The 57,671-nt window shown below is 37.1% G+C and carries 35 protein-coding genes and 5 pseudogenes (2 of these 40 only partly in view); 12 read left to right on the plus strand and 28 right to left on the minus strand.

Going from position 1 to position 57,671, the window contains the following annotated elements; all coding sequences use genetic code 11:
• From rplB to LEP1GSC049_RS219805, 8 genes and pseudogenes are all read right to left on the minus strand, one after another.
• Positions 1-682: the 5' portion of a 50S ribosomal protein L2 gene (gene rplB / locus LEP1GSC049_RS219840; protein WP_004751144.1), read on the minus strand. The gene continues 158 nt to the left of window position 1, outside the view; the window shows 682 of its 840 coding nt (coding positions 1-682); the start codon lies at positions 680-682; its stop codon lies off the left edge, out of view.
• Between the two features lie 3 nt (positions 683-685).
• Positions 686-1,000 (minus strand): 50S ribosomal protein L23, encoded by a 315-nt coding sequence (locus LEP1GSC049_RS219835; protein ID WP_016560615.1) that lies wholly within the window; start codon positions 998-1,000, stop codon positions 686-688.
• Complete coding sequence (rplD, locus tag LEP1GSC049_RS219830; RefSeq protein ID WP_016560614.1) at positions 997-1,632, minus strand: 50S ribosomal protein L4; 636 nt, start codon at positions 1,630-1,632, stop codon at positions 997-999. Before rplD ends, LEP1GSC049_RS219835 begins: the two co-directional genes overlap by 4 nt.
• A gap of 17 nt (positions 1,633-1,649) precedes the next feature.
• Entirely contained in the window at positions 1,650-2,270 is a 621-nt protein-coding gene (gene rplC / locus LEP1GSC049_RS219825) for a 50S ribosomal protein L3 (RefSeq protein ID WP_004750938.1), read from the minus strand.
• An 11-nt stretch (positions 2,271-2,281) separates the two neighbouring features.
• Complete coding sequence (gene rpsJ / locus LEP1GSC049_RS219820) at positions 2,282-2,590, minus strand: 30S ribosomal protein S10 (RefSeq protein WP_000918607.1); 309 nt, start codon at positions 2,588-2,590, stop codon at positions 2,282-2,284.
• Positions 2,591-2,603: 13 nt separating this feature from the next.
• Complete coding sequence (gene tuf / locus LEP1GSC049_RS219815) at positions 2,604-3,809, minus strand: elongation factor Tu (RefSeq protein ID WP_004751140.1); 1,206 nt, start codon at positions 3,807-3,809, stop codon at positions 2,604-2,606.
• Between the two features lie 50 nt (positions 3,810-3,859).
• Positions 3,860-5,725: an elongation factor G-like protein gene (locus LEP1GSC049_RS219810; RefSeq protein ID WP_004750917.1), complete on the minus strand. Its 1,866-nt coding sequence runs from the start codon at positions 5,723-5,725 to the stop codon at positions 3,860-3,862.
• A gap of 792 nt (positions 5,726-6,517) precedes the next feature.
• Positions 6,518-7,111: pseudogene (locus LEP1GSC049_RS219805) on the minus strand (hypothetical protein); the annotation flags it as partial.
• Between the two features lie 51 nt (positions 7,112-7,162).
• On the opposite strand from LEP1GSC049_RS219805, the gene LEP1GSC049_RS2000000227355 reads away from it, so the two are divergent.
• Positions 7,163-7,959 (plus strand): IS5 family transposase gene (locus tag LEP1GSC049_RS2000000227355; protein ID WP_162833666.1). Its coding sequence is split into 2 segments (ribosomal slippage): positions 7,163-7,508 and positions 7,508-7,959, totalling 798 coding nucleotides; the frame shifts between segments, so codons are not numbered across the junction.
• Here LEP1GSC049_RS2000000227355 and LEP1GSC049_RS219795 read toward each other — a convergent pair.
• The 3 genes and pseudogenes from LEP1GSC049_RS219795 to lp30 form a co-directional block, all read right to left on the minus strand.
• Positions 7,935-8,615 (minus strand): annotated as a pseudogene (locus LEP1GSC049_RS219795) (hypothetical protein); the annotation flags it as partial. The gene LEP1GSC049_RS2000000227355 and the pseudogene LEP1GSC049_RS219795 sit on opposite strands and share 25 nt — an antisense overlap.
• 4 nt (positions 8,616-8,619) lie before the next feature.
• Complete coding sequence (locus LEP1GSC049_RS219790; RefSeq protein WP_004751148.1) at positions 8,620-9,171, minus strand: thioredoxin family protein; 552 nt, start codon at positions 9,169-9,171, stop codon at positions 8,620-8,622.
• A 1,011-nt stretch (positions 9,172-10,182) separates the two neighbouring features.
• A complete protein-coding gene (gene lp30, locus LEP1GSC049_RS219785) occupies positions 10,183-11,028 on the minus strand; it encodes a plasminogen-binding receptor Lp30 (RefSeq protein WP_004768504.1) in 846 nt (281 codons plus the stop codon).
• A 41-nt stretch (positions 11,029-11,069) separates the two neighbouring features.
• Here lp30 and LEP1GSC049_RS219780 point away from each other — a divergent pair, with 41 nt between their 5' ends.
• Positions 11,070-11,762, plus strand: coding sequence for a hypothetical protein (locus LEP1GSC049_RS219780; protein WP_004750965.1), 693 nt, complete (start codon positions 11,070-11,072; stop codon positions 11,760-11,762).
• Positions 11,763-11,937: 175 nt separating this feature from the next.
• On the opposite strand, the gene LEP1GSC049_RS219775 is transcribed toward LEP1GSC049_RS219780, so the two are convergent.
• Complete coding sequence (locus tag LEP1GSC049_RS219775) at positions 11,938-12,474, minus strand: DUF1564 domain-containing protein (protein WP_004768527.1); 537 nt, start codon at positions 12,472-12,474, stop codon at positions 11,938-11,940.
• Between the two features lie 451 nt (positions 12,475-12,925).
• Here LEP1GSC049_RS219775 and LEP1GSC049_RS219770 point away from each other — a divergent pair, with 451 nt between their 5' ends.
• Together LEP1GSC049_RS219770 and LEP1GSC049_RS219765 are read left to right on the plus strand one after the other, a co-directional pair.
• Entirely contained in the window at positions 12,926-13,189 is a 264-nt protein-coding gene (locus LEP1GSC049_RS219770) for an Imm7 family immunity protein (RefSeq protein ID WP_004751129.1), read from the plus strand.
• Positions 13,190-13,369: 180 nt separating this feature from the next.
• A complete protein-coding gene (locus tag LEP1GSC049_RS219765; protein WP_004751072.1) occupies positions 13,370-13,555 on the plus strand; it encodes an Imm7 family immunity protein in 186 nt (61 codons plus the stop codon).
• Positions 13,556-13,692: 137 nt separating this feature from the next.
• Here the strand turns inward: LEP1GSC049_RS219765 and carB are convergent, their stop codons facing one another.
• The 5 genes from carB to LEP1GSC049_RS219745 all read right to left on the minus strand — a co-directional run bounded on the left by carB (position 13,693) and on the right by LEP1GSC049_RS219745 (position 23,956).
• Positions 13,693-17,013 carry a carbamoyl-phosphate synthase large subunit gene (gene carB / locus LEP1GSC049_RS219760; RefSeq protein ID WP_016748015.1) on the minus strand — a complete coding sequence of 1,107 codons (3,321 nt, stop codon included), beginning with the start codon at positions 17,011-17,013 and terminating at the stop codon, positions 13,693-13,695.
• 110 nt (positions 17,014-17,123) lie between these two features.
• Entirely contained in the window at positions 17,124-19,709 is a 2,586-nt protein-coding gene (locus LEP1GSC049_RS219755; RefSeq protein WP_004750985.1) for a sulfatase-like hydrolase/transferase, read from the minus strand.
• Positions 19,710-21,470: 1,761 nt separating this feature from the next.
• Entirely contained in the window at positions 21,471-21,986 is a 516-nt protein-coding gene (locus tag LEP1GSC049_RS219750) for a crossover junction endodeoxyribonuclease RuvC (protein ID WP_004751055.1), read from the minus strand.
• The gene (locus LEP1GSC049_RS2000000228195) at positions 21,973-22,116 is read right to left on the minus strand and encodes a hypothetical protein (RefSeq protein ID WP_004750928.1); all 144 of its coding nucleotides are present in this window, start codon (positions 22,114-22,116) and stop codon (positions 21,973-21,975) included. The genes LEP1GSC049_RS219750 and LEP1GSC049_RS2000000228195 overlap by 14 nt, the downstream gene beginning before the upstream one ends.
• Positions 22,117-23,206: 1,090 nt before the next feature.
• Positions 23,207-23,956 carry a YebC/PmpR family DNA-binding transcriptional regulator gene (locus LEP1GSC049_RS219745; RefSeq protein ID WP_004751131.1) on the minus strand — a complete coding sequence of 250 codons (750 nt, stop codon included), beginning with the start codon at positions 23,954-23,956 and terminating at the stop codon, positions 23,207-23,209.
• A 192-nt stretch (positions 23,957-24,148) separates the two neighbouring features.
• On the opposite strand from LEP1GSC049_RS219745, the pseudogene LEP1GSC049_RS2000000229235 reads away from it, so the two are divergent.
• Positions 24,149-24,229, plus strand: a pseudogene (locus LEP1GSC049_RS2000000229235) (Tll0287-like domain-containing protein); the annotation flags it as partial.
• Positions 24,230-24,326: 97 nt separating this feature from the next.
• On the opposite strand, the gene LEP1GSC049_RS219740 reads toward LEP1GSC049_RS2000000229235, so the two are convergent.
• The 9 genes and pseudogenes from LEP1GSC049_RS219740 to LEP1GSC049_RS219710 form a co-directional block, all read right to left on the minus strand.
• The gene (locus LEP1GSC049_RS219740) at positions 24,327-25,313 is read right to left on the minus strand and encodes a DUF1016 N-terminal domain-containing protein (RefSeq protein WP_004758527.1); all 987 of its coding nucleotides are present in this window, start codon (positions 25,311-25,313) and stop codon (positions 24,327-24,329) included.
• Positions 25,314-25,611: 298 nt separating this feature from the next.
• Positions 25,612-25,854 (minus strand): hypothetical protein, encoded by a 243-nt coding sequence (locus LEP1GSC049_RS219735; RefSeq protein ID WP_016560632.1) that lies wholly within the window; start codon positions 25,852-25,854, stop codon positions 25,612-25,614.
• 147 nt (positions 25,855-26,001) lie between these two features.
• A pseudogene (locus LEP1GSC049_RS02000000224520) lies at positions 26,002-26,195 on the minus strand (hypothetical protein).
• Between the two features lie 254 nt (positions 26,196-26,449).
• The gene (locus LEP1GSC049_RS219730; protein WP_016560579.1) at positions 26,450-27,289 is read right to left on the minus strand and encodes a hypothetical protein; all 840 of its coding nucleotides are present in this window, start codon (positions 27,287-27,289) and stop codon (positions 26,450-26,452) included.
• A gap of 31 nt (positions 27,290-27,320) precedes the next feature.
• Entirely contained in the window at positions 27,321-28,169 is an 849-nt protein-coding gene (locus LEP1GSC049_RS219725) for an NADase-type glycan-binding domain-containing protein (RefSeq protein ID WP_004768533.1), read from the minus strand.
• Between the two features lie 6 nt (positions 28,170-28,175).
• Positions 28,176-34,394: a TIGR04388 family protein gene (locus tag LEP1GSC049_RS219720; protein ID WP_016560663.1), complete on the minus strand. Its 6,219-nt coding sequence runs from the start codon at positions 34,392-34,394 to the stop codon at positions 28,176-28,178.
• A gap of 102 nt (positions 34,395-34,496) precedes the next feature.
• Positions 34,497-34,829, minus strand: a complete 333-nt coding sequence (locus tag LEP1GSC049_RS2000000228660; protein ID WP_025186028.1) for a TIGR04388 family protein — start codon at positions 34,827-34,829, stop codon at positions 34,497-34,499.
• A gap of 408 nt (positions 34,830-35,237) precedes the next feature.
• Positions 35,238-38,141: a TonB-dependent receptor plug domain-containing protein gene (locus LEP1GSC049_RS219715; RefSeq protein WP_016560592.1), complete on the minus strand. Its 2,904-nt coding sequence runs from the start codon at positions 38,139-38,141 to the stop codon at positions 35,238-35,240.
• Between the two features lie 313 nt (positions 38,142-38,454).
• Complete coding sequence (locus LEP1GSC049_RS219710; protein ID WP_004773165.1) at positions 38,455-39,333, minus strand: leucine-rich repeat domain-containing protein; 879 nt, start codon at positions 39,331-39,333, stop codon at positions 38,455-38,457.
• A 653-nt stretch (positions 39,334-39,986) separates the two neighbouring features.
• Between LEP1GSC049_RS219710 and LEP1GSC049_RS219700 the strand changes: the two genes are divergently transcribed.
• The 5 genes from LEP1GSC049_RS219700 (at position 39,987) to LEP1GSC049_RS219680 (ending at position 52,101) form a co-directional block, all read left to right on the plus strand.
• Positions 39,987-44,837 carry a DUF4132 domain-containing protein gene (locus LEP1GSC049_RS219700; RefSeq protein ID WP_016560619.1) on the plus strand — a complete coding sequence of 1,617 codons (4,851 nt, stop codon included), beginning with the start codon at positions 39,987-39,989 and terminating at the stop codon, positions 44,835-44,837.
• Between the two features lie 403 nt (positions 44,838-45,240).
• Positions 45,241-46,353 (plus strand): AAA family ATPase, encoded by a 1,113-nt coding sequence (locus LEP1GSC049_RS219695; RefSeq protein ID WP_004762439.1) that lies wholly within the window; start codon positions 45,241-45,243, stop codon positions 46,351-46,353.
• Between the two features lie 236 nt (positions 46,354-46,589).
• Positions 46,590-48,878: a DUF5682 family protein gene (locus LEP1GSC049_RS219690; RefSeq protein ID WP_004762448.1), complete on the plus strand. Its 2,289-nt coding sequence runs from the start codon at positions 46,590-46,592 to the stop codon at positions 48,876-48,878.
• Between the two features lie 156 nt (positions 48,879-49,034).
• Positions 49,035-50,159: a vWA domain-containing protein gene (locus tag LEP1GSC049_RS219685; protein WP_004762436.1), complete on the plus strand. Its 1,125-nt coding sequence runs from the start codon at positions 49,035-49,037 to the stop codon at positions 50,157-50,159.
• Positions 50,160-50,166: 7 nt separating this feature from the next.
• A complete protein-coding gene (locus tag LEP1GSC049_RS219680) occupies positions 50,167-52,101 on the plus strand; it encodes a hypothetical protein (RefSeq protein WP_016560620.1) in 1,935 nt (644 codons plus the stop codon).
• 67 nt (positions 52,102-52,168) lie between these two features.
• Here the strand turns inward: LEP1GSC049_RS219680 and lenA are convergent, their stop codons facing one another.
• Positions 52,169-52,864, minus strand: a complete 696-nt coding sequence (gene lenA, locus LEP1GSC049_RS219675) for an endostatin-like outer membrane protein LenA (protein ID WP_004751076.1) — start codon at positions 52,862-52,864, stop codon at positions 52,169-52,171.
• A gap of 157 nt (positions 52,865-53,021) precedes the next feature.
• On the opposite strand from lenA, the pseudogene LEP1GSC049_RS2000000229025 reads away from it, so the two are divergent.
• Positions 53,022-53,370, plus strand: a pseudogene (locus LEP1GSC049_RS2000000229025) (hypothetical protein).
• A gap of 1,303 nt (positions 53,371-54,673) precedes the next feature.
• Here LEP1GSC049_RS2000000229025 and LEP1GSC049_RS219670 read toward each other — a convergent pair.
• On the minus strand, positions 54,674-56,479 hold the full coding sequence (locus LEP1GSC049_RS219670) for a sodium:solute symporter family protein (RefSeq protein ID WP_016560645.1): 1,806 nt from the start codon (positions 56,477-56,479) through the stop codon (positions 54,674-54,676).
• 165 nt (positions 56,480-56,644) lie between these two features.
• Between LEP1GSC049_RS219670 and LEP1GSC049_RS219665 the strand changes: the two genes are divergently transcribed.
• Positions 56,645-57,671: the 5' portion of an aspartate kinase gene (locus LEP1GSC049_RS219665; RefSeq protein ID WP_004751000.1), read on the plus strand. It continues 191 nt past the right edge of the window; 1,027 of the gene's 1,218 nt are visible here — the first part of the coding sequence; its start codon is at positions 56,645-56,647; its stop codon lies off the right edge, out of view.

Genomic DNA, 57,671 nt, shown 5'->3' on the forward strand with positions numbered 1-57,671 from the left:
CAGGGTTCATTACGACCCCGCGAACACTAGGGCGTTTTCCAAGCCAACGAGATCTTCCCGCTTTTCCGATGGAAACCAGATTATGATCTTTATTACTACAAATTCCAATTGTCGCATAACAATTCTCGTGAACTTTACGTACTTCGGAAGAAGGAAGTTTTAAAAGAATGTATTCTCCGTCGCGACCTGCGATCGTTCCGAAAGAACCAGCAGTTCTTGCGATTTGTCCACCTTTTCCAATTTGTAATTCTACGTTATGCACGTTTGTACCTGGTGGAATTTTTCCGATCGGCATTGCGTTTCCGATTTTAATTTCGGAACCTACTCCGGACTGAACCGTATCACCCACTTTGATTCCGTCTGGAGCGAGAATATAAGAATACTCTCCGTCCTTGTAACAGATCAAAGAGATGAATGCGGAACGGTTCGGATCATATTCTAAACTTTTTACGACCGCTGGGATGTTTTCTTTTCTACGTTTAAAATCGATGATACGGTATTTTCTTTTTACACGACCACCTTTGTGACGAACGGAAATTTTTCCACCGTCCCCTCTTCCCGCTTTATAGTTGAGGGTGAGAGTTAAAGGTTTGTACGGTTGTGTTTCCGTAATCTCTTTGAAATCCAGAACGGATTTATAGCGGCTTGCGGAAGTTACGGGTTTAAATTTTTTGATTCCCATTTTTTATGCTTCCTTTGCGAAATCAATGCTCGCGCCGTCACGAAAAGTCACTACCGCTTTTTTCCAATGCGGGCGAGGAGCGGGTATGTTTCTGAAACGTTTAATTTTTCCTCTATAAACTTGAACGTTTACAGAAGAAGGAGTTACTTTGAAAATCTTTTTGAACGCTTCTTTAATCAGAGTTTTGTTTGCATCGATATGAACCTTTACTGTGTATTTCACCATTCTGGTTCCTTTTTTGCTATTGGCTCCGATCGTTTCTAGATCTTGAGACTTTTCAGTAACTATGGGTGTAAGAATTACGTCTTGGAGATTCATTTCTTTGCTCCATACTGAGTAAGCATCTCATTCAAAGCGGCTTCGGTGATCACCAAATTGCGGTTATATAGAATGTCTCTACAGGAGATTCTTTTGGAATTAATATATTTCACGGTAGGAATATTTCGAACGGATTTTTTAAGAAAATCATTCTCACCTTGAACTAAAAGTCCAATTACTCCGGTATTTTTTAAATTCATATTTTTGAATATAGAATCAAATGCCTTCGTATTATATTCTTTTGGATCCAGATCCTCGAGCACTTTCACGGCAGAAGCTTGTGCCTTTTTTCCTAAAATAGAAAGTACAGCTCTGTGTTTGAGTTTAGAAGAAACCTTGTAAGAATAGTCTCTTTTTTGAGGACCGTGAACCGTTCCCCCACCAACCCAATGAGGAGCGCGAGTGGAACCTTGTCTAGCACGTCCGGTCCCTTTTTGAGACCAAGGCTTTTTACCACCACCGCGAACTTCCGATCTGGTTTTCGTTGCGTGGTTACCTGAACGCAGATTCGCATTCTCAGATTTAATCGCTTCGTAAATGGAAGCTACGCTGAGTTTGCTTTCAAAAAGTGCGGAAGGAAGTTCGATTTCAGAAATGAGTTGTCCTTCTTTAGAATACTTCTGTGCTTTCATGTCTATCCCGGATAATTTTAGATCTTTTCGATCGTGATGACCGTATTTGCCGTACCGGGCACCGCCCCGCTTACAAACAATAAATTCTTTTCTTCGTTAATCCGGACTACTTTCAAATTCCGGACTGTAGTTTTTTGGGAGCCGGTTCTTCCGGGAAGCTTAACGCCTTTAAAAACCCGAGAAGGTGTAGAGTTTGCTCCCATGGAACCTGGATGTCTGTGGAAACGAGAACCGTGAGCACCCGGCCCGCCAGCGTGTCCGTGGCGTTTTACAACCCCTTGGTATCCTCTTCCTTTGCTAATTCCGGTAACTTTTACTACATCAGAAACAGCAAAAACATCCTGAATTTTCAGAACGCCACCTGCTACAGGGGTATCTCCGAAATCTCGAAATTCTCTCAAAACCTTCTTTGGACCTAGACTCGCTTTTGCGAGATGGGTTTTTTCAGCCTTTGAGATCTGAAATTCTTTTATATCTTGGAATGCTAATTGAATTGCTTCGTATCCGTCGTTTTCAACAGATTTGACTTGAGAAACGGCACAGGGACCGACTTCCAACACGGTTACAGGAATGATGTTTCCCTGTTCGTCAAAGATCTGAGACATTCCAACTTTTTTACCGATTAATCCCTTTGCCATTTTCCTTACCTTCAGGATTTGATATCTACGGATACCCCTGCAGGAAGCTGAAGTTTCATAAGAGCTTCTACAGTGTCTTCGTTTGTATCCAGAATATCGATGAGCCGTTTGTGTGTTTTTAATTCAAACTGCTCTCTAGATTTTTTGTTCACGTGCGGAGAACGCAGAACCGTATAAATCTCTTTCTTAGTAGGAAGAGGGATCGGGCCGGAAACAGTAGCTCCGGTCCGTTTTGCAGTTGCTACGATCTCATAAGTCGATTGATCAATCAACCTATGGTCGAACGCTTTCAGTTTTACTCTAATTTTTTGTCCGGCCATTTTCAGAGAGCTCTTACTCGGTGATTTCCGCGACAACGCCGGATCCGATGGTTCTTCCGCCTTCGCGAATTGCGAACTTGAGACCTTTGTCCATTGCGATCGGGCTAATCAATTCAACCGTCAGAGAAACGTTATCACCAGGCATAACCATTTCAACACCGTTAGGAAGGTTACAAACTCCGGTAACGTCAGTTGTTCTGAAATAGAACTGAGGACGGTAGTTATTGATGAATGGAGTATGACGTCCACCTTCATCCTTAGTTAATACGTAAACCTCAGCGGCAAACTTTTTGTGAGGAGTAATAGAGCCCGGCTTTGCGAGAACTTGTCCTCTTTCGATATCTTCTTTTTTAGTTCCACGAAGAAGAGCACCTATGTTGTCACCAGCTTCCGCTTGATCGAGAAGTTTTCTGAACATTTCAATACCGGTAACGACCGTTTTAGTAGTCGGACGAATTCCGATGATTTCCACTTCATCGTTTACTTTCAGAACACCTTGTTCCACTCTTCCTGTTGCAACGGTTCCACGACCTGTGATCGAGAAAACGTCTTCTACTGGCATAAGGAAAGGTTTATCGGTTACACGTTTTGGATTTGGAACGAAAGTATCCAGAGCTTCCATCAATTTGAGAATCGCAGGCATCCCGATTTCAGATTCATCGCCTTCAAGTGCTTTTACTGCAGAACCATGAACGATAGGAGTTGTATCTCCTGGGAAGTTATACTTGTTGAGAAGCTCACGAACGTCCATCTCAACCATTTCGATCATTTCAGCTCTTTCATCAGCAGCAAGCGCATCTGCTTTATTGATGAATACGATCACATAAGGAACACCTACCTGACGAGCAAGAAGGATATGTTCTTTTGTCTGTGGCATTGGTCCGTCAGTCGCGGATACTACGAGAATCGCCGCGTCCATCTGAGCCGCACCAGTGATCATGTTTTTTACATAGTCTGCGTGACCAGGACAGTCTACGTGTGCGTAGTGACGATTTGCAGTTTCATATTCTTGGTGAGAAGTAGCAATGGTGATTCCACGAGCTTTTTCTTCCGGAGCGTTATCAATTTGGTCATAAGCAACGGCCTTGTTTTTACCACCAATCGCTTTTGCAAGTGTAGTAGTAATTGCTGCCGTCAGGGTTGTTTTACCGTGATCTACGTGACCAATTGTTCCAACGTTTAAGTGAGGTTTAGACCTATCAAACTTTTCTTTAGCCATAGTGACTTTTTAATCTCCTTACTTTTGAACGAACCCTAACGGGAATCGACTTATGTAATTACGTAATAGTGTTCAGGGTCAAAGAGGGAGTCTAAAGACAGAACACCCCTTCCCTGTGTCATATTTCTAAGAACGCCTGCAAAGCCAAGCAAGTTTTCCGTAGAAGCACTTGCACGCACAAGCGACTTGCCATCACCGATTGGATTTACTTCCTGAATCTTTGCACTTCTCTTAGAAAGAGAACCAAGCACATCGCCTAACGACGAATCTGGTATCAAGATCTCCAAATGCGAAATGGGACCAACTAATTCCGTGTTTCCCGAAATTATGTCCTTTAAACCCTTGATGACGGCTACTTTTACAAGGGAAGAAACATCTATAGATTTATCCGGAGGATCGTAACGATGAACGATCAAATCCAAGCCGAGAATTTCTTCTCCCTTGGTTCCCTTTACCACTACTTCATAAAATGCTGATGTAATGGCTTCTTTTAGAGTTTCAGTAATCTTAGTTTCAAACCGCACTTCTCTGGAAAAGCTGTTAGAGCTGACCAAAGAGGCGTGCACCAGTCCGCTTGAGATTTTTTGATCAAACGCGGTATGCTGAAATTCACCCTGTCGGGCCATTTTTTTCCAGAGCTCAAACCTTGCAACTTTAATACTACTTACGTTGAATGTATTGGGAAAGAATTCTTTGAGTCGTGATAGAGAAACTTCCAAATGCAATTCCCCCAATCCGGAAAGTTGAATCTGCCCCGTTTCAGAAAGTATTTTGGTTTCCAATCCTTCATCCAACCAAACGAGAGTTTGAAGCGAATCCCAAAGGGAATCTCTATGTTCTGCAGTTTCCGACTCAAGTATTATCTGAAATTGTTTTCGAACGGGGGGAAGTTCCGACTTATAACTATTTTGTGGAGTTGAATAGAGTATTTCTCCCGGTTTAAGAAATTCTAGTCCGGTCGTAACAACGATCTCTTTGGGTCGGGCTTGGGAAGTTTCTTCAAATTCTCGCGCGGAAAGTAGATAAAAAGTTTCCAATTGTGCCTTGCCAGCCGCGGAATAAAAATGAGAATTTTGTGGGAACTCCCGCATTGGTTGAATATAAACGATTTTACCTAGATCGGGATGTAATTCCCGCTTGAATACAATTCCTAATTCCTCTTTAGGTCGTAACTCCGGCCGAAACGTTTTAGACAGAAGTTCTAAAACAGCAAGAAGTTCACGCACCCCATCTCCTCGTAAGGCGGCTCCGCCAAAAACAGGAAAAAATTCCTCCTTCCAAAATCCTTCTGCAAATCCTTCCCGAGCCAGTTCCGACAAAGAATCTGGATGTTTTAAATATCGTTCGGAAAGTTTTTCGTCCCATTCTAAAAGTGGTAAAAGTTCTTGGTCGAGACCATCCTCTTTTAAAAGAGAACAAACTTCTCCTTCTTTCCAGAGTAGAATCGGTTCTTTTCCTAAGACCGCTTCTAAATCTACAAGTGAATCCGTAATATCGACTCCGATTCGATCGAGTTTATTTAGGAAAAATAAAATTGGAATCTTTCTTTTTCGAAGCCATTCCACATTTTGTAACGTTTGAGACTTGAGGCCTTCAAACGCATCTATAAGAACGATTCCTAGATCTGCTACGATTAAAGAAGCGTTAGTTTGACTTTGAAAATCAAGATGCCCAGGATTATCCAAAAATTGAAACAGTACCCTCGAATCTTTTTCATTCGGCCAAAAGACTCGAGCCAGTGTGGATTGAATCGATATTCCTCGTTCAATTTCCTCTTGTAAATAATCGGATTCGGTTGTTCCTTCTTCAATTGTTCCTGGTCTCCGGATCTTTCCGGTTTCGTAAAGAATTCTTTCTAAAAGTGTCGTTTTTCCTGCATCTATGTGGGCAAAGATTCCTACGTTTAAGATCTGCATATTTTTTGCCCTAAAGAAGTTCCTACTTTTTTTTCTAAGAATCCATTTTCAAACAAAATCGATTCTCAACGTTTAAAGTTTTCAGAAAAGTTTTTGCCCTTTGTTCTTTATTTGCCCTAAGTTCTGAAAAAAATTAACAAACATTATAGACTTTTTTAACGTGAATTCAACGTAAGAGATTCGTTTTATAAAAACCTAATTTTCCATAAAAAATAATATGAGGAACTCCCCAACTCGAGTCACAAAAAATGAATGTTTAAAGATCTGTAATGCGACTTAATCTACCACAAATTTATATTTTAACGTGAGTTCGTAAAGAAATCCATGATTCATTTTTCTGAAAAAAAATTGAAATCTGAAACTGCAGATTTTTTTCTAAAACGTGGGAACTACTACTTTTAGAAAATTCTTTCTTATTTTCTTACGCCCTGCTCACATTTTTTAAGATTTTAGGTAGGTTTTAGGACAACTCTGATTGGAATCTTACAAATCCTAGATCGTTTAGATTAGAAGTAGGAACTACTATAACTCTGAATCTAGAAAAACTTTCAGAAGACTAGATTGGATCGAAATGGGACGTAATCTTGTGGGAACTATTACAAATCGTGGATTTACCAGTTAAACTTTAAAAATTGTGGGAACTACTATAAAATACAAAAAGAATCATCGTCCATCTGATTTTTACACAAAACCGCTGTTTTGCGGTCATCATCAAATTTAAAGTTCGTTTTATAGAAGTTTACACTGATGTAATACCGATTATGATTTTAAATCGATTTGACTCTAGACTTTTTACTTACAGGCATTTTGTTTACGAATCATCTCGTTCAAGTTCTCTTCTTCTTCCTGAGTGACATTGTGTCTTTTCAAAACAGACTCAGCTAACATCACCGCAGAAACATCTTTGTTGGTACAATGACTGAAAAACTCAATCGCTTCGGCCCTTGTATTTTGATTTTCTTTTCCTAAACGAATTCGATGCAGCTCGAGACGTTTTTCTTTTGTGGAAAGATCCACAATCAAATAATCCGCATAACATTCTTTGATTAGATGATCGGGAAGATCCGTAATTGGGCATTCTTTTTTGATAGGATTCGGTTTTTCATTTTTCAATTCCGGTTCGGCTACAACCCGGCTTAGAGAGGCTTGAATTTCAGAATTTGTTTGAATAGTATTATTTTCTTTTTCTTTATTTTGGAAAATTTCCGGTTCTTTAGGAAGTGGAAGTTTATTTTCTACGATCGATTCTTTTTCAAGAAGCCGATCCAAAAAATAATCTATCATAAAAATTGAATATTTTTGAATCTTATCCTCTTCATAGAAACCTAAAATCGCCTTTTTAGCCGCTTTTTTATTATTTAGAATTTCCGCCTTACTAGCCTTAGAGCCGGTCTCAAAACTGGTTGTACTTTTGAATCGTAATTATTTACTTGTGAAATGGACAAATATTATTCAGAGATACCGGATGGACTTTGGAAACAAATAGCCCCATTGATCCCGAAAGAAAAGGTAAATCCGAAAGGAGGTCGCAATCGAGTACCAACACGATTAGTAATGGCCGGTATCATCTATCGAATGAAAACAGGCTGTCAGTGGCGTGCCATTCCGAATGAGTTTGGATCTGGCCAAACTTGTCACAGAAGATTTCAAGAATGGGAACGAGCAGGAGTATTCAAAAAGATTTATAAATCTATTTTAAAATATTATGATGTAAAGAATCAGATAGCATGGGACTGGGCTTCGATGGATTCGGCAATGGTTAAAGCTCCCAAAGGGGGAGCTTAACTGGGAAAAACCCTACAGACCGTGCCAAATTGGGGGTTAAACGGCATATTCTTACAGATGGAAATGGAATTCCTTTGGCCATAACATTGAGTGGAGCCAATGTTCATGATAAACACGCTGTAAAAGATACGTTGAATTCAATCCTGATTTTTTCCGGTAGAAGAAAAAAGAAACCAAAACATCTTTGTTTAGATAAAGGATATGATTTCAAAGATATAGAAGTTTTAATCAAAAGAAGAAACATTCAATCTCATATTCGGAAAAAAGGTGAGAAGCCTCTCATTGGTAAATATAAAGGAAAACCTAGACGATGGGTCGTTGAAAGAACTAACAGTTGGCACAATCGATTCAGGGCTATCCTAATTCGTTGGGAAAGAAAATCTGAAAATTATCTTGCATCTCTTTATCTCGCAAGCTCTATCATTGCTTTTAACTTTTTTGATAGGTAGTTTTGAGACCGGCTCTTAGACGATTCTAATTTTTTTATGGTCACGGCTAAACTCTGATGAAATTTTTTTCGATAAGATTGATTCCAATTGAACGCTGATTCTTTCAACAAATCTTGAAATAGAGTAAAACTTCGATCCCTTTCTTTCAGTTTTTTTTGTATCATATCCCGATAGAGTTTTTTGAGATTTTCATCCCTGTCTTTCGAAGATTGATCTCTAATACTTTCAATAAGTTTAGATTGCCCCTTTTTTTCCGAATCGGTCCAAGTATATAAAACATTTAAAACATCTTCCACCACGGACTGAAATATATCCCCGATCAAGGTGGTCGGTTTTATTTTGTTACTTTTATTTGTGACTAGTTTATTATAAATGAATTCGTATTCCGAATTCCGACTTTTCTGTAATTCTGCGTATTTATCCGTAAGATTCTTTTTTAATATTCTCCAATCCTGATATACATTCCCACTTTTTTTCAAAAAAGCAATCAAAGCGACGGTTGAAACCTTATCCAAGGAATTTTCGTTTTTTCTAAATTCATCCTTAAAATGATCCAATGACTTCGTTTCAATTTCTCTATAGTGGCTACTGATAATTTCCACTTCTTGAAAAGATTCTGCGTCGATAGGAGTGTGATCGGGTGTTATCGCTGGCAAGTGGCTACTCCTTCCATTTTACGGAACATCCCATCGAGGGCATCTGATTGATAGGAGCAGGATTTCCTTTTACGAGTTGATGAACCGCGTATTCTAATTCTTTTCTAGAAACCTGTTTTTCATTCTTCCAGTTGTCATCCATCCTTCCATGATAATACAACCTCTGTTCTCCATCATATAGATAAATATCCGGAGTACACATCGCTTTTAGCTTTTTTGCAACTTCTTGAGTTTCATCTACTAAATAAGGAAAGGAAATCTCCCATTCCTTAATTTTTATAAGCATCATCTCGGGTGAATCGTCTGGATAATCTGGATGTATATTTGGATTGATTGCAACAGTTCGAACTCCGAGAGAAAGTATTTCTCCCGCAAAACGAATCAACCTCGGCCAAATTGCTTGTGCATAAGGACAATGATTACAAGTAACTATCAATAACAACCCGGTAGAACCAGACATTTGATCGGAAGAATATGTTTTTCCGTTTGGATCAGCCAACCGGAAAACTGGAAGCAAACTTCCCAATGGTATTTTTTCAGATTCAAGAAGTGACATGATTTTCGCCTTAAAATGAAATCAAGTTTATTTCATAAAATTTTTTTTTACAGTAAATAATCCGTTTTTTTATGGAAAACTATTAAATACTTTCGAATATTTTTATTTTCCAATCGTAATCCGAATCATTTCTTTTTTCAAAAAATCTTTCTAATAGACCGTTCCTTTATGATTTAATGTAAAAAAATTTTATGATTGCTCTTGGAAAGTTGTTTTGAAGGTGCCAATAATTGTTACTCTCTTACTTATAAATTAGTTAATAAATTTTTTACTTTTAATAACCGTTGAAGTAATTTTTATTTGATTTAATTTTTTCAAATTCTAATTTTCTAAATCTTCTTTTTTCTTATGAATCCAGATAATTAGTTTTTTAGAATCGGACGATAAATCATTGAACCTCATATTCAAACTATACGATAGAATGTCATAAATTCCGTCTCTAAACGCAGATTTGTCTCAGAATTTGCGATCCTTATTGTATAGGGATTCATAATCGTTTTGATTCTTTATCAAAAATTGATTGAAACGATTTTTTTTAACGTAAATGAACGCGAAAGGGATCGATGCGAGGTTAATAAATTGAAGCTTAAGATAAAATATTGTATTACGTTTCTTGTATACAATTTATTAACCAGAGCTAAAGAGCCCGGTCCGGCTGCCTGTGGCAGCCGGATTCGCCCCAATTTTCTTAAGTTGAACTCACGTTTTTTTAAGGAAACTTATAAAATTCGAAATGATCAATCTTACTCAAAAATTATATAAAAAGTTTATCTTTATTACTAAAATAGAATCTTAAAATTAAAAATCGATTCTAATTTTATAGGATTCAATTTCTATATGAAACTCCATTTTAAGATGCACACTATAGAGTTGTTGAAAAATGAATCCTCCATCCGTTTCCGTTACATTGAAATAAATGATTGAAGCATTGTTACAAATTTATACTTTCAACAACTCTAATATAGAAACGGATACAAAAACTCCAATAACAAAAAATATCTGTTTATCGATTTATTGTTCCCCCAGTTCGGCCCTTTTTTTCTCAGCGAGTGTTTTCCAATATCCTTCAGGATAGACTTTGATTAGATTTTCATAAAATAGCTTTTCCGCGTTCTTAATATTTACTTCTCCGCCATAGTATAATTTTCTTAAATAATTCGAATCCATTCCTTTGATATATTCTTCTCCAGGCTCTAGATTCATAGATACTTTATTTCCAGAAAAAATTTCACTTAACTCAGGCGTATCGTCTATAATTCCATACGGATCTTCTTTAGTGGTTTTAGTCACCTTTCCTATTAAGATTCCTCCAAACGTTATTTCTCCCGCTTTTGTTTTGATCGGAAACGCCTTAAAAGATTTAACCGGATCTATCGAAAAATTTCGTATCACAGTTCTTCGGCATCTCTGTCCACAACTGATTTGATAGGTATAATTCACTCCTGTAATCGCGTATTCTTTTGTCGGATCCAGTGAGAGTAACAGATAAAACGGCGATACATATCCTGTTTTTCCTTCAAAGTATTGTGTTGATTCCACTTTTTCCACCATCGCTGGTTCTTCGATCGGATACGGATTTACATTCAAAGTTTTTGTTTTTTCATCTTTTAATATGATTTCGGAAAACTTGACTCCATAGGTCCCGAGTTCGGCAAATACCGTTCCTACATCCTTACTGAATAGATTGATTAGTGGTTTGTGATTTTGATTGTACGCATAAAGCCCAAAAGCCACTAACCCGTATGATTTCTTATCCTTTTCAGTTACCGGATTATAGACTCGGACCACTTCTCTTGTACAGTTTGATACAAACGTAAAAAATACAATAAATGCTATTCGTATTAAAAAACTTGACATCTTGATCCCCCTTTTTAGCAATAAGAAAAATTTCATTTCATATGCCAACCATTTTGAACAACAGAATTCTTTTTATCTTTCTATACTTTGTTTTAGTTTTACAAGGCTGCCTTACAGTTACCGAAAAAGAAATTCCTCCTAAAATCGATCTAGGAAATCACCTTCACAGACTACAGGAAACATTAGTCATTATAGAAGAATTTCGGAGCAATCTGAATCTTGAATTGGTAAATCAAGAAAACATTTCTGGTTTAGGTGAGGATCATCTTCAGAAATTTCGAAATCCGACTGTTAGTGCGATAACAAAAAAGAATTTTGCCGGTGCTTTTGCCCAGTGTCGTTGCTTTCAAAACGTTGTGATCGCTTTTAAAGGTATAGACGACATAGATCTTCTCCGAAAGAAATATAAAAACGTGATTCGCATTAAATTAGCTGAATATAGTGATAATGATACCCTTTTTATTACTTCCTTGTTAACTGCTTCTACTTTAGGTTTGATTCCCACTTGGAATTCATTTGCCAGAAAAGCGGAAGTTACAATCGAATCGGATTCACTTACTCAACCGGTTACATTTAATTACGATAGAAGATTTAAATTATTTGCCCATCTTTTTCTTTTTTTCGGTTTATTCAAAGAAAATAGCGTTCTCAATCGTTACACTGAGTTTTATGATTTTTTTAAGTTAGTTTCATCGGACGTTTATTCTCAAAAATTAATTCCTTTAGATAATTAGTATTTGTTCTTTTATAATAGAGTTGTTGAAAAATTCTATAGTGGCGATTAACAAAACTGCTTCAATTGCCGATTTGCATAAAATAGAAACAGATGGAGAATTTATTTTTCAACAACTCTAATGTTAATAGTTTATTTATACATTCTAAAGTTATAATATTTGAAAATTATATTTCTTATAAATCAGGTTCTGGCAGCAAATCTTTATTTTTACTTTTTAACGGGTTTGGTTTAGAATATAACTCTCTAGAAATTTGATTTTTCCGCAGATTTAAGTTCCAGATCATCCTGTAATTCCCATGAAACTGAGGAACTCCTCGGTTCATGGTATTTTCTATAAAATCCCCAATTCCAACTTCTTCGAGCCAAAGAAGATAATTGAAAAGATAACATCTGGAAACACCATGTGCCGCAGCCAAAGCCCCCAAAATAGCCCAAACACCCGTATGCACATGAATCGTCATCTTCTTTAATTCACCAACACCCCAATTATACTTGATCTTACCAGCTCTCCAATAAAGCCGATCTAAAGAGGAAATATACTTTGTATATCTTTTCAACAAAAACGGAAGTTTTTTAGAAAGAGCTTTTCTTTGAGTTTTATCCAACTGATTCCAATAGCTCAAAGGAATCAAAATAGAATCGGAGCCAACCACACCTTCATTCAAAGCGGATTGAATCTTTTTATCTGAATGCAACAAAAGAACGTCCATACTCGAAGCGGTTCCAAGAATCGCTCGCGTGGAAGGTATTTTAGAAAAAAAATGTCTCTTCTTTCTATAAAATAACCTGAATTCAACGTTAAGAAAGTTAGGACGAATCTGGCTTGCCACAGGCAGCCGGACCAGGCTCTTTAGCTTCGGTCAAGTTATTGTGAAACTACAGAATCAGATTCAATTTTCATAAAATACCAATAACTTGACCTGTCGAACGACCTAAAACGCTTTCGTAAAAAGCGTTTTGCTGAGTTCAGGGAGTGAGACGCTGAGTTACTTCTAACGCGATTCATAGAGAACGTTGTGCTTTAGTTCATTCATCGATCCCTTTCGCGTTATGTTATCTCAAAATAGATTTTGCTTGTATTAGGAAATTAAAACTTTTTAAAATGCATTTCTTATGTTTGAATTTCATGGCTGGGCCGTGTTACGTTATCATACGCACGATATGGTTGAAACGTTAGAAGAAGTTTCACTTCAAAAACTTTTACAATGGCTTTCCGATAGGAAAGTTCAAGACTTTGTAAACATTCAACGCTCAAACGGACAAATCTGCTTGACTATGTCGGGATTGTTCAATCACAGATCGGCTTTAATCATAGACATTTTTAAAAAAATTTCGGACATTATGCCCGGTTCTTACCATAACCTTACCCACAAGTATTTAGATTTCAATATTAAATCTGTGGGAATTACGACAAATCCTCTGTAAAACTGAGTTCCCACCCTTATTTTTGGGTGGGGGCGGAGGTGGAGAAATTCGGAAGACTTTTCTCTATCAGAAAAACATGCTTTTTGCAAGTAAAAAGACTCATTCTTGTCGGAACACTTGAAAAATGTGCGTTTTTGAGCCTTATGATTCTAAAATCCTATTCAACTTGTGGGTAAGGTTATGGGTTCTTACGGGCTTCTTTATATCCACGATGAAGAAGATGATAAAAATGAAATCGATCACTCCAATGAATTTGTAGTTTGGAAATTAGCAAGAGGTCATTTGAACCAAGAAAAGGATCCTTTTTTATCCCCATATATTCCCTCGATTGAAGACCCTTATGATTCATCAAGAGCGGATATTTAATCTTTCCCTGTGGTAAGCTCTTTTTACTTTCAAATTTTATAGAATACGTTTTTTATATACGTAGGCAGATTTTTTTTGCTATCCTAAATTCGTAGATTTACTTAAAAATAGTTTAGTAAATTAAAATATATTAAATTTTAAAGAACCTTAGGCATCGCGTGGATTTCTTGGAGAGAATGAATCGTAAAACCTTTGTTTTTCATTTCTACCATCCCTTTGATGAGCGCCTTAGCCGCGTTAGACGTAGTTAAACACGGAACCTTAAAACGGATCGCGGCTTGACGAATCGTAAAACTATCGTCTCTAGTAACTCTCGAAAGAGGAGTGTTTATGATTAGATGAATTTTATTTTCTCGAATATAATCAAGCGCAGTCGGAAATACTCCATCGTATACCTTGTTGATCTTAGAAGAAAGAATTCCATTGTCTGAAAGAAATTTATGAGTCCCCGAAGTGGCAATTAAATTAAAACCTAACTCTGAAAGATCTTTAATGTAGGAAAGAAGTTCCGCTTTAGTTTTATCGTTGATACTTACAAAAACGGTTCCTTGAGAAGGAAGCTCATCTCCAGCCATGTAATGAGATTTTAAAAACGCTTCTCCTGCGGTGGAGGCAATCCCCATCACTTCCCCAGTCGAACGCATTTCCGGACCTAAGATCGTATCTACTCCCGGAAATTTATTAAACGGAAGAACTACTTCTTTAACGGAAACCTGAGAAAACGCCATTTCTTTCGGAAGAGGAAGATTTTTTAAAGATTCCCCCATCATAATTCGAGTCGCATACTTTACAATCGGATGACCTAGCGCCTTAGACACAAAAGGAACCGTTCTAGAAGCCCTGGGATTTACCTCTATAATATAAAGAATTTCGTTTTTAACCGCGTATTGAATATTGATAAGACCCTTAACTTGAAGTTCAAGAGCGAGATTCACCGTAGCCTTGCGAATTTCATCCATCATATTTTTGGAAAGTGTTTGTGGAGGAAGAACACAAGCAGAATCTCCGCTATGAACTCCGGCCTCCTCAATATGTTCCATAATTCCAGTAACAAAAACTTCCTCTCCATCACAAAGAGCGTCCACATCCACTTCAACTGCATCTTCTAAAAAGGAATCGATCAAAAGAGGCCTGTCCTTAGAAATCTCTTCCGCCTTTTCCATATAACGATCCAGTTCTTTCTCTTCATTGATGATGAGCATAGCCCTACCACCTAAAACGTAACTAGGACGAACTAAAACCGGATACCCAATCTTATGGGCGATCTCCCTGGCTTCTTCCATAGAAGTGGCAATCCCACTTTCCGGAGAATTTAGTTTCAATTTTTCTAATACTTCTATAAAACGTTTTCTATCTTCCGCGCGATCGATAGAATCTGGACTTGTTCCTAAAATTTTAACTCCCTTTTTTTCCAGATCCTTTGCAAGCTTAAGAGGGGTCTGACCTCCAAACTGAATGATCACTCCCTCCGGTTTTTCGTTTTGATAAATTCGATAAACGTCTTCCAGAGTCAAAGGCTCAAAATAAAGACGATCCGAAGTATCATAATCGGTAGAAACCGTTTCCGGATTGGAATTGATCATAATCGATTCAATGCCTAAATCCTGGAGTGCGTACGAAGCCTGACAACAGCAATAATCGAACTCGATCCCTTGACCGATACGATTTGGACCTCCTCCTAAAATCATTACAGACTTAGCGTTAGTCACATCGGATTCGTCTTCGTCGTCGTAAGAAGAATAAAAATAAGGAGTATACGCCTCAAATTCTCCGGCGCAAGTATCTATCCTTTTATATACGGGAAGAATCTTTTTAGCATCTAGTTCGGCTTCGATCTCATCCTCCGTCTTTTTGAGAAGATTTTGAATTTCCGTTTTTTTCAGATCCACTCTCAAATTTCCGTCGAGCAGATCCAATATCTGTTTTTTATTTTTAAGAAATGAGAGCTGACGATTTGAAAATCCTGCCCGTTTCATTTTAGAAAGAATCGAATTTCCTTTTTCCGAATATTCCCTTTCCAGTTTGAGAAGGTCTTCCATCTGCCACAGAAACCATCGATCCATTTTACATAAATCGTGGATTTGATCTACGGTATAATCTTCGTCAAATGCGAGTTTGACGTAAAAAATACGTTTGTCGTTTGGACGTTTTAAATGAGAATCGATCCATTCCTTTCTTTGGTCATTATTTAAACTTCTAGAATATAATAATTCTTGAAAATATCCGTCAGAACCGAAACCATAACGGTCTATTTCCAAAGAACGAAGCGCTTTTTGAAAACTTTCCTTGAAAGTCCTTCCGATTGCCATCGCCTCTCCGACCGCTTTCATCTGAACTCCCAGCGTATCGTCTGTTCCGGGAAATTTTTCAAAAGCAAAACGAGGTACCTTAGTCACCACATAGTCTATTGAAGGTTCAAAAGAAGCAGGAGTAACACGAGTAATATCATTTTTAATTTCGTCTAACGTATATCCGATAGAAAGTAATGCGGCAATTTTAGCGATCGGAAAACCAGTCGCCTTAGAAGCAAGAGCAGAGGAACGAGAAACCCTGGGATTCATCTCGATTACGATCACGTCTCCGTTTGCAGGATTTACCGCAAACTGTATGTTAGATCCTCCTGTTTCCACTCCGATTTCACGGATAATGGAAATAGACATGTCTCTCAAGTTTTGGTATTCTTTATCAGAAAGTGTCTGTTGTGGTGCGACCGTAATAGAATCTCCCGTATGAACTCCCATAGGATCTATGTTTTCTATCGAACAAATGATTACCACGTTATCCGCAAGATCGCGCATAACTTCGAGTTCAAATTCTTTCCAACCCAAAACAGACTCTTCTAAAAGAACTTGACTAATCGGAGAAGCCTTGAGCCCTTTGGAAACCACTTCTTCAAAAGTTTCTTCGGTATAAGCAATCCCACCGCCGGTCCCGCCAAGAGTAAATGCTGGACGAACGATCAAAGGAAGTCCGAGTTTATTTTTGATTTCAAACGCGTCTTTGAGATTATTTGCAAGTCCGGATGCAGGAACACGAACTCCTATCTTTTCCATCGCCTTTTTAAAAAGTTCTCTGTCCTCTGCCTTTTTGATCGCGTCTACTTTGGCTCCGATCAATTCTACATTATATTTTTCTAAAATACCAGCGGAGTTACAGGCAAGCGCAAGATTAAGAGCGGTCTGACCTCCGACCGTAGGAAGGATTGCGTCCGGTTTTTCTTTTTCCAGAATTTTTTGAACGACCGGAACCGTCATCGGTTCCACGTAAGTAGCATCCGCGAGATCCGGATCTGTCATGATCGTAGCCGGATTTGAATTCAATAAAATAACACGAATCCCTTTTTCTTTCAGAGCTTTTGCGGCTTGAGTTCCAGAATAATCGAATTCACATGCCTGCCCAATTACAATCGGGCCGGAACCCAAGATGAGCACGGAACGTATATTTTCTCTTCTAGGCATATTAAAATACAGATTTTTAGTTAAGCCCTATCCTTCAAGCATCAATTGACTGCTTTGACTACAAATTAGAGTCATCCAATAAAATGTAACGATCCATCAATTTCTATGTTTTACAAAGGAAATAAATACTCCCCTACTTTCTTAAATTTTCCAGAAGAGATCAAAAAGGAAACCAAAGAATTTTTTAAAGAAGAACATTCGGAATTAGAAAGAGGTTTTACATTCCACGGATCATTGATCCTATCGTAACAACGCCAAATCACTCCATCTTCGGAAGGAATATAAATCAACTTACGAGTAGAATTCTGAAACATCCTATGTTTAGAAACGATGATACTTTCTTTCGCGTAAGAATCTCCGATCGAAATAAAAGGGAGTTCCCCTGATTCAATCGAATGTAGATGAAGAATGTTGGGATAAAAAATTCTTTCCTTTTGAAAGAAATGATCTCCTAAATCGCTGAACCAAATTCCGGTTTCTCCATATACATTTCTAGAATCCTTCCAAGTCGTAGAGTTCAAGGCAAAAGAAAGATCTCTTCCGGACCGATCGGAAAGTTCTTTTAAAAGTTGATTTCTAATGGAAGGATCTGGGATTTCTTTCGAGACGAAAGTCAAAAGTGTAGGAAACAGATCTAGAGAACTACTAATTCCGGAAAATCGAATTCCGGCTCCCAGATTTTTTGGAAATTTAATTAAAAGAGGAATACGAGTTACACCTTCTCCTCTTAAATGTTCCCCGTGTCCATGATTATGATCCGCTTCAAACAAAGATTCTCCGTGATCACTCGTTAAAATAATTAAAGTGGAATCGTAAATTCCTTTTTTTTTAAGACGTTCAACGATTTTTCCGATCGTTCGATCGAAAGAATAGATCGAAGCCTGAAAAAGTCCTCGTATCTGTTCCCTATCTTCCAAAGAAGGTTCGGAAGAGTCTCCTGGGTCCACAAACTTAAAGTATTTAAATTTTCCATAATATTCTGAATTTGTAAAATTCTTATAATGTGGGTAGGGCGGGCTAAATGGGAAATGTGTTACCGAAGAGAAAAATACCGTAAAAAAAGGTCCTTCGTTTTTTTCAAAATTGTTCCAAAGATCCGGAAGTATTTTAGAATCGTCTCCGAAACTAGGAAGCCCTCGAATGGCCGGGAAATATTCCCCCGCTCCCGGTATAGAGCCGGTCACAATCGGAAGTAGAAAAATTTGAGTTTCTAAAATTCTCTGAGAAGTAAGAGTTCCTGCGTGAAAGATAGGCGCTTGGACAGTTTGAAATCCCCAATCGGCTCTTGGAAAAATATCTCCTGCAAATGAAGAAACCACGTTTGTTTTATATCCAAGTTGTGATAAAAGTCTCGGGAGTGTTTTAAACGTAATACCTTCCCGATCCTTTTTATCCGGAAACATATCCTGAATTCCGTGTATAAAACTGGTCTGTCCCGTAAGTAAATCGGCCCAAGCCGGAAAGGTTCTAGGAATTGTAGTATGATGGTCTTCGAATATTATAGAATCCTTAGATAATAAATCTATATTAGGGGTTAATCCTTTTTTACCTTGTGCGTATCCCATTTTATCGTAACGCAGACTATCTGCACTCAGAATCAAAATATTGGGGAGATTCGAAAAAACCGGTGAAATTTCCGTTTTAGTTATGGGTTTCGGGTTTAACCAAGAAACGATCGCGAATAAAACGGAAATTGATCCGATTAAAATCGAAACTTTGACATTCCCTAATAAACACAGGGCGAGACAAACGATAAAAATTCCGATTCCATTTTCCGAAAAATTAAAATAAATTAAAAAAAGAAAGAATAGAAGAAATAAAAACATCCGAAATCGATTTTGTTTTTCGAAGACTTTTTTTATTTCTGCATTTAGTAGAATGATTTGATTTTCGAATATTTGAATAACAAGATAAATGAATGTAACTATAAAAATCCCGAACAAACTTCCCAGAGAATGAAAATAAATCAGAAATAAACATACAAAAATAAAAAATATAAGTTTTACAAATTCTTTATTTTTGATCAATGCGATAGCGTGAAAAAGAACACATACACATAAAATCGTAAGAGCAATCGACTGTGGGATCCAAGGTTGAATTTGATCCGTTAGTAAAAATAGAAAAAAACGCAAGAACGCAAATCGATAAAAGAAAAATTCTCCGTATAACTGCGGATAAACGATAATGGAATGACACCAAAGAAGAAAGATAAAAATTGCGAAAACACTAAATTCTTTAGAAAAGAAAAACTTTAATATATTTCTTCCTTTTGTTCTATTTATCGGAGTTTGTTCCGATAACATAGTTTGTGGTTTAATTTTGAAAATTCTATTTTTGTAATTTGATATTTTTGACTGAATTGTATTTTCTTTTTTAGTAAATTGACTTTCTGAATCTTGTTGAAATACATACGTTTGTCTTTTTTGGTCTTTGTTTTCCCTACCAAATGCTGTTGAAATGAGCAAACCTAAAACCCCAAATATAACACCACTCGCGATCAAAGTCTGGACGTAATCTTTTAAGAATAAAGGCAGAAAAGAAAAAAATAGATATTTAAATTCGGAAAGATCCACTCCCATGATTTGAAAGGATGAATTTAAAATCAAAGTTACGATTGAAATCCCCATTCCTATCGTAAAAAACTGTAAATAGATTATAACATTATTATTTTTGAATATAGTTTGAAACGTTTTCAAGTTATTTGATTATTTTATCCGATTTTTTATACGGGTTTTCTTTCGAATTTTATTTTCCTATTTTTTTTTATGTAAGTTTATGGAAAACAAAAGTTTCACTGCAAAATCCGAGTTTGTGAGAGTTCCCACATTTTATTTTTTGAGGAAAAATTAGGTTTCGTAGAACAAATTCTACACCAAACTCACACTTTTTAAGTTTTACCTAAAATTATCACAGTACAATCCATAAAAACCGCTTTCGTAATGTGGGAACTACCACAAAAATTCAGTTGCAAAAGCCATTCATAGTTAAAGCTACATAATCTGTGGGAACTCTCACATTTCATTCGGTCATTGATTTTGAAACAAACTTAGAGAACCTCAGCTCGTTTATCATCTTTGAGTTTGTTTTTTATCTTCCCGAAAAAACTTATGAGAATCTATTAAATCCCAAAAGAACAAACTTATTTAACGTGAGCAGGGCGTAACAAATACGAAAGCAATTATTATGCTGCGATCCGTAGAGAGCCATAACCTTACCCACAAGTTGAATAGGATTTTAGAATCATAAGGCTCAAAAACGCACATTTTTCAAGTGTTCCGACAAGAATGAGTCTTTTTACTTGCAAAAAGCATGTTTTTCTGATAGAGAAAAGTCTTCCGAATTTCTCCACCTGAATTGCGACCCATGGGAAGCAATTCATTGAGTTACCCCCACCCAAAAATAAGGGTGGGAACTCAGTTTTACAGAGGATTTGTCGTAATTCCCACAGATTTAATATTGAAATCTAAATACTTGTGGGTAAGGTTATGGTAGAGAGCGTTGTATTGAGTTTCAAACGCGACCTGTCGAGCGACCGTAGAAGCGAGACGCTGAGTTCAGGAAAGGGTTGTTGAGTTCAATTTTGATTCTAAAATCTCGTATAACTTCGTATAATGTATGCTATACGAAGTTATTACGAATTGCGACCCATGGGAAGCAATTCATTGAGTTACCCCCACCCAAAAATAAGGGTGGGAACTCAGTTTTACAGAGGATTTGTCGTAATTCCCACAGATTTAATATTGAAATCTAAATACTTGTGGGTAAGGTTATGGTAGAGAGCGTTGTATTGAGTTTCAAACGCGACCTGTCGAGCGACCGTAGAAGCGAGACGCTGAGTTCAGGAAAGGGTTGTTGAGTTCAATTTTGATTCTAAAATCCTGTAGGAACTCATACTTTTAGAAAATTTTTACTCGGGCCGAACTCACGTTAAAATAGAATCTCAACTTTGATGATAGCCGCAAAACAGCGGTTTTGTGCAAAAATCGGATTGAACGATGATTCTTTTGTATCCCAGTAGCATAGTAGTTCCCACAATTTTCAAAGTTTAGCTGGTAAATCCACGATTTGTAAGAGTTCCCACATCTATTTTTTTTACGAAAAAATTGACCTAGGATTTTCTCCACGAATCCACGTTAAACTACTGATTCCTATCAAATCGAGCTTCTCAAATGTTTATCCCGAGTGTCGTTTCATGTAAGTTCGATAAAATCCAATGCGAAAACGATTGAACATAGAGAAACTCAGAAAAATATTGTATTATGTTTCTTTCATGCAATTTATTGACTGGAGCTAAAGAGCGCGATCCGGCAAAGCCGAATTCGCCCCGTTTTTTTTTGTTCTGAATTCATATTATTGAAGTGTAAACTATTGGATTGGGTTCTTTATTTTGTAGTTCTGAGTAAGATCAGAAGTGAAATTATTGACGAAGTCGAATCAAAGAGTTTGAATTTAATTCTCTATCGAAGTTTAGATAACAATGGACTAGAACTCATCGAAAGTCCAACGTAAGCCGCAGCGATCGCGTCCCAAGAATCGTCGTGTCCTTTCAACAATTCCACATTTAAAAGAAGTTTTAAAGCCTGACGAATCTGTTTTTTATCCGCGGTTCCGCTTCCAGTAGTTCCTTTTTTGATCTGGGAAACGGTAGGTTCTAAAATTTGAATATTCTTTTCTGCTAAAGTAACCAAAAGAACCCCTCTCGACTCGAACACACGAGAAGCCGTTTTTTTATTTTTGGCAAAAAACATTTCCTCCACGGAAGCGATTGAGGGATTAAATTCTTCCAAAATTTCTCTAAGTCCTTTCCGCAATACCAAAAGATTTTCAGGACTTGGAGTTCCGGGAGGAACTTCTACGGTTCCATAATTCAAGATCTTGATTTTAGAAGCATGTTTTTCTAAAATCGCATAACCGGCTCTATGTGAACCAGGATCGATTCCGATAATTCTCAAAGAGTTACTACTCGGACGCATGAAAGTAATGTCCAAAATCAACGGCCTTTTTTGCAAAGATCCGTAAGTTCTCAGCCATTACGTCTAACGCGTAATGACTGACCTTTTTGAAGACGATCCCATATTTTAAATTTTGAAACAAGTTTGCCATAATATTATTTTTATCCATCCGGGTATTAATATTTACTTTGAACATAAAAGAACTATTATAAAATAAATTTTTAATTTAATGATATTCATTGATTTACAATTTAATACAAAATTTTAAAACCCTATTTCTTCAAATTATAAGACTACGTACCCAATATTTTAACATAAGTTCGACATAAGAGAATTTTGACGAACCCGACTTGCTTGTGGCAAGCCAAACCGGGATCTTTAATTCTGGTCAATAAATTGTATACAGTAAACGTTATACAATATATTCGTTTTCAATTTCAAACGCGGTCCGGAAAACTAAAGCGAATGCCTCTCTAAGGATCGGAATTCAAGAAAGGAAGTGTTTTGCTTGAGTTTCCTTACATCAATCCCTTTCGCGTTAATTCACGTTTTTTTATATTCAAATAGTGTTTTGTAATAAAAACCCGGAAACCTCAATTTCATTCACATTCGTAAAGGCAATATTTTAAAAATCGTCGTCGACCCAATTGCTGCACAAAATTGCCGTTTTGTAAGCACCACAAAAATGAAAAAATATCTTATAAAGATTTTTTAAACTCATTTAATCGTTTTTCATAAATTCTTTTGAAATTTATTTACCGACTAAGTTGGTCCTAAAATGTAATATCACGTTTTACTTAAGTTTATCAAACTACATTCGAAACAATCAATCCCTGTTTTTTCAGTTTGGATCGCAGTAGTTCACACATTTAAACTTTTATCGCAAAATCTAATGATCGTAGCAGCTTTTCGAGATTTTTTTATTGTATCAAAAATTCCAATAATCTATCGAAAAGACATATTCTGTGGGAACTACCACATTTTAAAAACTTACAGTACAATTTCTAGACTATACTTTTAATCAGAATTTTTTTAGGTTTTTTTCCGGAAAAAATACCCGAAATCATCTCGAACATCTTTAAAATTGAAAACCGTCCCCGTTCAGATCTAAAGTCGTAAACGAGACAAAAAATGTGATTAAAAAATTCCCAGTAGCGATTAACAAAACCGTTTGAATCTCCATTTTAATAAAACAATAGAGACGAAAAATTAATTTTTTAAAAACTCTAAAAGTCCAGAAATTATTGAAATTCTTTTTCCAGAGAAGCCGCCAGTTCAAAATTAGAAGTCACAGAAGTCACGTCGTCGTGCCCATCCAGTTGATCGATTAACTTCATTACTTTTTCTGCAACCTCCTTGTCCGCAATTTCGGAACTTACCAAAGGAATATAACGTATTTCCGATTCTTCAGACTTGAGCCCCTTCTCATTTAATGCGTGTAAGACGCTTTCATAATTGTCCGGAGTAGTAATCACACGATAGACTTCACCTTCATTAATTACGTCTTCCGCGCCTCCGCCAACGGCAACATCAACGAGTTCGTCCTCGCTGATTTGTGAAAATTCTAAAACGATCACTCCTTTTTTTTCAAAAAGACGACTAACGGATCCGGAAGTAGCAAGAGATCCCCCTAATTTTGTAAGAATACTTTTGATCTCAGGTGTGGTTCTAGATTTTTTGTCTGTTACAGCAGAAACCATGATCGCAATTCCGCCCGGACCAAAACATTCGTATAGACATTCTTCGTAGGTCACCCCTTCTAATTCTCCGGTTCCCTTTCGAACGGCCCTTTCTATGTTATCCTTGGGCATGTTCACAGATTTTGCTTTTAAGATTGCGAGTCTAAGCCTTGGATTTCCTTCCGGATCTCCTCCTCCCATTTTTGCGGCTACAGTAATTTCTTTTCCCACTCTTGTAAAAATGGCTCCGCGTTTAGAATCGATCGCGTCTTTTTTACGTTTGATCGTAGCCCATTTCGAATGTCCGGACATGATTGTTATCCCCTGTACACTACTTTGAATGATTGAATCAATTCAGTTGATTCTGAACGATACTTTCCAAAGATCAAAAAAAAGACATCCTGTCCATCCTTTTCAGTAAGAGAATAAACCAGCTGATTCGAATTCCTTCATTTATAAATTTGAAGAAGTAAATCTTTTGCAATCATCAAAGGAGAATTTATAATCAATCCCATGAGTCATCTTTCTAAGTTTTTTCAAAAACAATTTCACATTTTTTTCTCGTATAAAAACAATCTAATAAAGTGACTGTTTATCTTTCTTTATGACCCGCATATAGGTTTGTCCATCTTACAATCATTAAACTCTAAAAAATAATACAAGTAAGATTAAGAAATAAATACTAACGTTCAAACTTCATAGAAAGTTCTTCGTTCAAGTGAATCCCCTCAGCTCTTAATGTTTTATAACTAAATTCTTTTTTCACTAAATACAATACGTCTCCAAGATAACGGCCATATTTGTCTTGAAGATGAGTTCGTATCAAAAGATTTGTACCAGGTTTCAGTTTCTTATTTAACAACTCAAAAGCCTCATCACCTTCAGACGTTCCAAGTTCAGGCGCACTAACTCCAAGTAAACGAATCTTTTGTCTAGTCGTAAGACCAAAACCTAAATCAATTTGGACAAGCAAAGTATCACCATCTACAATTCTTTCTAATATTCCAAGATAATGATAAACAAAGGAATTCGCACTTGCCTTTTTATAGCTCCAAATTTTATTTTTAAAATTCAAGCGAATACATTCATTTTCCTTTAAATTTTGTTTATCTAACTTACGATAACAACGAAAACCTAAATCGATCCAAAGTTCCTTCGAAAAACCAACACTCTTATTTACAATTTTATAATGATAAACCTCTCCACCCGGACGATTCCACTTGGCAGCCCTTGAACCACCATAATAACCGCTTTCCCGTGCTTTGCGTTCTAATACGTATCTGTTCCAATTATTGGCTGATGCTTCTTTTTCTAATTTGTTTCTTACATCTTGATTCAAAACCGAAGATAAAATTCTATAATGACTCCAGCTTAATCGATAATCCAACTTCTTTCCATGATACGCTTGATAAAATTTAAGTGCGTAATAAAGGGTTCTTCTCGAAAAGTTGATCTTTACTACTTTACCTATCTTTTCAATTAGAGTTTTCATTCTCTGTCTGTTTTTCTCATCCAGTATGTATGAATTAAACTCTCGATTTAATAAGGAACCGATTTCTAAATGCCCTGTTAATAAAAATCGATTACCTCCTTTATATGTATTTTCTCTAATGGATTCAAATATTGAAGCGATTTCTTTTACTAAGGTATCTGTATTATCACGTTTCAAGATATAATCTTACCCCTTTAAAATATGATGACTTTATATCATCGGATAATTTTAAAACGAGAAGTTCTATAAAACGAATTTTAAAAGGATAAATGCCGTCAAACACCTATTTTTTGTAAAAATCCTTCATAAAACAGCAGCATCTTAAAACTTGTTCTTTTAAACTGAAGGATAAAACATATTGGAGTAGTTGTAATCTTACTGATCTCTATATAATTGAGTTCCGTTATTCTATCACAAAATTTTGATTCTATGTAAAATATTAGGTACTCTATTATATAATTATGAGTAATAGTTCTCAATTTGGTTTTTTTTGACGAGGTGAAGAGGTCTTTCGTTTCTTTACCAAACTCAAACCATAAGGGCGATCCAATCCAATCGCAATACCAAATTCATACATATACTTATCCATCATTATATCATGTTTTTCTTTTTGTGTTTTATCAATCCATTCATCTATCTTTTGAAGTTCTGGTTCGCTTAGGTCTTTTAGTTTTCTAGATACTTGTTTCAGCAATGACTCTTGTTTAAATTCTTTCATTTGGTTCAACACCTTCTTTTCTATTATCAGAAACATTCTTTAGAGTTTTCTTTTTTACTAATATTTTAATATTTTTCTCTTTATTTTAAAATCTTTTTTTTAAACAAAACACTACTCAAACCAGTTTTTTTTAGGGTCACAGAATTTTTACTTCGGAAGATATGGTAGGACATCCTTCATACTTTCCAAATCTTCTGGAAACACTTGAACTTTTACTAATGCTTCACGCTCTGGATCAAAGTAAATGCACGATACCTTTGGTTCCAAACTACTTTCACATACATCTTACGGCCAGTTGTTCGGTCTTTCACTGCCTCACCCAATACAAAACCTTTCTTCATTTCATTACCCTCGTTCTCTTAATAAATTTCAAGAAGGTATATCTTGAGATTCCCACTTTCTAAAATACGCTCTCTCTCGTTTAAAACTCCATCGGGCACTTTAGAGTTTTAATTTTTACTAATATTCTAATATTTTTTCTCTTTATTTTAAAATCACTGTTCTTAATATTTCCCAAATCCATTATTTAAGCAAAACACAACTTAAACCCGCTTCTTTGAAAAAGCGGGCTTTTTTTGGAGTTAGTCATACTACTTCATGGTTTCATCAGCTTTTTCTGATAATATTTCTCGCCTAGCGTATTGGAGATTTCATCGATGCAGGTTCCGGCTTCCTCATTGGTATTTTTAGATTCATATATATCCAAAATCTCAGTCGCAACGATTATGTTATCGTGAAAAACCTTCTTTCGATCTACTTTGAACTGGCTCCGTATCTTGTCATACGATTGGATGGGGATTTTCAGATATCCTTCTTTAAACGGAATTTCTGCTTCTTGGGAAGAAACCAATTTTAAGTTTTTGAATATTTTTCCTCCCCTCGGTCCGCCAGTAAGTTCTTCAGGAATCAAAAAGTAAAAACGTACTTTTTTGGGAAAGGAAATTCTTTTGAAGACACGCTCAATAGGAAATTCATTACCTTTATCTTTAAATGTTAGCTGGAAATACAAATGTTTCTCCTCCATCGTAATCGGAGAAAGAACGATTTCCCCAATTCCTTTGTTCTTCGACAAATCGAAACAAGTTATATCCTGTTCATTATATTGAATGCCGTACGGATTGTCGTATCCGCAAGTATCTTTAGCCCACTCTTTCAGTTTCATAAAGTCTTTCGGTTTTGGTTTTAAATTCTTTGCAATGTATGGAGCTTTAAAAAAACTACTCGCCCAATTCACAGCATCCCCCGGTGTTCCTGCAAAAGAGTCATACCAAATTCCCGATAATACATCTCCTTCTTTCATCTTCGAGATCTTGTATATCTCTGGATTTCCATCCTTTCCAATACAATCCCTGACAGGATACGGATCGGCTTGCCCCAAAACTGATCCACTCAATCCTAAAATAAACAATACAAAAAGCGAATATACGAACTTCATACTAATCTCCTATTTCTTTTTGATTAAGGTCTCATTTAGGAATATATTGATATTCCTTTTCATCTCCGCCGCCGCTTCGTATATCAGTAATACATGTAATGTCTTTTTCCTTGCTTCCGTCCCATACACTGTTGATCTCGATCGCGACCATAACTTTTTTGGAGCGTCCGCCTGATATCCCAGTATCCTCAAAAATATTATCAAAATTGGGTATTTGGATTTTCTGATACCCTACCGTATCTTTGAGAGTCACTTTCTGTTTTTGATACAGCCAAGGGTTGGAAAAAGACAATTCTCCTGCCTGAATTGGACTTGGCGGAAATTCTGTGACCAGATAGTAGATCGTAATATCTTTTGGCCTGTTTCGTTCCAGAAATCCTTTCTTGCTGTTTTGTTTGCCGGGAAGAATGTAAAAAGAATCATTCTTTTTTTCCTCAAACATTATATCAATGTAAGATAATAAAATCTCCCCAACCCCGCGATTTGTATCCGTGCAATATGCTTTCCCTTCTTTCAAGCCGTAATCTTGGGCATAGTAAGGAATGTTGTCACAAGACTTCTTGGTCCAATCTCGAAATGCTTTTCTGTCCTTTTCCTTGGGTTTGGATTTCATGAAATCAATAAGCTCCTTTCCTTTTGGTCGCAAATGAGATGTCGCCCAAGCAAGCCCCCAAGACCAACGACCATCATCAAAAAAAGCGGTATCATAAAACGTCTGTTTCAATACGTCATCGTCTTTCATGGTTTTTAATGCTTTCAAAGAAGGATTGTCTTTTACGGTAATGCAATCAGGACCGGGAAGAATTTCTTCCTGACTCCAAATACCAGTTGAAGACAAAAGAAAAAGAAAAGCGATCATTTGAATTTTTGCATGTTTCATTTTGGTTTAGTCCTTTTTAAAGAAATCGAATTTAAAAATGTTTGAAAATTTGTTCCAGAAACCACCGGAAGAGTTACGTCTTCTTGAGCCCGAGGAAGAACCATTTCCTGAAGGAGTATTCGTTCCCGTGTCTTCGACAATTGTGTAAGCATAGTTAAATTGTGCCACATTCAACTTGTCGATTGGATAAAAGACGGCTCTTCCATCTTGGCCACCGGCCCCGTTTCTGTATCCCTTGTTCGCATCTCCGTAAGAGTCATTGATCATGAAGCCTCGCTCTCCGTGCGGACCTTCCACATATCCAGTAATCCGAGTTACGTGACCAAGGCTGTTCGCATATGTTCCTCCGACGTTCACAGCCATTCCTTGATCTAGCTGTCCTTTCGCAAATTCAAAGAACCTATCATTAAACTGTTCTCTAGTTTCTTTATATTTACCAGTCTTCTGAAAATAAATATCTGCACCAACTTGCAATCCATCTTTCTTCAAAGCCTGCGATATTTCTAAAACTCCCAACTGCGAAGGTCTTAATCCACGAGAAGCGGCAAAATCGCCCATTGCCTTAGCAACTTCACCCACTGTTCTTCCGTTGTTGTGCCTGTCTTCTGCAATCACGGTGGACTGGCACACAGCAACATCACGTAAATGATCACCGCCAGGTACAACTTGAGTTGGAGTGTCATTTTCAGCATCATACGCTCTTCTTTCCAAAGGATTGTTTAGATCGTATTTTTTGATCAAACCCCGTTCGCCGGAATAATCACTCCGAGCTTCTCTCTGCGTTCTTCCAACTTCTTCAACAAGCATCTTGCCCTTGTTACCGTTTCTTTCTATCTCTGCCGTATGCGTACCGTTCTTTGTTTCATGTAGGATGGCCTGACCGTTCGCATCTTTTACTAAACTTACTTTCGGAGTTCCATCGTCGTATTTCGTTCCACTTCCACCACGCTCGCCTAACACATTCGACAAATGAGTCAAATAGTCGTTTGTACTTTTTAAATTCACAGCTATGACTGTTTGTTTTAATACATCCAGATTACTATTTTTTGTAGAATATTCTTTGCCATTCAAATGCTGAACTTGTTCGATCTCTATCTTTCCATTGTTATTTCTAAAATAAAGATCTTCTTTTAAACCATATTTGTTGCTTTCAGATTGAAAATGAGCGACTCCGTTTTCATCAGAGCCTACGTTTTTCCATTTCGAACCAGCGTAATCAAATTCATTCACTTTTCCTAAAGCCCGCAACTTGTCTTTCGCGTTTGCAGAATCCAACATTTTAGAACTATCTTCGGATAATATTCCTTTCCCGTCCAATATCCTTTGAACTTGTTCCGTGTAGTTATGGACGACATAACCGATTCCGAATGTATCCCCGCCGACTACGTATGTATGATTGTCTTCTACTTCTAAGTTGTAAACTTTAGTAGGTTCTGTGTTGTAATAGTAGATTCCTGTTACAGTTCCCCAACTTCCGTCGGATCTTAATACTTGATCTCTTAAACGTAAGTCTTCTACCTTCACCCATTCAGATGACTGAACCTCGCTTGAATCTGAATTTCGTTTTTCTAATGCAACGTTTCTTGAATGTTTCTCCGTTCCAACAGAATGTTGTTCAAATTCTCTTCGAATCCTTCCATCTCCATAAACTGCATTCGCAATCCGTGATGTAATGTCTCCTCCGTTTCTGTCCTCAGTCCTCTGTCTAGAATTTGCGTTAGCAAATTCGTCTGTCTTCTGTCTTCTAAATGGGTGGTTCCATGTTGTATGGATTTCTTCTTCTCCATCTAACTCTAGAAAGAAGAGCTGTGGAACTTCATGTACAAAAGTCTCTGTTACTCTCTTGTTCTCAAAAGTATTTGTATTCTCGTTCCAAGAACGTACTACATCTCCGATTTTTACGTCTTCAATATTTGTAAACTCATAGTCATTAGAACTAAACTCGTTCGAGTTAGTTTTGTTAGAATTAGCTTTACTAAAACTATCTTCACTAGAATTCATATTTCCGTATATTCTAACATTCTTGTTCTTTAATCTTGTTATTTTGGACCCTGGGGCAAAGCACGTATCTAAGTGAAAAACCCCCTGTTTATCAACCATCTTCGATCCGTCGTTTGCAAATCCAAAACTCTGTGCTACGTCTCCCATAAGGCCGGTTACAAACTTTCCAAAGGTTGTGGTCGCACTCTTACCCTCGTTAAATCTTACTTCTATTCCACTTCTTTCGCCTGCTCGTGTTACTTCTTCTTTCCACTTCTGCAAGTTCTCAGGGTTTTGAGACATTCTATCTTTGTATCCATTCCATTTTTCTAATAGCTTTTCAGGATTCGCTCTTTCCATATCGATTCCACCCTTACCATCTCTCGGAAGCGCTGAATCAATTTCCCTTTCTGTAAACAAAGGTTTGTCCATCTTACTACCTAAACTGATCTCTTTTAGTAAGATCTCCATCTGCTTCCTTTCATGGTTCTCCGAAGAATTCTCAGCCGTCTGACCCTGGTTAAATTCATTCTGAAAGTTACTGTTAAAAGACACTGGTTCAAATCCGTGTGTGTTCGTATCGTAAGTTAGTGTTCCGACTGTCGCTCCTCTCATCCCTTGTATGCTTAAGCCTATCTTCCCATCATTACCAAAGTCTAATGTTCCTCCGCCTCCTCTCAGTCTTTGTGGAATCGCTGTATTTCCATCGCTGTTGTAAGATATGGACGCGCTCGCATGGCCGGTCTTACTTGCCGATATATTAAAACTTGCATTCGCCCAGCTTTGTCCACCGATATGGTTTTTGTCGTAGCTTGCGTTCGCTGTGTAATCTCCGCTCTTAAAGTTGTAATCAAGTCCAAGTCCTAATCCACTCGTAAAGTTTGTATTTACGTTCATTCCTAGTCCTGCGTCTTGATTGTAGCTCAATCCAAAGTTTAAGTTACTCATCTTCATCGCCGCTACTGCAGTTTGCATTACTTCACCTAACGCAGATGCTTTGGTTCCTGATATGTTCGCACTAAAACCGCCTCCCCAACCTCCTTTTACTTCGTGTTGGCCTGTTAACAAGTTTGCGTTTTGGTGTTTTGTATATGTTACATAGCCGGTTACTGGGGTTTTAACTCCCATCGTCGCTGCTGAGATAATTCCGTTCGCAAGGGCCGCTATTGCTCCGTTCGTTCCGTTGATACTACCTTCTACTCCCATACTTACCGCTGTGCTTGCTGCTAATGCTAGGATCTGGCCGTTCGTTAGTCCTGTCGCTACTACTGTTGACACTCCTCCTACAGAAGCGGTTGTTGCCGTTCCTGTTTGGACTGCTACAGTACTAAGCCAACTGTTGGCCGCTCCCGATGCTGCTCCTGCTGTAAAGTAGATCGCCGCTGCGGCCGCTGCTACTTGTACTATCGTTTGGGCGTCTCTTAGACGTTGTTCTTTGGCTTGTTTCTTTTGTTCTTTCTCGTCTATATGATGTTTTAATAATAAACCTAGGTTATGCGCTGCTTCTTTGTCTCCCGGAATCAGTGTCTCTCCGATCACATCAAACAACTTGTTACGCATTTCCGTTTCTATATACGATTTGTTGATAATTCCTTGTCCGGTCCTTGCTTTGACGTCTTCTTGTGTAATCGTATTACGCCAATCTCTCGTTTGGTCATAGACACTATTTCTAAATGCAGATGATACTACTCCTTCGCCTAACATATTTCCTACGTCGGCTAATGTGGTAGCTACTCCTCTAAAACCTTTGGTAATTAAACTCGTCAGTCCTCCACCAAACAACTTTCTATCTAACAACAATACTGATCCAGGGCTTCCTGTAATAAAACTACTACCTAACAGTAAATTGTCTCTTTTATGTATTTCTCTTTCTGCTTGTTGTCTTACTACAAAGTCGGACGCTTGCCCGGACCACATATCTATCTTAGCTTGATCCCAATTATTTTGTTTCCCGTATTCTTTTACAGTCGCACTGGCTAGCCCTACTTGATCCGCGCTCCAAGTTCGTATATCATCTTTGTATTGTTTTAGTTTTACGTCATTGATCGCCGTTCTTACATTCTGATTAATTTCTTTTTCATATCTCTCTGACGTCAGCCCCAAGTCTCCAGCTATATGGGCCGTTCCGTTAATTAACGCTCCTGCAACTTCTCCAAACGCACCTCCTAGATTCGCCATTCCTACTCTTAACTCGCCTAACACAGAATTCATGGAAAAAGCTCCCGATCTTCTTCCTAACTCTTCTTTGGCTTGTTTCATTTGAAAATAGTCTGATACATATTGGGACGCAAATCCAGAAAACTCAGGAGACCAGTGTTGACTTTCTCCATATTTCTGTACTGCAAAACCTACCATGCTGTTTTTAAATTCTTTCCAACGGTTTAAAGCAGCAAGGTCGTTTGTATGAGCACTGTTCATTCCTAATTGAAGAACGGTTCCCATTCCTGTGCCTATAAACATCGCATCTCCCATCAAACCAATCGAATCTAAATGTTTCCCAAGTCCTAAATGTCTAGATCCTAAATGATGTTTAGCACGATCCGCTTCTAAATGTGTAATTAAACCACCCGACAAAAGCGCCGCCGCGTCCGGAGGCAAATCAAACGCATTAGAAAGTGCTGTAGCAACAACGTCTTGTATTGCTTGTCTGGATTGATTCGCAATCCATTGCCCTGTTTTCATACCACCGTATAACACCGATTCGGCGTAACTCGCAATCAAGTTCGCAATTTTTACTTTGTTATTTACTTCGTTGGCTGCAATGGACGCGTTATGATCGTTTTCCATCTGAGCATTTTTTACTTCGTTAAACAGTCCTGCAGTATATTTGTTAGAGGACAAATAGGAATTCAAGTTTCCAAACGAAACATTGACCAAATCTCCGATTCCGTTTTCTTTTGCGTCAAAAATATCTCCTAACCTAGAAGCACCTCTTCCTAATAAAAGTGCTTTAGGATTAGGAGGCGCAATCGTTACAATTCTATCACTTTCACCGTAACAATAAGATTCGCTTCGAGTGGCGTCCGCCCCACACTGGTTAGAACTACCGTTATAAATATTTCTATGTGCGGTTATATTCCCTTTCGAATCAATTTCCACACTTTCATAAGTACGTTCCGTATATTGGTTACAACCTGCATTTGTTAAATTGGCTCCGCATACTTCTTTGCTGGTAATCCAATCCCCAACAGTCATCTGTTTTAATTCACCGTCTTCATCCGTAAACATACGAATGTTTCCGTTTTCGTCTAACACGTATGTGGTGCCGATCTCTTCACCAGAATACTTGTCTTTTGTTGTAATCGTTTTGGTTTTTAGATGATGAGCATCCATTAACGCCTGTTGACCGTTTTGGCTAAACTGTCTTTCGTTTCTCATCGAATCAGCCACATTCTGCATGTAACCTAAAATGTTGTCCATCAAAGCATTGTTAGTCGAAGACAACAAAGTCAAATTCGAAACTCCCGTAATCGCCCTGCTCATACTCGACCCAAAAGAACTTAATAAATCGAAATTGGGAACCCCTCTATTAGCATCTCTATCTAAGTTTTCTAATATATCTCCCCCATACGAAGTAAACTTTCTGATCTCTAAAGGTTTTATCCCTGAATCCAACTGACCTTTGTTCAAACCCGCCAAAATCTGCTGAGTCAACTGCCCATAGTTAGATTGTCCCTGACCGTTTTTCAAAGCGTTGGAAGCGGCGTCAAAAGCGTTTTGAGCCTGTTGTTGTAATTGACCCATCTGCGCCAACCAACTCGATTCGTGATCTTGTAAATCTTGTACACCCGCATTGTATGCGTTTTGTGCGTCCGTTAACGCAGTCTGCATTTGTGTTTGCCAGTTCGCATACTGAGCGTTATACGAAGCCACCTGAGCCGTCCAGTTCGTAACCGAAGGCATAACGTTGGTCATCCAGTCATGTTCAAAACTTTGTAATTGTAACACTAAATCTTGATAGGTAGTTACGTTCGCATACGCGTTGTTATTCGTTACTGTAAAAGACAATTCTATCCAAGCATAATCTTGATAGTGTTCAATATCCGCTAAAAACGGAATACCCGCCCAAACTCCCAATTCTCTTGCAATATAACGGTTAAAGTCATAACCTCTTTGGGAAAAAGTATCATTTGCACCATAAATTCCAGGATCAGGATGAAATATATCTCCAGAATGACAGCCCAAAGGATCCGGACAATATTGGTCTGGTCCTCCGTTTGGATGTGGATCATTATCCTCATTCATAAAGGCTCTTAAATCCGCTTGATTAATACCTGAAATCGTCTCGTATAACTTCGTATAATGTATGCTATACGAAGTTATTACGGATAAGTTGTTCCGAACGCCTTACTTTCGTAAAGAGTTTATAAACGAAAATTTGATTATTCCTTGAACAGAAGCGTAGTGATCACTTGTAGTAACCGAGTTCACCATCATAGTGATCTGAGCTTGCACCTGTGCTTCCCACTGAGTTTGTAAAATACTCACACCCTGAAACACAAACGCGTCCCAATTTCCTACCGTCTGCATTCCATTGGCGACATTAAAAGTCTGGTCCATGGACGTAGCGTTAAAAACAGGAGTGTTTAAATTAGGAACCACCACCGGCGGGGCGTATAACGCGCTATAGATACATAATAGCATTACAATAATTATATGCTTTAAAATGCTTATTTTCATAGTTTACGCCCTTATAAAGTTATATTTTTCAAAAATTTAGCCATTTCCGTGCTTAAAACTAAATTCTTGTTTTCAAAGTTTCACCTTGCTTTTTTTATACATAGTTCGACAAATTATAAATAATCGAATTGTTTATAAATAAAACTATTTGTGATTTTATACGTTGGATATATTCACAAAATGCAACATCTGACTTTTTTTGGATCTTGTCTACTTTATTTTCTAGGCTCTGTTTAAAAATTAATGAGAAGTAAATTTAAAGATGAACAGTTAAGAAAATTAGAAAATATGTATAACGGCAACAAATTTAGAATGACAAATTCAAACCGATTTTCAGTTTTATTGATTCTTATAAAACAAAACTAAGCGTTTGCCGTAAGGAATTCATTTTTTGAGCAAAGTTTTTCATCAAAATCGAATCTGCATTCCTATACTGATAAAAGGATAATATTTAACCTTTCCAGCGATCGCGGTAGATTCGATATAATTAGAATTATAAACTGGGGTGGGATTACTGGGAGTTGTAAATCCGGTCAAAGGATTGGTAAAAGCGCTTTTCGAATAAGGACTAAAGTTATTGTATGTTTGACTAATCTGATTTCTATTACCAAAAAAATTAATCAATTCAACATAAGTATTTACATAACCCCATTGATAGTTCATAAAACGGTCGATCCGAATATCCAATTGATGAAAATCCGGCCATCTACCAGAATTATAATATTCTGAATAAGTTGGATTATAAAGATTGATACCTGTAGAAGCAAGCCCCGAAGCCTTAGAAGAATCCACGATAGGAGTAATCGGAACGTTAGTGAGATACGTATACTTGCTACCGATCTGCCAACTCTGACCGAATTTCCAGGCAAAAACAATGTTCAAAATATGAGTTCGATCGTAGTCGTATAACAAAAGTTTGTCGTTGTCTACTAGAAGTTCCCATTTACCATCGTCATAATAATTGAGATAATTACCGCCTTCGTGAACCTGATACTGAAGCCTGTGGCCTCTATTATCTCTGGTTCTTTGATTTTCCTCGTCGTCTGTAAGTTGAGGTTGATGATTGTTTCTTTTCGAAACCGAATTGGTATACGAAATCCAACCGAAAAACCTGCGTGCGGCGCCTTGATTGGCTTTTAAAAACAACTCCACACCCCTAGAATATCCGTCTCTAGAATTGGAATAATTCATATTTCTAACGATCAAAGGATTATCTTGAACGTCGTCAGGATGATTGACGATATCTCGTTTTTCGTTGTTAGGTTGATACGGATCTTGAACGAACGAATCCGGGGTCACAAGATTAGAATATTGATTATGAAAACCTTCCACTTTGATCAGATAATCGGAAGAAACCCTTTGTTCAATACCACCGGAAGAATGAATCGAATGTTCCATCTTTAAATTAGGGTTACCGGATCTAGAAGAAAACTGTTCAATCTGAAGCGGAGCGTTATAGTGTTCGCCCGTTCCGGCCAAAAATTTTGTAGCGGTCTTAAGAATTTCGTACTCAGCCCTACCTCGAAAAGAATCTTTCTTTTCATGTGCCTTATCATAATAATCGTGTCTATATCCGGGAAGAAAACTGAAACCTCCTATCTTAAACTCCATTTCCGCAAAAGCTGCAATTTCTCTTGTGTGGATAGAATCCCCTTCGATCAAAGCCCTAAACTGACGATTAGAATCCAACAAACTGTTAAAAAAATCCAGAAACGTAGAGTTCGAAGATTTAATGTCCTCACCTTGAAGTTGAATCATCTTATCTCTAAGTTGACCACCAAATCGGAACGTTAGATGTCTTTCAATCAAATTGATCTTAGTATTGTTTTCCAAAAAACTAATGTTTTGAGTCGTAACATTCTGAAGTTCAAAAATCTGTTCTGCAGTCAGAGGATTTTTAAAATCTACTTCAAAAAATTCCTTAAAGTAATTATTCGAAATGGAAATGGAAGTTTCCAACCAAGATTTATTATTGTAAGTGTATCTAAAGCCGCTCGTTCTAAACAATCGATCCAGACCCACGGGAGGACGACCCGAAGCCGCTCCTTGCAGACCAAAAAATTCATTTTTACTGTTTTCAAAATCGTCTTGAGCTTTTGTATATTTCTGTTTGTCCCTGGCACCAAATAACAAAACGTTAAAGGTATGATTAGTTCCAGGTTTCCAATTGAACTTAGCTTGATAGTCTTCGTAATCCGCATATTTAGCGTCTTGAGGGATACCGTCCGGATATAATTTCAAAAGAGTCAAGTTCGGATACGACTTTCTAGCGGAAACAATCGCATATAAATTTTCGGAAATCTTATTTTGATGATAAACGTCAGAAAGAAACGTGTTTAAGTTTAAAACAGAAGAAGTTTTAGCCACCGTATCCGGAGTTTTAATGTCTATAATACCACCGGTCGCAAAACCGAACTGAACGGGAAAAGCCCCGGAATAAACGTTAAAAGATTTTATAATATTATTATTTAATACAGAAGATTGATCTCCCAAGTGATACGGATAAGACATAGGAAAGCCGTCAAGATAATAACCGTTCGCTAAGGTTCCGCCGCCTCTCATCACCAAAAACCCACGTTCACTGTTGGAATACGGATTAGAGTTCCCCACACTGTTAACTAAATTGTTAAACGAAGAGGAAGAAAGTCCAATCGGAGGAACCGCCGTAATTCCAGGAAGAGTCTGAATCGCTTTGAGGGCGTCGTTCTGGGCTCCGGGTAATCTTTGAATTTCCTCTTGTTGAAGAGTGTATCTAGAAAGAGATTCTAAATCTTTTTCACCATAAACATTAATTTCCCCAGGAGTGGGTTTTCGAATAAAAATAAATTTTTTCTCGCCGTCGTGTTCTACGGAAATGTTTTTTTTAAAAACCTTTTCCGAAGTCATAATTCTTAAATTGTAAGAACCGGGAGCAGGAAAGTTCACCTTGATAGAACCTTCTCCACTTGTAATCAGATACTTACCAATTTCTTGAAATACGACCGGAGTGTTAGAAACCGCGTGATTTCCAGTTTCATCTAAAATGACCACTTCTACCCGAATGGGTTTTTGAGCAAACAAAGTAGAATAAAAAAACAAAATCCCAAAAATAAAAAGACAGCTATAAAAATGATTGAGACGCAAAATTAAAAAAGGAGACCAATTTTTAAAATGCCGTATATTAAAAATACTTACTTTTCTAATAAACCAGATTGGAAATCGCGGCAGAATATTTTTGAGATATAAATATAAAAAAACGAAACGAAAGTTAAGTGAAATAGAAACGATTTTACCCAACCATAACTTACGTAGAAATCCATAGTATTCTTCCATATTTAATCCGGAAGTTTCAAAAAAAAGGGAAGGGATTGTTTTTCAAACTATAAATTTTTTCTAAAGAACGAAAACGTTCAATTACAATGAATTTACTACTGATAACTATATAACAAAGTACCAGTATTTTGCACTCATGCGATAAAGATCCAGGATTAAGATTCCCAATTCCACAACACTCTGACTCTAACAAAACCGAATCACTGGATAAAAAATCCATTAGAGTTGTTTAAAAATTAATTCTTAATCCGTTTGTGTTGTATTAATTGAAGCATTTTGCAAATCTTCACTATGGAATTTTTTAAAAACTCTATTATTCGCTTTCATCTTTACTATCAAAATCGATTTCACAGTTAGGAAGTAACTTTTGAATTTCCTGTTTTTCTTTAAATGAGAAAGGATTCGAATACAACCGCAGTACTTGTAAATTTTGAAGTAGCCCGATTTCTTTGGGAAGAGTTTTGAGTTTATTGTTTTGTAGATTTAATTCAAATAAATTCTGAAGTTGTCCAATCTCTTTCGGAATAGATGAAAGTTGATTACCATCTAAATGGAGTGATTGTAAATTTTGAAGTTCTACGATTTCTTTCGAAAGGGTCTTGAGCTGGTTTCTACTCAAATACAACCATTTTAGATTTTGTTGTCGCCTAATCTCTTTCGGAAAAGACGTAAATTGATTATGACCTAAATTCAATGCTTCTAAATTTTGAAGTAGCTCCATTTCCTTCGGAAGAATCTTAAATCGATTACCAGCTAAATCCAATCTTTCTAAATTTTGAAGTAGTTCCATTTCTTTCGGAAGAGAAGTAAGCTGATTACCAGCCAAATTTAATATACGTAACTTTTGAAGTTGTCTTGTCTCTTTCGGAAAAGACGTAAATTCATTATCATCTAAATTCAATATTTCTAAATTTTGAAGTAATTCCATTTCTTTCGGAAGGGATGTAAGTTGATTATGAGCTAAGTTTAATACACGTAATTTTTGAAGTCGTCCAATCTCCTTTGGAAGAGAAGTAAGTTGATTACCAACTAAATTCAATTTTTCTAAATTTTGAAATAATCCGATTACTCTCGGGAGAGAATCGAGTTCATGCAAACCCATACTCACACCCGTACTCATACTCATTTCAAGAATTAAAACGTCCAAAGGGTTATCAAGAGCATCCTGCAAATTATGATACGTTTTTGTCATTTTCAGATTACAACACAAAGACAAGATCAACCCAAAGCTAACAAATATAAAGTGCCACTTCATAAACATTTCTCCGTTTTTCTTTTCCGCCACAATCAAGATTGTAAAAGCAAAGTATATCCATATTTCCAATTTTTAGAGTTGTTTAAAAACAGTTTTAAAAATGGAAAAGATTCTTAATTGTATAGTTCTGGATCCAGAATTACTCAAAAAGAAAATATCATTTTATAGAATGCGACAAAAAGAAAGGCGGGGTTATCAAAAGAAATGAATATAAATTAAGAACTGATACGTAAGCGAGATTCGAGTTTTATAGAAATTACGAACATAAAAATTAAAATCTCGTTTCAATCGGAATAGGAACACAATGAATTTACACATCAATTACAAGAGAAATCAGAAAATAAATCTTGCACATTTAGATCATTCTGTTTTTTTCAATCGGAATTAATAAAAACACCGGAACACGCCCGCCCAAATTTTAGAAACGAAATACTAAAGCGAAACGTCAATTCTTTACAAAACAAAAATGAACGATCCAAACCAGACCTCTTTCATCGAACTAGAGACGTATTCGTTGAACTTTAATCATAACATTTTTTATAAAACAAAAAGAAATTAATATCTTTATCAATCCAAATAGGCACAACACCATGAAACACTATCTCACTTTCAGCGAAGGAACTTCCAATAAATTCTGGCAAATAGAAACAGAAGGAAACACATTCACAGTCACTTACGGCAAAATTGGAACAAGCGGACAAATACAAACTAAAACCTTTGATACCGAAGAAAAATGTCTAAAAGAAGTACAAAAACTTTTGAGCGAAAAGTTAAAGAAAGGGTATCAAAGTTCTGGAAAAGAAACCGTCGGAACAACTACAACTTCTTCCAAACCGACTCAGACTCAATCAGTTTCAAAAGCCAAAACTCCAAGCACAAATGAAAATGAAGCCGCGTCTAAAACATCTTCGGAAAACGGGACAACGGCCCAATCGTCCAGCCAATCAGAAAACCACGCAGCAACTACACATTCAAAAAGCAGCATAAATAAAATTGAAGAAAAAAAATTAAAAGAACCAATCGCAAAAACATTAGGACTTTCTAATGAAGATCTTAAAATCCCTTCCAACATCGTTCCGGTTCATCCAAAAGAAGAACCAAAACCTTTTGATCTCAAAACAAGGATAGAACAACTTTCCTCTTTAAAAAAAGGATACGATTGGTGGACGGTAGATTGGACAGACCAAAACATTCCTTTGTTTATGAGTAAACAAGAAGCCCATTTCTGGTTTTTAGCTCTGACTTGTATGGAAGTTCTACATGGATATGAAGAAAAGAAAACAAAACAAACCATCCAAAAACTTCAAAATTTCCTAAATTCTCAAACGATAGACGGAAACCTAACTCTTGAAAAAGCGATGAATCTTTTAGAACGACAAGAAGATACCTGGAAAGAAAAAAGAATCACTCCTCCATCTTATATCTCACTTCCTTTTTATCATTTATTTGGATTAGAAAAAGTAATACATTTCTTGGCAACCTACAATCATCCTGAAGTAATGAAACAAGAGGATTCTACCAATAGAAGTTACTACGAAGGGTTCTCGCGTCTATTGCCTATCTTGGACGAATCAGAAAGAAAACTTTGTAAAGAACTGATCAAACCTCATTTAAAACAAAAAGAAATAGAATACGAAAATATAATCTCTCCTTTTTTAATCGCCTTGGATCTAGGAATGAAAGACGAGTTATTGCCGATCGTAGAATTCTGGAAATCAAGAGAACCTTCTATAAGATATAGTTATTCCGAATATAGAAAAAATATTATATTCTTATTTCAAGATTCTGAAACAGTAAAACGGCAAATGCGTAAAATCGGACATTTGCTCAAGTCAATCGAAGAGTTAAAACGTTGGATTGCAATTACCCAATATTCCGGTTTGGAATGGGTAGCTCTATCCGTCAAAGCGGTGTTTAACGACTATAATAACGAAAAATATAAAGAAATGCTAAAGTTGTTTTTAGCAATCAAGGCGCCCGAAGTAGCAAAACCGCTTTTGTATCTTTATGCACTTCCTAAATTGGCTGCCGAAACCAAAAATTGGTTTATAGAATGTCCTTATTTTGCAATCGAAGGACTCGTTCCAGCCGTGTTAGACGAAGATAAAAAAATCTCCGAACTGGCAATCGAAATTCTACAATCCTTGTTCGCCAGAGGATATGGAGAAATCATCCTACAAGAAAAGGCAAAACATTCAGCGGAAATCCAGGCAAAAATCAAAAATGAAATATTAGAAAATTCTACTTTTACGGCGGAACCTTTTGACGACTCCAATACTCCTGCATGGCTTTCGGATGCGATTAAAACAATATCCAAAGGAAAAGCGATCTCTTGGGTAGTCCCGGAAGAACTACCACCGATTTTAATTCAAAAGAAAAAATTATCTCCTTCTCAAGTAGCCGCAGTATTAACCGAGCTAAAAGAAAAAGGACTCGAAGAGAGTTCTATTCTATTAAAAAGTTTAAAAGAACACTCAGAAAGCACAAGCCTAGACAATTTCGTCTGGAAATTATTTGAACTCTGGATTTCTCTAGGCGCACCCAGCAAAGACAAATGGGCGTTTACCGCCTTAGGAAAGTTAGGCGGAGATAGAATCGCTCTCAAACTGACTCCTATGATCAAAGTATGGCCTGGAGAATCCCAACACCAACGAGCGGTTTTAGGTTTAGAAATTTTAAAAATGATCGGTTCGGATACGGCTCTAATGCAGCTAAACGGAATCGCACAAAAAGTGAAGTTCAAAGGCCTAAAAGATATGGCGAACACATTTATGGAATCCATCGCCAAGAAAAAAGGGCTTAGAAAATCCGAATTAGAAGATCGAGTGGTTCCGGATTGTGGTTTAGACGAAAACGGCAAAAGGGAATTTAACTTTGGTCCACGAAAATTCCATTTTGTGTTTGGTCCGGATATGAAACCAATGATCAAGGACGAAGACGGAAAAATCAAAGACGATCTTCCCAAACCAAATTCAAAAGACGATTCAGACCTGGCAAACGCTTCTGTAGAAGAATGGAAGTTGATGAAAAAACAGATCCGAGAAATCGGCAAAATCCACCTACATAGAATGGAACAGGCAATGGTCACCGGAAGAAGATGGAAAGTAGAAGAATGGGAAATGCTCATCGCCAAACACCCGTTAATGACACATATCGCCAAAACCCTACTTTGGTGGGTATGTTTTCCCGATCGGAATCAACCGATCGAAGTATTTCGACTAACGGAAGAAAAAGACTACGCGGACATACATGATAATTCCTTAAACCTCCAAGGAGGAGCTTATATAGGAATCGTACATCCTCTGTTGCTGACCCAAGAAGAAAAAAAATCCTGGGGACAATTGTTCAGCGATTATGAAATCATTCCTCCGTTTTCTCAAATTGTAAGACCGATATACGTCCTTTCTGCGGAAGATAAAAACAAAGAGGAAATACCAGGATTTACAGATCAAAAAGTAAAAGCGGAACAGTTAGTATTTGGACTCGAAAAAATGGGTTGGTCCAGAGGAGCGGCGGGAGACGGAGGAGGAATCGACGAACACTCCATACAATTTCTTGCAGATGATGTAACAGCGGTTATACGATACGACGGAGACGACCTTTCCTACGGAAACATAGGCGGTCAGGATTTGGATTTAGAAGAAGCTTATTTTGTAAAAGGTTTAAGAGAACCTTCTTTTTCCGAAGGAAGGGAAACAAAACTAACGTTAGAAGAAATCAATCCCGTAGCTTTCAGCGAAACCCTACATAGTCTATTACAAGTTTCCGGGTTTTCTTACCCAGCATCTAACGAAAATAGTTTGAAAGAAGCCAGAGAAACCTTACTCAAAAATCTACAAACACAGGAAAAGAAAGAAGAAGTATTCGATGAAGTCGATTATACGGAAATATACAACGGATTTTCGGCCGCTTGGAAAAAATTTATTTCCAATGATCACCAAATCACAAGATCCAAAAATCACAAAAACATCTCTAAAATCACGAAAATGTACATAAGAAGTTCCGATAAAATCACTTCTATCCAAGAACTTAAGTTTTTTACTAAATTAGAAGAACTAACAATTAACGGGCCGGTAACAGACTCTTCTTTATTATCGGAATTAAAAAATCTAAAAAAAATCGAGCTTGATGATTGGAACCTAAAAGATCTAAACGTTCTAAACTCTTGCATAAACTTAGAAAAAGTAGAACTTAGAAATATTAAAGGTTTTGAAACTGATTTTGATTGTAGCGAATTGTTAAACGAATCCAAAGCGACGATTCATTTAAATCTATCCGGAACCGAATTCGAACGTTTTCCAATTTCAGTGACCAAGTTTCAAAACCTAACTTCCCTTTCTTTGAGAGACTGTAAACTTTCGGAAATTCCAGAAAGTATAGGCAATCTAAAACGACTCATCGATCTGCACTTGAGTAGCAATAAACTGACCACACTGCCTGCGAGTTTAGGAACCTTAGAACAACTGGTTGAACTCTATATAGATACAAATTCGTTTACTACGATCCCGGATGCGGTGTTGTCTCTTAAAAATCTCAAAAATCTTTCGGTACGATGGAATCAGATTTCAACTTTACCAAATGAAATCGAAAATCTTACATCTCTGGAAGATCTAAATCTACACGCTAATCAACTTTCCAGTCTTCCAACAACAATTCAAAATCTAAGTTCTTTAACTAGGATCGGCTTATCAAAAAATCAGTTTTCAGAATTTCCGGAGCCGATTCTATATTTAAAAAATTTAAAATATCTAAACATCGAAGAAAATCGAATACCTAAGTTACCAGAAACGATCAGAAATTTAAGTAATTTAAAATCTCTAAATATAAGTGAGACTTGGATAGAATCTTTGCCGCAAAGTATCGAAAATCTGACTCAGTTAGAAACTATCTACTTGCCAAAAGCCAAATTCAGAGACATTCCCGATTTCCTAACAAATATACAATCTCTTAAAATAATCAAATTTGAAAGCGAGGACTACAATAAACTCAAAAAATGGTGCGAATTTGAATATTCAAAATATATAAACCTTCTACACGGAAAAAAATATCCAGAGGCGGCCAATAAGATTAAACTTTTATTCTCACAAAAAAGTGCGGACTTTTTAACTCTCCATCAGTGGGAAGTAAAACTAAAAATCTCTGAAAGTTATTACCGTAAGGCTGAGACCTTCGCAACCGTCGTATACGCATTAGCCACAATTCTAAAGGACGAGGAAATCTATTCCATTGCGTCCCAAATGACGGGGGACCAATACATCCATCCAGTTCTTCCTTTCAACCAAGCCTGTTACTTTGCGGTGACCGGCCAAAAGGAACCTATGCTTCAATCGATTCGAAAATCTGTCAAATTGGGTACAAAAGCGGATGAATTTACGAAGGAAAAGGATTTCGCCTCCTACTTAAAAGATCCAGACTTTTTGGAGGCAATCCGTAAAAACTAAAATTTTGTGAAGTCGGATCAGTGCGTGCCTCTGCGGGTATAACCTTGTAGTCAAGCGCAGAGTCGCGCTCTCAGCTCTGGTCAAGAAATTATATTCATTTTTTGTAAAATTTATATACCAAAAAAACAATTTCTTGACCCCGCTTCGATCGCTCACGCTCATAAAAACGTATAACGTTCGTTAAAACCGAGTGCTCCGTAAATACATTTAAATTTTAGTATATACTAAAGTTATTATTTATTTCCAAAAATTATAAAAGAGTTGTTAAAAAATGAAAGTTTTCGTTGTATCAAAATGGGCAATTGAAGCAATTTGTTCATCCCTACAATGGAATTTTTCAACAACTCTAAAGTATAAAATCGATCTTTTGTAAAAAAAAGGAATCAAATTGAGAATATAAAAAATGAGAGAAAAACAAAATTCACTTTTAGACATACAAAAACCACCCGCAGAAAGACTATACTCCGAAGAATTGGAGCGATTAAAAAAAAGGGACGAAACAAAACCAAAACCGCCCGGTTGGAACCTTTCACCCCAAGCAGTCATAGACTTTGTGTTAGGTGATGTAAATTCCGGAATTTCTCCAAAATTCGTAGGAGAACGAAATTTTATAGAATGTTGTATCGTGGCACTCGCCACCAATCGAGGATTAATGTTAATCGGAGAACCAGGAACAGCCAAAAGTTATTTGAGTGAACTTTTGGCCGCCGCAATTTCTGGAGATTCTTCACTTACGATTCAAGGAAGCGCCGGAACGACGGAAGATCAAATTCGTTATTCTTGGAATTACGCACTGATGTTATCAGAAGGACCGTCCGAAAAATCCCTAGTCCCTGCTCCAATTTATGAAGGTATGAAGTTAGGAAAAATAGTTCGTTTTGAAGAACTTTCCCGTTGTCCTGGAGAAATTCAAGACACGTTACTCTCCATATTAAGCGATAGGGTATTACACATACCGGAATTGAACGGAGAAGAAAATGTACTCTTCGCCAAACAAGGATTTAATATCATAGCCACTTCCAACACGCGGGATAGAGGAACCAACGAAATGAGTTCCGCATTAAAACGAAGATTTAACTTCGAAACCGTAACACCCATTTCTAGCATTTCCGAAGAACAAGCGTTAGTCGAGAGAGAAATGGAACGTTTATTAAAACAAGCAAACGTGCCGACAAAACTTCCCCAGGACTTGACAGAAGTACTCGTAACCTGTTTTCACGAATTACGAAATTCTAAAACAATTTCCGGAAAGGCGTTGGAACCGCTTAGTTCCACGTTGAGTACCGCGGAAGCGGTCAGCGTAGGATTTTCTGCCGTATTACACGCGTATTACTACGACGAAGGAAAAGTAAACGCAGGACATATAGTCTCTAACATGTTAGGTTCCGGTGTAAAAGATTCGGTTGAAGACTTAAAAAAAATAAGACACTACTTTGATCAAGTGGCCGCATATCGAAACGGACACGCTTGGCCAGAGTTTTATCAGTCTAAAAAACTTTTAAACAGGAATTCCTAACTAGATCCACTGTAAAATCCAAAAATGACAATTATTCATATAAAATTTTTGGCAAAATCTCAGTTTGATGATATAAATTAAAAATTTGATGCAGTTCGAAATAAAATATAAAAAATCTCTAAAATATACTTTGAAATTTATAAAATATAATCTTTGAATATTCTAAAAATTAATTTTATGAAAAACTTCACAAACAAGCAGAGTCACTTTTTCCATAAAACAAAAACCGAAAAACAATGAATTCTACTCTTTTCTTTCCGATACGACATCATAGCGTTTCTGCGTCACTCTCTCTTCAAAAATATATAAACGAATTACGTCCTTCAGCAATTTTAATCGAAGGTCCTTACGACTTCAACCCAAAGATAGAAGAATTATTTTTACCTCATACTCTACCGATCGCAATCTACAGCGTCTTCAGAGACGAACAAGGATTTTCCAAAGGAGCGTATTATCCTTTTTGCAACTACTCTCCAGAATGGATCGCTCTACAAACGGCCAAAACCCTAAAAATTCCTGCTCGTTTTATAGACCTTCCTTGGGCCGATTTATATACCATCAAAAGTGTTTCGGAAAAACCAAATGTTAAAACGGTACACGACGAACTTTTTTGGAAAAACGACTTCGTTTTAGCACTTTGTAAAAAAATGGGAGTTTCCGATTTTCACGATTTATGGGATGAACTTTTCGAAGTCAATCACCTAACACAAATAGACGAGTATAAAGAACAAGTGACCCTTTTTTGTAATTACGTTCGAAAAGAAAATAAACATTCCGAAGAAATCGTTCAAGCAAGAGAAGCGTTTATGACACATCAAATTCGACTTGCACAAACACAATTTACGGGTCCGATTTTAGTAGTTACAGGAGGTTATCATTCTCATACACTTCAAGAAAAGATTTCCAAGCCGCCCCAAGCAGACGAATTATTCTGGGTCAATCAAGAGGAAAAATTCTACGACCGAGAAATTTCCTTAACTCCTTATTCCAACTCTAGATTAAACACAACTAATGGTTATACTTCCGGAATACCAAGTCCGGGTTTTTATGATTTTGTTTGGGAAAGTTTTCAAAAACAGGGATCGTTCGATCATCGTCTACTAGTTCAAAAAATCCTAAACGCACTTAGAAAAAAAGGACATAGAATCGGCTCCGCAGATAGGATCGCTTCCGAAACCATGAGCAAGGCCCTGGCCGATTTACGAGGTCACAAAAATATTTGGAAAAAAGATCTGATCGACGGCTTTCGTGCGACCGTCATCAAGGACGAAATCGCTAGAAACGTTAGTCACCATTTACTTGATTGTATTTCGGAAGTGATGGAAGGAAATCGTATCGGTCGTTTAGCAGAAGGAACATCCCTACCTCCGATCTTTTTTGACATAGAAATTATATTAAAAAAATTAAATCTTTCTGCAAAACGGGAAACTAGAATTTTAGAATTGAATTTGACGGATTCGGAACAAAGGGAACAAAGCAAGGTTTTACATCGTTTGTATCTTTTAGAGATCGCCGGTTATACTTTTTTAGAAGGTACGGATATGATCTCCCGAAAGGATTTAGAAAAAATAAAAGAAAAATGGAATATCTCTACAAAAGCTGAGTTTCATTCTTCTTGTATAGAAGCATCTCGTTACGGAGCCACACTCTCAGAAGCCTCAGCAGGAGTGTTAAATCAACGTATCCGTTCAGAAACCGATCCCGAACTGGCAGCCATCTGCCTCGTTGACGCAGCGTTAGCCGGTTTAGGAAAACATTTAACTTTTTTACTAAAACAATTTTCAGATATAATTTCAATTGCGGGCGATTTTTTAAGAATGTGTTCCGCGCTAAAACACATTTCTTATTTATATAAATATGACGAAATTATAATATTAGAAAACAGGGAAAGCCTAGAAGGAATATTTCGAGAAAGTTATCTACGATGTCTCAATCTTTTGGATCGATTAGGAGCCACATCCTCCGACGGTTTAAAACTAGCCAAAGGAGTTCAAACGATCGTACAGACATATCAGTATTTTGCCGAATCCTTAGAATTATCCTTAGAAGAGATACGGGGCGTGTTATCACGTGTGGGAACAGATGTAAAAATAGATCCTTTCGTACAAGGGGCCGTTTTCGGGGGACTGAATTTGATCGACGACCAATCGATCTTAGATCAGCTCAATTCATTTTATGATCCTACCGAACTTGGAGATTTTTTATCCGGATTTTTTTTAATCGCCCGAGAAACTGCTCAAAGAGACAAAACACTCCTAACCGCCCTAAACATTAGAATATCAGAATTATCTCATTCTGAATTTTTAGAAGCACTACCCGCCCTACGTATGGCTTTTACTTTTTTTACTCCCAGAGAAAAACATAAAATCGGCCAAAATTTATTTGAAATCATACGACCTTCCTTAGACAAACTATCCGATCATGAAAACCCAGAAACAATTTTAAGAGCAATCGAATTTGAAAAGATTTTGTTCGAAACCGCATCCAGATATGGAATTAGAACTAATTACTACGAAGACGTATAAAATTGAAAAATACAAGCCGGAGCTATTAAATGATTCGCAAAAACAAAGAAAAAATTAATCCGACCACATTCTTTTGTCGTGTTTCGTTTTATGGATATAATTCAAATTAAAACTTTTCTAACTATAAAAATATTACATATTCAATAATTACAATATATGAAAAACGATTTTAGCACATTCATTCGATGGAAACTCATTCTTGGCAACGGTTCAGAACAATCTTTTGGAAACGAAACATTTTCCGAAGAACAACAAAGAATGAACGTTGCGATGGAATATCTATACGGTAGAGAGTATAAAGAGGATCGTAACGTACGAACCGGAGGTCTGAACGAATCCAATCTGACCGTACCTTTATGGATCAACGAAATACATGAACTTTTTCCTAAAAGAACGATAGAACGGATCGAAAAAGACGCATTAGAACGTTATCAAGTGATGGAAATGGTAACCAATCCAGAACTTTTGAAACGGGCTTCGCCTAATACAACTCTTTTAAAAGCGGTATTACACACTCAACATCTTATGAATCCGCAAGTATTAAGCCTGGCCCGAGAACTCGTTCGAAAAGTGATCGATGAATTGATGAAAAAATTAGAAACTACAATATTAACTTCTTTTCAAGGAGTTAAAAATAGAAATCTACGTTCTTCTTTAAAGATTTATAAAAACTTCGACATCAAAAATACGATCCGCTCCAACTTAAAACACTACGATCTTAAATCCCAAAAGTTGATTCTTCAAAAGCCATTGTTTCATTCCAGAACTTATCGTTCTATAGCAGAACGTTGGCATCTAATCATTTTAGTGGACCAATCCGGAAGTATGTTGGACAGTGTCATCCACTCTGCGGTTACCGCTTCCATCTTTTGGGGAATTAAATCGATCAAGACCAGTTTGATTTTATTTGATACCGAAATCGTGGACGTTACAGATCATTGTTCTGATCCGGTAGAAACTCTCATGAAAGTGCAGTTAGGTGGTGGTACGGATATTGGTTCGGCTCTATTATATGCAGAAGGAAAAATCGAAAACCCGCGCAGAACCATAATCGTATTGATTAGCGATTTTTGCGAAGGAGCCCCTCCCTTAAAACTCATTTCCAACACTCATCACTTGGTGGAAAGCGGAGTGAAAGTGTTAGGTTTAGCAGCGTTAGACGAAACTTCAAATCCAAACTATGACAAGGAAATGGCAGAGAAACTCGTAAATGTGGGAGCAGAAATAGCCGCGATGACTCCTGGAGAACTTGCCAATTGGGTAAGCGAAAAAATCAAGTAGGAATACAATGCGTCAAGATATTCTCTCCTTATCACTGCAAGAATTAGAAGTTTTAACGAGCAAAGGAACGGTAAACCGAGCCCTAAAGGATATAGAATCCGGAACCAAAGGCGAGTGGAAAGAAACCGAAAACGGAAGTATTGAAGTCGTTTGGGAAGATTCGGTCACGTGTATTTTACCCGGGTCCGTTCCAATTCAAGAGTCAAGTTGTACTTGTTCTTCTACGGGAGTTTGTAGACATATCATACGAACGATTGTCGCTTATCAAAAACGAACCATCTCAGACAAACCAAATCTTTCTTGGAATCCGGGAAGTATTAGCGATGAAAGTTTGCGTTCTTTTATTTCCGCTTCTTCGTTTACAAAAGCCAAATCCATTTTTAATTCCGGCATTGCCGTAGAACTGGATAGAACGGACGTTCCGGTTGCAAAAATTCACGGACTTGGAACCGTTCACTTTCCAGTTCCGAACGATATTCGATACGCTCGTGCAGATTGTAAAGGATCACTTGGTGAACAGATAATCGCTGTAGCGGTATGGTCATTTCGTCTAACGCACTTAGAAAAAGAATTTGTTTCTACTAACATTCAAGAAATAAAAATCTCGTCAGATATTACGGATAGAGCCAATATAATTCTGAAAGAAATTGTACAATATGGATTTCAAGGAGCTTCCGAATATTTAAAAGAAAGATTGTCTCAATTGGAGCGTTCCTGTTTAGAAGAAGGGCTCTTATGGCCGGCGGAAGTTTTATCCGAGCTACAGGAGGAATATTCAAAATATCTTTTACACGATTCCTTGTTCGATCCAGATCAAGTTGTATACCTTTTAGGAGAATGGATTATACGAATGGATGCGTTAAAAGAAAATAAAGGTGCCGTTCCTTCTTTAGTCATCAGAGGAGATACAAAAGCGTATTCTTCCGAATTGATCGTCAGAAGTTTAATTGGGTTAGGCTCCGGAATCAAAGTTTTTAAAAAAGGTTTTGTAGTACTTTCTTATTTTGCCGATCCTAAATCCGACAAAATACTGTTATACGAATGTTCTTTCGAAAAGCAGATGGATGAACCGTTCCACTCTATCGGTAATTTTCCTGTGCTCAAGGGAATTCCAATTTACGATTTCGGAAAAAGTTCTATCCTCAGTTCTTCGATCAAAAAAAACGCATCTGGTAAATTACAATTCAGTAATAAAGTAACTTTAAATCCTCAGACGTTTTCTTTTGAATCTCTGAGCAGAAACATTTTTTCCGACAATTTTAATGAAACGATGAAAACACTTTTAGAAAAACCTCCTCGTCCTTTAGGTCCCCGTTGGGCGGCTGGTAATTTTTTTGTATTTAAAGTAGAACGTTTTACTCAACCTCATTTTGATAATATTTTACAACAAATGAATATAGAATTGGAAGATCAAAATGGGAACATTGCATACGCTCAGCTACCGTATTACAGCAGAGCATCCTACGGCATAGAAAATCTACAACACGCGTTAGTCGATTCTCATTTACGTTACGTCTGCGGAATTGCAGATGTAACCTCTGGCAGACTTTACATAAAACCGGTGTCGTTCGTAATCGAACAAGGGGGGAATCGTACGATGTTACAGCCTTATTTAGACCCAAAATCCCATTCCGACAAATCTAATTTTCAAACCCAAAATCAAGTTCGTTCAGAAACGGACTCCCTAAAAAATTATATTACAGAATTAAGAACTACTATCTCCGAAGTATGCCTAATAGGTCTAAAACAATTTGGTAAAATCAATCATTGGAAAAAACTAGTTCAACAATCCGAAAACCTAGGATTAAAAAGAATTTCGACTCTTTTAGAATCCGTAATTACATCAATACAATCTTCAAAAGAAACTAACGTTTCTCCTATTTTTACTTTAATCGCCCTACTTTGCCTTTCTAAAGAAATGGAACTTTTATCTCAAAAGTAATTTCTGTTATTTGTATAAGGTTTAGAAATCAAACATCGCCCTTTAAAGGACGATGTTTTTGAAAAACTTACTGTTCTACACAGAGAAGATTTAGATTGGTATTACAATCATGGTTATCAACGGTAAAAGCTCCTTCTGGAGTTATATCCGCTTGAAGTTGGGTTGTATTTCCAGCCTGTCCAGTAATAAGTCCGTCGGCAGAATTCCAATTATTACAGTTTGATAATGGCTCCCAAAGAAATCCAACGTTGTTTCCTAAACCGTTCCAAAAGAATTTTTGAGCTCCTGAATCAATTCCATTTTGAAGATTATCTACAACAATAGAATTTGCGTTTGTAGTAAAGGTAATCGTAGTGCCGTCGCTCCTACGGTATTGTTTGTTTGGATAAAGAACCCAATCTTTTTTATCTACTGATCCATCGAAAGCAGAAATAACTTGTCTTCCAGTTGGACCGTCGACAATCAAAGCCTTATAAGCTCCCGTTAAACTAGAAGATTTTGCAGCGGCACACTTTGCGTCTGCTCCAGAAATTCCACCTAAGTTTCCATTATAACCCGCCCCGTTATTGGTAGCGATAAAAGTTCTACAAAAAGAAGCATCCTTACAAGAAGTAACGACGGGAGTAGAAGTATTATTAGAAGAACCTAATGAATTGAGAAGGAAAAGAAGTAGTTCTGAATTATCTTCTTCTTTTTTATCCCCACACGAATAAAGAGCGCATACAACGGATCCGATAAGCAATGTTAGAAATATTTTTTTCAAGATTTTATTTCCTTATTTTAAATTGATTCGTTTGAATTTACTTTTTCAAGTTTAGATTTAAAAATTTTTAACCTAAAAAGCAAATCAAACGAACTTAGAACTAAATAACAGATCCAGGTGAGTATTTCTCACCTTTTGGAAATAAATTTATAATCTATTGGAAAAAACTTTTTTAAGTTCTATCAGTAAAGGTTACAACAAAGACATTATATTATATCTTGAACAGATTCGTTTTATAAGATACAGACTATATCTGAAAACAAAACTTTTTTTGACTTATAAGAACAAAAGGTTGTTTCCTAAAAAGTTTTTTATTTACAGTGCATCTCAAAACCTAAATAGAAAGGTGTTAGTTGAGTCACTTCGCGCGAACGCGCCGAATTTTTCACTTTATCGGAAAGATCAAGGCTGCGGCAACTAAAGCATCTCGCTTTTATTGGCGTTCAACGGGTTCTTATGAAAGTTTAAAAACAATACGTGATCGATTGATGAATAAAATCCATTAGAATCAATCAACGAGACTGTTTATTGAGAATTAGTATATAATGAATTTCTAATTTTATTTCGGTCATTTAAATGATTATTTGTATGTAGAAATTTGTTCTTTAGATTTGGATTTATAGGAATTCCTTGAAAAATTCCGCACAAAACTTCAAAATTACTACCGTTTTTAATGTGAGTTCGACGTAATAAAATTAGGGCGAATCTGGCTTGCCACAGGCAGCCGGACCAGGCTCTTTAGCTTCGGTCAAGTTATTGTGAAACTACAGAATCAGATTCAATTTTCATAAAATACCAATAACTTGATCCTAAAACGCTTTCGTAAAAAGCGTTTTGCTGAGTTTCCAACGCGACCCTGCAGAGCGCCCCTTAGGAAAGCGTTTTGCTGAGTTAACGCGATTCATAGAGAGCGTTGTGCTGAGTTCATTCATCGATCCCTTTCGCGTTATATCAAACTCACGTATTTTTAATATTTCTCTAAGAGCCTAATAAATCCAATGTAGTAGTTCCCACAGATTACTACTCGGATATATCAAAAGAATACGATTGTGAACTTGTTTTAAAAGTTAGAATGTGGGATCTACCACAAAAAAGCCCAAAATTTGGGTTAGGTGTAGTTTTTTGAGAACCTTTGCATCCTCGCTAAAATGCCAGTAATTTTTAGTGTTATTTTTATGCGTCCGAGTAGTAGGTTTCTTTACGCAGTTTCTGACTTTTTAAGAGTTTTCCGCTCTTAAAAAATTGTAATAGTTCCCACATTTTCAAAGACTATTTAACGTGAGTTCGACGCAAGAAACCCATAATACTGAAAAAAAGTTGGAATCAGAACTTCATAGATCGATTCTTTAAATGTGGGAACTATTACAAACCACGGTTTTACAAACAAATTCTAAAATTAGAGGAACTACTACTTTTTAAAAATTTTTTCTTAAGCCGGACTCACATTAAACTGGGATTTAAATTTTAAAGATGGCCGTAAAACAGCGGTTTTATGCAAAAATCGGATTGGACGATGATTCTTTTGGTATTTCATAGTAGTTCCCACATTTTCAAAGTTTAATTGGTAAATCTACGATTTGCAATAGTTCCTACATTTATTTTTTTTACGAAAAAATTGACCTAAGATTTCCTTACGTTAATATAAGTTCACCAAAACTCCATTACCGACTAACGCTACAAAAGTTTTTGATCCGAAAAATAATTCACTCAAGAACCAAATGTATATTAGGTGCCGCTTATACACATTTTATGGCAAATATTTATTATTAATTTATTAAAATATTCTACTTTACTACAATTTAGAATCTGTCAATTTCTACCAAATTCTTTTTTCCAATACAAAATCCCTAAAAGTACAAAACCAATCAGACAAAGAAACCCTTGCCAAAACCGTAATAAGAAAAAATACCCTAAAGAAAACATTCCAAAAAATAAAGCGGCCGTTCCTAATAGCCAAAGAAAGATTTTTTTATAAAAATCCTCGAGCCTTTTTTTATCATCTTCCCCTTTCCAAAATCCGATAGGATCTACTCTTTTTATAAAATCGTCTAACGTGTTTTGTGGAACTGGCGGAGTTAGGAACGTAACTAGGATAGAAACCACAACGGAACCAATCGCAACCCAAAATAAAAGATATTCCGATCGAATATTTGGAAAAGAGGGATACAAAATCATAGAAAGGATCAGCGCAGTGATCATTCCAGAAAGTTCGGTCCAAGCGTTAGTTCTCCACCAAATCCATCTTAGTATCTGAGGCAATCCCATTCCGGAAGCAAACGCCAGCAAAAACTTCCAAGCGTTTGCGATGGATTGAATCTGAGTGGCTACCAAAATGGCGATGATAGACATAGTAACTACTGCAATTCTACTCGCTTTCACTAAAGTTTTATCGTCCGCTTTTGGATGTACAAATCTCAAATAAAAATCGTTTACGATATAACTCGCACCCCAATTGATATGAGTGTCAGCCGTAGACATAAAAGCAGCCATCAAACTCGCAAATACAATCCCTAAAATTCCGTTGGGTAATATCAATTTCATTAAAATTGGATATCCCATCTCGCGATCCCCGCCAACGATCCAGCCTTCCGAAAAGTATTTCGTCGGATCATGCAGAGGAAACACGACTAACGTTACAAGTGCGGTTAATATCCAAGGCCAGGTACGAATCATAAAATTGGCCACGTTGAACCAAAGAGATCCTTTTTCCGCTTCTTTTGGATTTTTTGCGGTATGAATTCTCTGAGCCAAATATCCGGAACCGTCAGAATAATACTGAGCCCACCACTGTACGCTTATAAATATTAGAAAAACGTTAATTGGTAACGAAGCTTCCTGAAAGTCCGGCCAAAAACTCAAAATCGATTTGTGTTTGTCGGGATATATTTCTTCCATTTTTGAAAGCAGTCCGGAAACTCCTCCCTGGCTCGAAACCGCATATACCGCGAACAAAATAGCCCCTCCCATTCCCAGAGCAAATTGAACAAGATCGGTCAGGATCACACCTTGGATCCCTCCCATACTGCTATATACAATCACCACCAAAAATAGAATCAAAACAGTAATCGTATTATTCAAAGAATCGAATATTAAAAAAGAAGGCCATACGTTTTGTATGATCGCAAATCGATCGGCGCCGAGTAAATCTTTCCAATCTAAAAAAGGTCCGGTAATTTTGGACATCGCTTTAAATACCCATCCGAGTACAATCGAATTTACTAATATACTTAAATAGAATGCCTTGACCATTCTAAGTATGATCGCCGGTTTACCTCCATAACGTAGTTCTACAAATTCTACGTCCGTGAGTACTTCCATCCTTCTCCATTTACCCGCAAAAAAAACGGTCATGGCCATATAACCGATCGCCCAACTCCACCAAAACCAATTAGCCGAAATTCCATCAGCCGCGACAAAACCGGTAATTACAAGTGGAGTATCCGCGACGAACGTGGTCGCAACCATGGAAGTTCCGAGCCACCACCAAGGTAGTTTACGATCGGCTACAAAGTAGGATACGAGACTTTTGCCCGCTTTTGGAGAAAGTAAGATCCCCGCCGCAAACGCAAAGGATAGATACATAAATATAAAAAACCAATCGATAACGCTGAACATATTTTTTTCTTAAAGGTAAAATCAAGACTCGTTTGAAGTTGATAAAACTTTCGTCAGTTTTAATACCTTTCCTGAAAACGAAACCTTCTTTCCAAAATATAATGAATCAAAATCGAATTCTCTTGATCCTCCGTCTGTTATGAAAATCATGACTGCCATAAGGTTATGGCAAATATAATCGTTCAAAAATACGGCGGAACTTCCGTGGGTACTCCGGAAAGGATCCAGAACGTCGCAAGAAGAATCAAATCCTATCATGATAAAGGTCAACAAGTGGCGGTTATAGTTTCCGCGATGGGGCATACCACGGATGAACTTGTAGACCTCGCGGCAAAAATTTCTTCCAATCCGCCTAAACGTGAAATGGACATGTTACTTTCTACGGGCGAACAAATTTCCACTGCACTTCTCGCTATGGCTCTTTGGGAAATCGGAGTTCCAGCCACTTCTTTTACAGGTTCTCAAATCAAACTTCTTACGGACGGAAATTTCTCAAATGCTAAGATCAAAATGATCGATCGATCCAGAATCGATTCTGCGTTGAACGAAGGTAAGGTGGTCATCATCGCGGGTTTTCAGGGAATAGACGCGGAAGAAAATATCACAACTTTAGGAAGAGGTGGTTCCGACACTTCTGCTGTCGCTGTCGCCGCCGTTTTAGGTGCAAAAGAATGTGAGATTTATACGGACGTGGATGGGGTTTACACCGCCGATCCAAGAGTTGTTCCCAGCGCCAAAAAACATAAACAAATTACTTACGAAGAAATGCTCGAGCTAGCGAGTTTAGGTGCGGGTGTTCTTCATTCCAGAAGTGTGGAACTTGGGATGAATTACGACGTGGTCATTCATGTTCGCTCTAGTTTCAACGATAATATAGGAACGCTCGTGGTGAGCGAGGATAAGATTATGGAAAAATTAAAAGTAAGTGGTGTTACCGCTAAAAACGATCAAGCAAGAATTACAATCGCAGGGGTTCCGGATAAACCAGGTTTAGCTGCAGGACTTTTTGGCGAGCTTAGTTCTAAACATATTCTTGTAGATATGATCGTTCAATCTTCTCCGCATAACGGTATGAATACGATTTCCTTTACTATTCCGAAAAAAGACGTCCAAGAAGCGAAACCCATTCTTCAAGGATTCTCGAAGTCGCATAACGCAAGTGAACCAGAAATCAACGAAAATATTGCGATCG

The sequence above is a fragment of the Leptospira kirschneri serovar Cynopteri str. 3522 CT genome (assembly GCF_000243695.2).
Taxonomy (GTDB): domain Bacteria; phylum Spirochaetota; class Leptospiria; order Leptospirales; family Leptospiraceae; genus Leptospira; species Leptospira kirschneri.

Coding starts and splice junctions, on each gene's coding strand:
- LEP1GSC049_RS219700 (WP_016560619.1), top strand. CDS start 39,987: ATGAAACACTATCTCACTTTCAGCGAAGGAACTTCCAATAAATTCTGG.
- LEP1GSC049_RS2000000228195 (WP_004750928.1), bottom strand. CDS start 22,116: ATGGCAAACTTGTTTCAAAATTTAAAATATGGGATCGTCTTCAAAAAG.
- rpsJ (WP_000918607.1), bottom strand. CDS start 2,590: ATGGCCGGACAAAAAATTAGAGTAAAACTGAAAGCGTTCGACCATAGG.
- rplD (WP_016560614.1), bottom strand. CDS start 1,632: ATGAAAGCACAGAAGTATTCTAAAGAAGGACAACTCATTTCTGAAATC.
- LEP1GSC049_RS219680 (WP_016560620.1), top strand. CDS start 50,167: ATGCGTCAAGATATTCTCTCCTTATCACTGCAAGAATTAGAAGTTTTA.
- LEP1GSC049_RS219765 (WP_004751072.1), top strand. CDS start 13,370: ATGGGTTCTTACGGGCTTCTTTATATCCACGATGAAGAAGATGATAAA.
- LEP1GSC049_RS219745 (WP_004751131.1), bottom strand. CDS start 23,956: ATGTCCGGACATTCGAAATGGGCTACGATCAAACGTAAAAAAGACGCG.
- LEP1GSC049_RS219685 (WP_004762436.1), top strand. CDS start 49,035: ATGAAAAACGATTTTAGCACATTCATTCGATGGAAACTCATTCTTGGC.
- LEP1GSC049_RS219780 (WP_004750965.1), top strand. CDS start 11,070: ATGCCAACCATTTTGAACAACAGAATTCTTTTTATCTTTCTATACTTT.
- LEP1GSC049_RS219735 (WP_016560632.1), bottom strand. CDS start 25,854: ATGAAAGAATTTAAACAAGAGTCATTGCTGAAACAAGTATCTAGAAAA.
- LEP1GSC049_RS219715 (WP_016560592.1), bottom strand. CDS start 38,141: ATGGAAGAATACTATGGATTTCTACGTAAGTTATGGTTGGGTAAAATC.
- LEP1GSC049_RS219730 (WP_016560579.1), bottom strand. CDS start 27,289: ATGAAGTTCGTATATTCGCTTTTTGTATTGTTTATTTTAGGATTGAGT.
- LEP1GSC049_RS219690 (WP_004762448.1), top strand. CDS start 46,590: ATGAATTCTACTCTTTTCTTTCCGATACGACATCATAGCGTTTCTGCG.
- carB (WP_016748015.1), bottom strand. CDS start 17,013: ATGCCTAGAAGAGAAAATATACGTTCCGTGCTCATCTTGGGTTCCGGC.
- LEP1GSC049_RS219790 (WP_004751148.1), bottom strand. CDS start 9,171: ATGTCACTTCTTGAATCTGAAAAAATACCATTGGGAAGTTTGCTTCCA.
- LEP1GSC049_RS219670 (WP_016560645.1), bottom strand. CDS start 56,479: ATGTTCAGCGTTATCGATTGGTTTTTTATATTTATGTATCTATCCTTT.
- LEP1GSC049_RS219775 (WP_004768527.1), bottom strand. CDS start 12,474: ATGGACGTTCTTTTGTTGCATTCAGATAAAAAGATTCAATCCGCTTTG.
- LEP1GSC049_RS219720 (WP_016560663.1), bottom strand. CDS start 34,394: ATGAATGAGGATAATGATCCACATCCAAACGGAGGACCAGACCAATAT.
- rplC (WP_004750938.1), bottom strand. CDS start 2,270: ATGGCAAAGGGATTAATCGGTAAAAAAGTTGGAATGTCTCAGATCTTT.
- LEP1GSC049_RS2000000228660 (WP_025186028.1), bottom strand. CDS start 34,829: ATGAAAATAAGCATTTTAAAGCATATAATTATTGTAATGCTATTATGT.
- LEP1GSC049_RS219725 (WP_004768533.1), bottom strand. CDS start 28,169: ATGAAACATGCAAAAATTCAAATGATCGCTTTTCTTTTTCTTTTGTCT.
- LEP1GSC049_RS219770 (WP_004751129.1), top strand. CDS start 12,926: ATGGTTGAAACGTTAGAAGAAGTTTCACTTCAAAAACTTTTACAATGG.
- LEP1GSC049_RS219810 (WP_004750917.1), bottom strand. CDS start 5,725: ATGCAGATCTTAAACGTAGGAATCTTTGCCCACATAGATGCAGGAAAA.
- lp30 (WP_004768504.1), bottom strand. CDS start 11,028: ATGTCAAGTTTTTTAATACGAATAGCATTTATTGTATTTTTTACGTTT.
- LEP1GSC049_RS219710 (WP_004773165.1), bottom strand. CDS start 39,333: ATGACAAAAACGTATCATAATTTGCAGGATGCTCTTGATAACCCTTTG.
- LEP1GSC049_RS219695 (WP_004762439.1), top strand. CDS start 45,241: ATGAGAGAAAAACAAAATTCACTTTTAGACATACAAAAACCACCCGCA.
- LEP1GSC049_RS219750 (WP_004751055.1), bottom strand. CDS start 21,986: ATGCGTCCGAGTAGTAACTCTTTGAGAATTATCGGAATCGATCCTGGT.
- LEP1GSC049_RS219835 (WP_016560615.1), bottom strand. CDS start 1,000: ATGAATCTCCAAGACGTAATTCTTACACCCATAGTTACTGAAAAGTCT.
- tuf (WP_004751140.1), bottom strand. CDS start 3,809: ATGGCTAAAGAAAAGTTTGATAGGTCTAAACCTCACTTAAACGTTGGA.